Below are 56,648 nucleotides of genomic sequence, written 5' to 3' on the forward strand. Positions count from 1 at the left end.
GCCTTTCCGGGTTTGTCACAGGCATGACAGAATGGCTGGCCAAGGTCAAATGCAACCATTGACCCGCCCCCCGAGATTGAGGTTTGATTGTAGCGTTGCTTAGAGAAGGGTGAAATGACAGATTTCCCGCGTATTATCAGTGTCCTTGCTGCCACCTGCATGTTGCTTAGCGCCTGCTCGGCCACAAGCTATTCAGCCTTTATAAACCCCGGCACACCCGTAGACCGTGTCAGCCGCGACCGCGCGGAATGTGATGTCGAGTCGAACCGCCTTTTCCCGGCGGCTGTGTTTACCAATTCCTTCCCAACTGGCACCTATGGCGGCTATCGCGGTCATTATCCGGGGTTCTGGGGATATGGCGGATCAATTTCCCAGACAGACGTGAACGCCGGCATGCGCAATCAACACCGCACTCAATGCATGCGCCTTAAAGGGTACGAGCCCTATACATTCCCGGTTTGCTCACAAGAACAATTAGGGGGACGAGCGTATGCGCCGCTCAATCGCTCGCCTGCCCCAACGCCCAGTATTTGCGCAGTTACTTTACAAGGCGGCGGGATTGCCCTGATCGACCTGTCAAAACCTCAATAAGTGAGCCACCCATATGACCCGCCTGCCCCTGTTTCTAATCGCGTTTTTACCCTTGGTCGGCTGTCTGGAATACACCCCATTGTACAAGGTCGGCACCACTGAGTTAGAAGCCAACGTGACCCGCGCCCAGTGCAATACGTTTGCGGCCAACACTGTTCCGCCGTTGATCGTGACCGACTGGATTCCTGTCTACAACAGAGAGGGTCGTATCGTCGGGAGCAGAACCGAAGTCTATGATGCGAATGAAGGCAAACGCCACACGGCCGTGCGCACTTGTATGGAATCCCAAGGGTTCCGCCGTGTTTCAATCCCCTATTGTCCCAAAGAATATCTGGAGACCAACAACTATCGCGCGCTCACCAAAGCGCCGCAACTGACGCCGAGCATTTGTGCCGTGCGTCAATCCGGTGGCAAAAAGGTTTTGATCGACCTTAACAACCCGGTGAATTAACCGGCTTCGCCGTCTTCAATCTCCGAATCTTGCACATGCGCCACCCGCGCGCCCGCTTTGTTGGACGTGACCACCCCCAGCGATTTCAGCTTGCGATGCAAGGCGCTACGCTCCATCCCGACAAAGTTTGCCGTGCGACTGATATTGCCACCAAATCGGTTGATCTGGGTTAACAGATATTCACGTTCAAACGCTTCGCGTGCCTCGCGCAATGGCAGCGTGGCCAGCGCCCCGGACAAAACCACACGATCCTCTTCCTGCGCAGGGCCTGTCTCGCTGGGCAGCTCACGCGCATCAATCGCATCTGTACCATCCCCCAGAATCAAAACCCGTTCGATCAGGTTTTTTAACTGTCGCACGTTGCCCGGCCAGATCATCGTCTGCATCAACGCCACAGCTTCTTCGCTGACGCCCCGCATCGGCAACCCCTGGACCTCGTGGAAGGTCGCGATGAAATGCTCTGCCAACATCGGAATGTCTTCCCGGCGTTCTTCCAGCGACGGCACGGGAATTGGAACAACATTCAAACGGTGATACAATTCCTCGCGAAACCGTCCCGCTTCAATCTCATCCTGAAGATCGCGATTGGTTGACGAGATCACCCGCAAATCAACCCGGATCTTGTCTGTTCCGCCGACCCGCAGGAATTGTTGATCCACCAAAACGCGCAGTATTTTGGATTGCGTGGCCAGCGGCATGTCGGCCACCTCATCGAAATAGACCACGCCGCCATGCGCCTGTTCCAGAAACCCCGGTTCAACCCCGCGATCAGTCCCTTCGCGTCCAAACAGCAATTCTTCGACACGGTCAGGTTCCATTCCGGCGCAGTTCACCGTCACAAATGGCGCCGAAGCGCGGTTCGAATTGGCATGAATATAGCGCGCCGCCACATCCTTGCCGACGCCCGCAGGCCCGGTCAGCATCACCCGACCGTTGCTTTTCGTCACCTTGTCCAGTTGTCCGACCAGCATGCGGAACGACGCGCTTTCCCCAACCATTTCGGCGGGCTTCACATCCTGACGTTTCAGTTCCGTGTTTTCGCGCCGCAACCGTGATGTCTCCATCGCCCGGCGGATGACCACGAGCAGCTGATCAATATTGAACGGCTTTTCGATAAAGTCATAAGCCCCCTGCCGGATCGCCGCGACCGCGATTTCAATGTTCCCGTGCCCCGAAATGATCACCACCGGCACTTCCGGGTAATCCCGCTTGGCAGCTTTCAGGATGTCGATGCCATCCATATTGCTGTCCTTCAGCCATATATCGAGGATCAACAGCGCTGGTTGCTCGGCGGCAATTTCAGCCATCGCGTCATCCGAATTCCCGGCCAACCGCGTGGTATAGCCCTCGTCCTGAAGAATGTCCGAAATCAGTTCCCGGATGTCGCGTTCGTCGTCAACGATCAGAATGTCACTCATGAGACCTCACTTGTCATTTTTTCTGCCCGCCTTACGCGTGCCATCCAGTGCCAAAGGCAGTCGGATTTCGGCCATCGCACCGGCGTGGTCGTTGTTTTCAAATACCGCCGCATCCGAAAGGATCAGCGTTCCACCATGTTCTTCAATAATCTTCTTCACAATTGGCAAACCCAAACCAGTGCCCTTTTCCCGAGTCGTCACGTATGGTTCAAACAAACGCGCCCGGTCTTCTGGAAGACCAACACCATTGTCAGAAATGAAAATTTCTGCCTGCCCGTTTTCAACGCCACACGCTATTCTGATTTCAGGCGTAAACCCTTCGGCGACACCTTTTTCGATAAGGCTTTCTATGGCTTCACCGGCGTTTTTGATCAGGTTTGTCAGCGCCTGTGAAATCATTGTGCCATCCAGATCCGCCTGAACTGGGCCGTCGCAAATTTCCTTGTGAAAACGCACGTCCGGCTGACCAGTTTCCTGCAGCAAAATCACACCGGACAACAAATCGATCACGTCGATGCTGCGGCGCTCGGGTTCGGGCATTCGGGCAAATTTGGAAAACTCATCAACGATCCGCCGCAAATCGTTGGTCTGGCGCACAATCACATCGGTCATTTGTTCCAGCGTATCGCTGTCTTCGCCCACTTTGCTGGCAAATTTACGCCGAATGCGCTCGGCCGAAAGTTGAATTGGCGTCAGCGGGTTTTTGATTTCATGCGCAATGCGCCGCGCGACATCTCCCCATGCCGCCATCCGCTGCGCCGTGACCAGATTGGTCACGTCATCAAAGGCCACCACATACCCTTCCAAGGACCCGTTCTCGCGCCGTCGGGTCGACATGCGCACCAACAGGTTTTCCAACCTGCCATTGCGAGTCACCTTGATTTCCTCTTGCGCGACCTCACCGCCGCCCTCTTTCATGCTGTCCAGCATGGCGCCAAATTCCGGCACGGCCACGGATAAGGTCAGCGTCTGATGGTCCTCGGACCACCCCAACAAACGTTCGGCAGAACGGTTCACAAACGAAACACGCCCTTCAGCGTCCAACCCAACCACCCCGGAGGTGACCGAACTCAGCACAGAATCAAACATGCGCCGGCGCCGCTCGATCTGACGGGTGTTATCCAACAAAGTGTCGCGCTGCGCCTTTAGTTGGCGCGTCATTTGGTTGAAATATCGCCCCAACATGGCGATTTCATCGTCGCCTTCTTCTTCCATGACCTGCACATCAAGATCACCGGCCCCAACCCGCTGGGCCGCTCCCGTCAGGCGCCCAACGGGGCGAGACAGGCGTTCGGCAAACCACATGCCCATCCAGATGGCTGCCAGAATTAGGATCAGCGCAAACCCGATATAAATCAGGCCAAATTCAAACAGCACCCGACCACGTTCGTTTTCCAACTGATGATAGAGCTTGGCGGTTTCGCGGGTTTCATCCAGCAAAGTAAAAATCTCGGCGTCCACATCACGGCTGACATAGAGATACCTGTCGACAAATGCATCCAAACGCACAAGTGCGCGCAGCTCACTGTTTTCCAGATCGCGAATGATCGTCAAACCTTCTTCGCTGGCCTTACGAAAGTCTTCTTCTGATGGTGGTTCAAAATAAAACAGATACGACCGTTCGCCACGTGCACGAATTTCCCCAGTTCCGTCAATAACATAGGCAAGCTTGAGGCCACGTTGAATTTGGCTTTGTCCGCTGGCCAGTACAACGCGAATGTCGCCCTCGTTCATGAAAAACGTGGCGCTGCGATTGCCGTCCAGAAATTCCGCCAGCGCGCGCGCATCAATTTCTAAACCGCTGACATGTTCTGCTTCATATGCCTGCGCCGCAGACAGCGAGTTGCCAATCACCTGGCTGACACGTTCGCTGAACCAGCCCTCCAGCCCGATATTCACGGTTAGGCCTGCAAATACCGCCACGGTAACCGTCGGGACCAATGCCAGTGCCGCAAAGGCACCAGTCAGACGCATGTGCAGTCGCGACCCGGCCGATTGTGCGCGACGGGACGCGACCATGCGCGCTACCCTGATCAGAACCAAAGCTGCCACCGCCAATACGTACACGAGGTCGGTCAACAGAATCGTGCGCAGCGCGTTCGAGCTCGCGCCCTGCCCAAGTGGTCCAAGAATCAAATAAGTCGTCAGGGCCAGCACGGGGCCCATCGCAACAAGCCCCCATGTTGCGACATTTTGGGCACGCCTTTGGCGGCGAATACGCCTGAATTTGGCCCAATGGCTGGTTTTGGTCCGGCTAATCACCCGACACCCTCAATTGATTTTGTACCGCCAAGGCGGCCTACCGCTATATCGTGTGGCTCTTATGGACCTGCGTCCTTTGAGCCACTGTTATGTGGCAGTTTTACATCAACTTGCGGCGCCGTGTCACGTGAATATCCAGATCAGTGATTTTCTTACGTAACGTATTTCGGTTAATCCCAAGCAGATCAGCACATTTCGCCTGATTTCCACCGGTTGCGTCCAGCGCAATTTCGATCAAAGGCAACTCAATTTCCCGCAGGATTCGCGCATAGAGCCCTGCGGGCGGCAGCATATTGCCATGCAGATCGAAATATCGACGCAAGTGACGCCCCACCGCCGCCGTTAATTTTTCGGTGTCCTCCCCGCCCAACAACGGTCCGACTTGCGGTTGCGACCCCAAAACGGCCTCCGCTTCGGCTTGAGAGATTTCTTCGGCACGCGCAGTCAGAACCAAACGGCGTACAGCATTTTCCAGTTGGCGCACATTTCCGGGCCAACTATAGGCGCGGAACATCTCCATCGCATCCTCTGAAAATACCCGTACAGGCGACCCGTCCCGCTCAGACTTGGCCAGAAAATGTTCGACCAGCAACGCAATATCATCCACTCGTTCGCGCAGGCTAGGCACGTGCACAGTTGCGCCATTCAACCGGTAATACAGATCCTGACGCACAGTGCCCTTTTCCATCGCATCGCCCAGATTGCTTTGGCTGGTCGCCATAAATCGTGGGTTATGCTCGCCAGGGTTGTCCATCATACGCACAATCCGCGCCTGAATTTCATCGTCAATGTCGCCAATCTCATCAAACAGTATCGTCCCCCCTTTGGCTTTGGCCAAAACGCGCACCGGGCCTTCGAGATTATTTAGATCCGCAACATTCACCACAACAAACGGTAAGGTTCTACGATCTGAAAAATCGTGTATTTCCTTTGCAATCAGAGATTTACCAGTACCACTTTCACCTGAAATCAAAACTGGCAGATCGGTATTCATCACCCGAGCAACCAAGCGATACAATGCCTGCATCGCCGGCGTACGACCGACCAAGGGTAGTTCATCAGGGCGCTCGCCTTCGGTTTGAGACGCCGCCGGAACCCGGCGTTTCTGTTCCAGCGCTTTACCAGTGCGTTTCATCAGATCAGGCAGATCAAACGGCTTTGGCAAATAGTCATAGGCCTCGGCTTCTGCGGCCTGAATGGCCGTCATAATGGTATTCTGCGCTGAAATCACGATCACCGGCAGCCCGGGGCGATCTTCTGAAATCTTGGGCAACATTTCGAGCCCGTTTCCGTCTGGCATCACCACATCCGTGATCACCACATCGCCTTTGCCTTCGCCGACCCACCGCATCAGCGTGGTCAACGACGACGTCGCATGCACCTTACATCCGGCACGTGTCAGTGCCTGTGTCAGTACGGTGCGAATTGTGCGGTCATCATCAGCGACTAGAATAGTTCCGTCCATCAGAGGCTCTCCTGGTATTTCGTAAGTGTGTCTTTACCGGCGCGCGGCAATGAAATGCGGAACACAGTGCGCCCGGGCACGCTGTCCACTGTAATCATACCGTTATGGTCGGAAATAATTTTGCTGACCAAAGCCAGCCCCAATCCGGTTCCGTTTTCCCGCCCCGAAACAAACGGATCAAATACGTCGCCATGAATGTCCTGCGGCAATCCCGGCCCGTCATCGATCACTTCAATCTGAAGCGGTAACGGTTGGCCACTGCCATCGGCACGGCGTAGCCGGAACGAATGCTCGTAATAAGTCTTAAGGCGAATAGTGCCAATATTTTCAGATGCTTCTGACGCATTCCTAAGCAGATTTAGCACCACTTGCAGTAACTGATCCGCATCGCCCTCTGCTGGGGGGAGCGACGGGTCGTAGTCTTCGATCATGGTCATATGGGCGCCAATCCCCAACAACGCAGAGCGACGCGCGCGATCCAGCACGTCATGAATGTTAACCGGTGCCTTTTGCGGCGGAGACAGATTGCCAAATTGCTCAACCTGCTCCAGCAGTTTCACTATGCGGCGGCTTTCCTCGACGATCAGATCCGTCAACTCCAGGTCTTCCGGCGCCAGGTTCATCGATAGCAACTGCGCCGCACCTGTGATCCCCGCCAATGGGTTTTTGATCTCATGCGCCAACATCTCGGCCATGCCAATGGCAGATTTTGCCGATGACTTAACACCGTGGCCGCGTGTCATGCGCCCGGCCAGCTCACGTGATGAAATCAGGAACAACATCTGTCCGGGTGCGTCCGTCAATGGCGAAATCTGAAGATTGCATTGCACGGGCGGACCGTCGCCTGTGCCCATATCCGCGTCATTCACAAACAGCGGCGTGCCGTTCTCTCGCGCACGATGAAAGGCTTCTTCCAACGGAGAATCCACCATCACCTTGTCCCAGATCGGCTGACCCAGCATCGACTTCGAAGACGCATTCAGAAACCCTTCGGCAGCCGGATTCAAATCAATGATTTCGTCGTTTTGATTGACCAGTAACGCCGGAACAGGCAACGAATTCCAGATGGCTTTGTCTGCGCTCATGCGGCTTTTTCCTGATTTGAGGTATCTTCGAACGCGTCCGGCAACATCTGCAGGACGTCTTTGGGGCAAATCGCCGTTTGAATGCGGCGGCGCAACTCTGCGTTTGTGCCAGCATCATCCATGTACCAACCCAGATGTTTACGTGCGACACGCCCGCCAAGCTCTTGACCATAAAAGATTAAAATGGCCTCATAGTGCGCGCGCACCATTTCCGTCAAAGCCTTGCCGCGCGGAATATCCGGCGCTTGCTGCCCAAATAGTTTTGCTGCGATCTGGGCCAGCATCCAAGGCCGTCCCTGCGCCCCGCGACCAACCATTACACCGTCCGCGCCTGATCGGTCTAACGCTTGTCTGGCCGTATCCGGATCGACAATGTCTCCATTGGCGATCACTGGCACCGACACGGCGGATTTGACCGCAGAAATGGCGTTCCAATCGGCCACGCCTTTGTAAAACTGACACCGGGTCCGCCCGTGAATGGTGATCATCTGAACGCCCGCATTTTCCGCACGTCGCGCCAACTCGGGAGCATTCAGCAATGCATCATCCCATCCCAGTCGCGTTTTCAACGTCACAGGAATGGACACCGCACCCACAACCGCCTCAATCAGGGTCAAGGCATGGTCCAGATCTTTCATCAGCGCCGATCCGCTGGCTCCAGCCCCACTGCTGCTGGTCACCTTTTTGGCGGGACACCCCATATTGATATCGATCAGCGCGGCACCGTTGGCCTCAACCTGCCGTGCGGCTTCGCCCATCCAATACGCTTCACGCCCGGCCAGCTGAACCGCTGTGTTGGCACGGCCAAACCCCAGTTCTGCGCGTTCCCGCACACCCGGCTTGGCCTGCACCATTTCCTGACTGGCGACCATCTCGCTCACCACCAGCCCGGCACCGAAACCCGATACCAGATCGCGAAACGGCCGATCAGTGATCCCTGCCAACGGGGCCAGGAAAACCGGGGGTTCCAAAGTGAGATGCGCGACTTGAATGGTCAAATGCCTAATCCTTGTGCATGAATTCGTGCTACCCGACTCAACTGGTAACCTCAATGATCCCAAAGGGTCATTTGTAGCGAAATTATGCAGTTGATTAAAAATTAGGCAAATACAAGGGGTCGATTGCCTCTCAGACTTGCAGGTTCTAGACAGACAGCATGACAAATACAGGATTCAAGGCCGCTGCCATCATCGTTGCCGCAGGTCGCGGCACCCGCGCCGGGGCAGGATTGCCCAAACAATGGCGTCCCCTTGCCGGGCGTCGCGTCGTCGACTGGACAATTGACGCCTTTGACACACATCTCCGAATTGACCGGATTGTATTGGTGATCCATCCCGATGATGCCGATTTCGCCAGCGGATTGCCCGCAACAATCGTACATGGCGGCGCGACCCGCGATGCTTCGGTACGTGCCGGGCTGGATGCGCTGACGGACACCGGGCTGACCCACGTTCTGATCCATGACGCCGCCCGTGCGGGTATTGATCACGGCACAATCTCGGCCGTCATTGACGCGCTCAACGATGGTGCCCAAGGCGCGGCACCGGCCCTGCAGGTTACAGACGCGCTTTGGTACGGGACCGACAATCAGGTTGCCGGGACACAAGATCGCGCCGGGCTATATCGCGCGCAAACGCCGCAAGGGTTCTCACTCCCTGTAATTCGCGCCGCCCATGCAGCCCATTCCGGTGGTGCCTCTGACGATGTCGAGGTCGCCCGTGCAGCCGGGGTTGACGTCAAGATCGTACCGGGCCACGAAACCAATCTGAAAATCACTACACCAGACGATTTTGCACGTCTGGAAACACATCTGAGAGGCACCATGGACATACGATTGGGCAACGGCTTTGACGTACACGCCTTTGAGGCCGGGGATCATGTCACCCTGTGCGGCGTTGATATCGCCCACACCCGCGGCCTGCGCGGCCACAGCGACGCAGATGTCGGGATGCATGCCGTAACCGATGCAATCTATGGCGCGCTGGCACAAGGCGATATCGGCCGTCATTTCCCCCCGTCCGAGGCAGAATGGAAAGACGCAGACAGCGCGATCTTTTTACGACATGCCGTTGATTTGGCAGCACAAATGAAGTTCTCGATCTCAAATATCGATTGCACATTGATCTGCGAGCACCCCAAAATCGGACCACATGCCGCCACCATGACAACCCGCATGTCCGAGATCATGAACCTTGACAGCGACCGGATTTCAATCAAAGCCACAACCTCAGAAAAACTCGGCTTTACAGGCCGCGAAGAAGGCATCGCCGCGCTCGCGACCGCAACATTGGTGAAATCATGAGCAGACAAGTTGCAACCTTTTTTGGCGTTGGCCTTCTGCCCTGGGCGCCGGGCACATGGGGCTCTCTTGCGGCCTTGATCCTCGGCTGGGGGATCGAACGGTACTTAGGCTTCTGGCCGCTGGTGCTGGCAACGCTGATTTCTGTTGTTGCGGGTTTTTGGGCCTGTCGCGCAGAATTGCGGAACAAGCCCGGTGAAGATCCTTCGGAATTTGTAATAGATGAGGTCGCGGGCATGTGGATAGCCATGCTGTTCCCGGCCGCAGGCTTTTATATGCGCGATATGTCGATGGTCTGGCCCGGTCCGGTTGCGGCATTCCTGTTTTTCCGTCTGTTTGATATCAGGAAACCGTGGCTCGTGGGGCGCGCCGATCAACGTCACGATGCGGACGGAGTGATGCTGGACGATATCTGGGCTGGCGTCTTTGCGGGGCTTGCCACATTAATCTGCGCAGCCATTTACCATGTCTTCCTGATCTGATGACGACAGCGGCTGAAATACTAACCCTGTGCACATCCAAAGGCCTGTGCATTGCCACAGCCGAAAGCTGTACCGGCGGAATGGTCGCCGCTGCACTGACCGATATCCCCGGATCCTCAGCCGTGTTTGAGCGCGGCTTTGTCACCTACACAAATGCCGCCAAAACCGAAATGCTGGGCGTGCGCGAAGCAACCCTCGCAGCGCATGGCGCGGTATCAGAAGAAGTGGCGCGCGAAATGGCACTGGGCGCACTGGTCAACAGCGACGCCGATATCGCGATCTCTGTCACCGGAATCGCTGGTCCGGGCGGGTCAGAGTTCAAACCCGAAGGCCGTGTCTGTTTTGGCATCGCTTTTGGGTCCAACTGCACCACGCAAACGGTTGAATTTGGCGCTCCGGGGCGCGACGCGGTTCGAATGGCGGCGCGGAATCACGCTTTGGCGATGGTTTTTGAGACTGCGTCCTCACAGTGATGCAATTTTCATCACTTGCGCGACTATTGCGCCTAATTTTTAGTCATATCGCAAAACGCCTGCGATAAGGGCACCAAATACCCCCCTTGCCTCTTTGTTTTGCACGACCAATCCGTTCTTTGGCGGCCAAACAATCAATACACTTTTGGAAGGGATAAGAAATGAACGGAGCGGACACCGCATGGATCATCGTGGCGACAGCCCTGGTCCTGTTCATGACTTTGCCGGGATTGGCGCTGTTCTATGGCGGCCTGGTGCGGGCACGCAACGTGCTCAGCGTGTTTATGCAAACCTACGCCATTGCCTGTCTGATGAGCATCCTGTGGCTCGTCTTTGGCTATTCCATCGCCTTTGGCAATGACGGCGGCAGCACCAGCCTTTGGGGCGGTCTGGGCAAAATGTTCCTTTCGGGAGTGACGGCAGACAGCCTGTCCGGAACGCTTCCCGAAGTGTTGTTCTTTGCCTTTCAGATGACATTCGCCATCATCACACCTGCGCTGATCGTTGGTGCCTATGTTGAACGCATCGGTTTTGGCTTTGTCCTGCTGTTCTCGGGCGCCTGGATGCTGCTGTGCTATGCGCCTGTGGTGCACTGGATCTGGGGCGGCGGTATGTTGGCCGATGGCGGTATCTTTGGCGAAACCGGGGTGCGCGACTTTGCCGGTGGCATTGTGGTTCACGAAACAGCCGGAATTGCCGCCCTGCTCGTCGCCGTATTCCTCGGCCCGCGGAAAAACCGCACAACCCCGCCTCACGCACCTTGGATGGTGATGATCGGCGCGGCCATGCTTTGGGTTGGCTGGTTTGGCTTTAATGGCGGATCGCAACTGGCAGCGGATGGCGGCGCGGCGATGGCGTTGACCGTGACTCATATTTCGGCAGCCACCGCATCCCTGACATGGGCGCTGTGGGAGCGTATCAAATACGGCAAGGCGTCGATGGTTGGTCTCGTTACTGGTACAATTGCCGGCCTGGCCTCGATCACCCCGGCCAGTGGTTTTGTTGGCCCGATTGAGGCGCTGATCATTGGTGCCGTCGCTGGTATCCTGTGTCAGGAAGCGGTCAATCTGGTGCGCAACAAACTGCGTATTGATGACACGCTCGACGTTTTTGCCGTGCACGGTGTTGGCGGTATCTTTGGTACCATCATGATCGCCGTCTTTGGTCAGGGCACATGGGTTGCCCAGCTGGGTGGTCTTGCTGTTGTTGGCGTGTTCACTGCTGTTGTGACGGTTGTTCTGATCAAGGTCTGCGGCCTGATCACGCCATTGCGTGTTGATGCCGAAACCGAAGTCAACGGCCTTGACCTGTCAGCACATGGCGAACGGGCCTACGACATCGCGTCCTGACGCTCAGTCAAAAAAACGTGGTCCGAAGCAATTCGGAAACACAACCAAAGGCGGCCAAATACTGGGCCGCCTTTTTCATGTCTGGTTGGTGGAAATAACCTGCCCCAGCTCGACAGGTGCCGCTGCCGTTTCGATCAACCACCAAAGCTGCGCTGCCAGTCCCTCACCGACAAGCGACGCAGCTTTGGCTTTCAGACGCGTCTCGCGATCCTTCAACTTTATCGGCATGTCCAGATCATGCGCAGCAATATGGCGCGTGCCATCCTTTTGCACGATCTCCACCCGCGTCGCAGTTTCCGAAATCGCCTCGTCCGTCTCGACCAACACCCGTTCGCGCAAGGCAACCACCTCAGTATCACAACACAGCTGATCCGAATAACTGCTCAGCTTTGCCGTGTCATGCCCCAGCAAAGCCATCGCCGTGACCATACGATACGAAAATTTTGCGCCCAACCCGGTGTCAGGGCTCAGTTGATTGCACACGCCCAGCCAACGTGGGTGCGTTGTGATCCGAACCAGCTCAACATCCTTCGCCGGTGGCCTGTTCATTCCCGCCAGGGCCTCAAGCGTAGCGTGAAGCCCATGGCAACAGGCATGGAACTTGTGGCTGATGTCATCAAACACCCACACCTCACCCAAACCGTCCAGGGCGCGGGCGTTGCCTTCTCCGGCATGCGTGTCACCAAATCCCTGCGCGGCCTCCAGACCATTTGCATTGGGTTCAAACCCGCGCTCCACCAACAAAGCCGCCTCAAGCCCGTTTGATGCAGCGATGCCTGCGTTATAAGGTTTGCCCATGGTGCCAAACTGTGACTTTAGCCCTGACGCACGGGTCGCTACCAACCCCAGCGCAGCCCCAACATCTGTCCGACCCATGCCCAACAACCGCGCACATGCCGCAGCCGCGCCAAAGGCACCTGCCGTTCCGGTTTGGTGAAACCCGCTTTGATAGTGCGTCCGTCCCAGCCAAACACCCACGCGAATGCTGGTTTCGATCCCCAGCAATGTCGCAATCTGCATGTCGCGCCCGCTGGCACCCAGCTTTTCAGCCATTGCCAACACAGCAGACACAACCGCCACACTTGGATGCCCAATATGGGCGAAATGCGTGTCGTCGTAATCCAGCGCATGTGAGGTTGTGCCATTCACCAACGCTGCCGCGCGGGCGGGCATCACGCCACCTCCAAACACATGCGCCTGTGCGGCGCCACCTTCGTCCAGCGCCATGTCGCGCACAATTCGCGCCACAGGTTCGTCCCGCCCGGCAATTCCAACAGCCGCCCAATCCAACATAGACAACTGCACCATGCGCAACGTCGCCTCTGGAATACGGTCCGCATCAATTTCGGCAACAAATGTCGCAAGTCGTTCGGTTATCATGCCCCCTCCTGCCCATGATCAGCCGTAAAGTGCCCTGGCCCGGTTTTCGAACGCCGCCACAATACGATGCATCGCCTCATTGAACACCAATCCAATGGCCTTTTGCAAAATCAGATTGCGAAACTCGAAATCGACAAAAAAGGCCACTTCGCAGCCGCCATCGACATCTTTGAAATCCCATGTGGATTTCATGTATTTAAACGGTCCGTCCAGATATTCGGTGTCGATATGTTTGATCTTCGGGTGCAAAACCACCCGGCTGCCAAACCGCTCTCGGAACACTTTGAACGATATCACCAGATCCGCCAGCATCAGTTCGGCACCATCCTGATCTTCGCGAGACCGAATGCGCGCCGCCGCACACCAGGGCAGGAATTTTGGATAGGTTTCAACATCCGCAACCAGATCATACATCTGCTGCGCCGTGTAAGGCAGCTTGCGTGTCTCAGAGTGGGTCGGCATGTCGCTCCCTGACATTGCGGATTTTCACGTGACAGTCGGCGCTCATTACGTATTCTGCGCATGGAAAATCAAGAGGGTGTCATGCCAGAGCGTCCATATGTCATCGATCAAATGATCTCGGCCAAGTCCATAGCGGCTCGTATCGAGGAACTTTGCAGTGAAATTTCACAGGAATATGCCGATACGGACAAGCTGATTGTTGTTGGTCTACTGCGGGGGTCGTTTGTCTTTATTGCCGATCTCGTGCGCGAATTGGACCTGCCCGTCGAGGTCGATTTTCTTGAGGCATCGTCTTACGGTAATGCCATGGAAAGTTCGAGAGAAGTACGTATTCTCAAAGATTTACGTGGTGAAATTGAAGGGCGTGACATCCTTGTTGTCGAAGACATTGTCGACACTGGACACACGCTGACCCATGTTTTGCATCTGCTGCAATCACGCCATCCCGCCAAGCTGAAATCTATCGCTTTGCTTGATAAACCGTCTCGACGCGAGGCCGATATCAAAGCCGACTGGATCGGGTTTTCCATCCCAGATGAATTTGTCGTGGGGTACGGCATCGATTTCGCCCAACGTAACCGCAATTTGCCATTTATCGGCAAAGTGCGATTCACCGAATGAACATTCGCCACTATCTGCGCATGGCCCGATGGGCCAGAAATCCGCCTTCGGAAAAGCGTATCAAGATGGTGGCTGCTATTATCGTGGCCTGTCTGGCGCTGTTTGCGGTTGAACGATTTGTCGGCTGGCCTGACTGGATGACACCGAATTACACGCCCAAAGGCCGGATCGTGAAATAGCCTGTTCAGTCCGCCTGATGCCCGGCCAAGGCCGCGGCGCGGGCCACCAGCCCAGAAACAAGAAACCGGCGCACCGCGGCAACGCGTGACACGTTGGCCATATCCTCGTGGCACGCGACCCAGATCGGTACAGATGGCAGATCTCCCGGGCGGTCCAGTCGCCTTAACCCGGGAACATAATCGGCCACACAACACGGCAATACGGCCCGTCCCAGCCCCTGTCGGGCCAGCTCGGCAACAACCATGAAACTGTCGGCCGCACCCACAATCTTATCTGCGGGAACATTCTCCGCTATCCACCCTGCCACTGCCGCGCGCGTCAGCTGACCGGTCAATCCCAGCCACACTTCGGGCGAGTCGGGTGCCGCATAAACGCCAAACCCTAATCGCGCGGCCACATCGCCCACCATGTCGTCGCTCAATGACAGCGCAGGGCGCACCGCAACATCCGCATGGCTACCGGAAAAATCACTATAAGCGTTTGTGCTGATCAGGGCGATCTTAACTCTGCTCACGTCATTGTGAAACGCGCCCACCATCGGCGGCAGCACCACCTGACAGAACGTATCGGTCGACGAAACTCGCACTGTGCCCACCAAAGGAGCGCGCGTTCCGGTTAGCAAATGCTGCACGGAATCCACCGCGTTGCCGACCTCCCGCGCAGCCTCGATCATCCGTAACTGCTCTGCACGAACCCTGTAACCTTTTGAAGTTCTTTCAAAAATTTTGACCCCATGGCGATCTTCAAAGGCCGCAATCCGCCGCAACACCGTGGCATGGTTTACCCCCAACCGACGCGCCGCGCCACTGACCGTACCAGTCTCGGCAACCGTCAGGACAAACCTCATGTCATCCCAGTTCTCGTTGTGCATAAATGAAAGAGTACCCTGCATATTTTCGGGATGGTATTCGATTTTTTCACAAGTAGGCTGGTGACATCAGCAACGTTATTCGGAGCAATCCATGAAAAACCTTTTCAAAACCACAGGCGCCGCCCTGAGCCTCGCTCTGCTAGGCGGCACAGCATTCGCAGATGGCCATGTCGACGCGGCCATCAAGGCACGCCAGTCTCAAATGCAGCTCTATGCTTTTAACCTCGGCGCGCTTGGCGCAATGGCCAAAGGTGCAGTGGCCTATGATGCCGAAGCAGCAACCGCTGCCGCAAGCAACCTCGCCGCAGTCGCCATGTTAGACCAGTCGATGCTTTGGCCGGCAGGATCGGACAGTGGCGCTGCAAAAACGCGGGCAAAAGCCGAGATGTGGTCCAACTATCCCGACGTAATGGCCAAGGGCAAGGCGCTTAGCGATGCGGCTGTTGCGATGCAGGCCGCTGCCGGTACAGATCTGGACTCTCTGCGCGGTGCAATGGGCGCAGTTGGCGGCGCTTGCGGTGCCTGCCATAAAGTCTATCGCGAACCCGAGAGCTGAAGTGTAAGTTGAAGAACAAGTGACACCGGCAACGTCTCGCTGCCGGTGTTTTTATTTGGGAGATCAGCCATGCGCCGTTTTATTGTCAATGTCACTTTCTTTGGCTTGATTGGGCTAGGCATATTCTGGTTCCTGACCCGTCCGGAAACTTTGCCTGAAACGGCGCTGGACGGGTTGACCGCCGATGCAACCCACGGAAAACAGGTGTTTTACGCCGCAGGCTGCGCCGCCTGTCACACCGCGCCAGAGGCCGAAGCCGCTGAAATGCCGATCCTTTCGGGGGGCCAGACCTTTCCGTCGCCTTTCGGAACGTTCACCGCGCCCAATATTTCGTCTGACCCGGTTCAAGGCATTGGCAACTGGTCCGCGTTGGATTTGGCAAACGCCATGAAACACGGCACATCCCCGGACGGACAGCATTATTATCCTGCCTTTCCTTACACGACCTATGCTCGGGCATCGCTTCAGGATATCGCGGATTTGCATGCCTTTCTCATGACGCTGCCCGCAGATGCCACCCCCAGCCAACCGCATGTCCTTGGCTTCCCGTTCAATATTCGCCTGTCGCTGGGAGGTTGGAAATGGCTTTTTCTCGACGATACATGGGTCACCCAGGCACCCACACCGGAACTGGAACGCGGCCGTTATCTCGTCGAGGCGCTGGGACATTGCGGCGAATGCCACACGCCGCGTGGCCCGTTGGGCGACACCGATTTCGGCGCATGGCTGACAGGTGCGCCCGACCCTTCAGGCAAAGGCAAGGTTCCAGATATCACACCCGGTGCGTTGGGATGGCCTGCTCAGGAGCTCGCCTATTACTTTGAAACCGGCTTTACCCCGGAATATGACAGCGCAGGGGGGCATATGACACATGTGATAGAAAACCTGTCCCAACTGCCCGCCGAAGACCGCGATGCCATTGCCGCCTACTTGACAGCCCTGCCCTGACCGCAATGCCAGAAAACGAAAAAGGGCCGCGCAAAGCGCAGCCCCTTTTTGAGCATTCCCACAGTTCCTACTTGTTGAACGTCACAGTTGGATCAAACTCAACAAGCGGTCGTTCCTGCAAACGCAGCGAACGGCAGGAAAGAGCCGATTCTGTGGAAAAACAGCGTGCTGCGAGTGCAGAAAATATGGTTGAAAATTGGGCGCAAGTGCCTTTTTTGTCAGGCTTTGCGCATTTGCTGCGGTGCGGGAAAGATCTTGGCTAGTTTGCGGAGGTTTTGGGCGGTTGCGGCGAGTAGGAATTCGTCATTTGCACCACATGGACCGCGTAATCGCAATCGTCCCAACCCAAGGATGCGTTTGAGGTGGGCGAAGAGCATTTCCACCTTCTTTCGCAGCCGCATTGAGATCGCATATTGCTTTGTCTTGGCAATATCACGGGCAACCTGTCGGGCATTTTCATGTTCTTCACGGGTGATTTTTCGCGCATTTGCTTTCGGGCAGCACTTCATCTTGGATGGGCAGGTCTGGCAGCTGTGTTTCAGCGCCTGATACTTGGCGACCCCTTTGCCAGATGGACCACGGTTCGGATCTGAGTAGTTGCGCCGGAAATGCTTGAGCGGTTCGCCCTCGGGGCAAATGTACTGGTTGTTCTCGGGATCCCATTCAAAATCTGTGCGGGACCATGTGCCGTCTGTTCGACCTGCTTTATCCAGCACAGGAATGTGAGGTTTGATGTCGCGATCAACGAGCCATCCCAACATCGGCCCTGATCCATAGGCGCTGTCGGCGATGAGCCTTTCTGGCTCAATGTCATGCTGTGCATTGATCCGATCCAGCATGGTGCGCACAGAACCGACTTCGGCCTGTCGGATCGACCTCGTGCCTTCCACATCAACGATGACACTGTGGTCAGTGTCGATGAGGTAATTGGTCGAATAGCTGAAGAACGCAGGGCCTTTACGGGCTGCCGTCCACTGGCTGGCTGGGTCAGAGTGGGAGGTGAACTTGGGCTCCACAGTTGATGCTGCACCGAATGCTGCGTCGTCCAACACGTCGAGATATTCCTTAACTGCACGCGGCGCGTCTGCTGGGTCAATTGTGCTACGATCCCAATCTTCCTTTGGCGTTGAGTTCTGTTTGTTGGTGTCGGCTTCAATCAAGCTGGCATCTGCCGCAAGGCGTTGTCCGCTGACTAAGCCGTCCGCAATGCACTGTGCGACAGTCTTCTCGAACAAATGTCGCAGCAGTTTGCTCTCCCGGAAACGCCCGTGGCGGTTCTTCGAAAATGTCGAATGGTTTGGAATTGGGTCAGACAAATCGAGGCGACAGAACCAACGATAAGCCAGGTTCAAATGCACCTCTTCGCAGAGCTTCCGCTCAGACCTGATGCCAAAGCAATAACCGACTAGAAGCATACGGATGAGAAGCTCAGGATCAATCGATGGGCGGCCAGTGTGGCTGTAAAACTCTGCGAGATATTGCCGAATGTCGCCCAGATCGACGAACCGGTCAATCGAGCGCAACAGATGGTCTTGCGGGACGTGGTCTTCCAGCGAGAACTCATAAAACAGCGCTGCCTGTGCTTCCTGCTTTGGTCCCATCATCGCAAAATCCCCCAATCCCTAAAGGAATTGAATCAGCGTATGCGCCGCCAATCAAGAAAGAGTTTTTCAACAAAATCAGCCCGTCTCGGTTATTCCATTTTTTACGCTTCGCGCGCTCGCAGCACGAAAATCGCCGCAGGCGCTCAAATTCAACGCCACAATGCAGCGGGAAGAGCGGCCATTCGTCGATCTTGCAGCAATTCCCAGACGGCCAATTTGCAGGACGCGGACGAAGCGCGTTTTTTTCCGGCGACACGCGAATTGCTGGCTTTGGGGAAAAGACAAAATCCCACTTGCGGCAGAAGGCGTAGGAAATCCCTTGGCCTGCGGTGGTGATCAGCGCTGTTATGCTGTCTAACCGTCCCATCACTTTGCTCCTTCTGGTATGCAAATATGGGCCGCGTTGCCGTCCAATATCGCGTTGCGATTCAGGTAGTCCAAACCGTCCAAAAAACTGCAGAGCGGCCGATCACCACCTGCCATATGTGTTGAACATCGTGTACTTTGGCCAATCGTTGCCCCCGGTCAGGTGAAGACGCCCTTCGTTAGGATAATGTTGCCATAGAGGCGGCGTTCGCCGGTTTGCACCACGGCAAAGGCAGACTTGGCGCGTTCGTAGAATGCGAACCGTTCCAGCAACATGAGGTCGCACGGCGCGTCCGCCGTGGCATTGATGATGGCTTGGAAATCTGCGACGGCTTCGGGAACGGCATTTGCATCGCCGACCACCTGCATGCAGAGCGCTGGTGTCTGGGTGTAGGTGTCAAGCGGCATCACGGACAGAACTGCGTTTAAAACAACACTCGCATCAGACCCATCGGCGCGGATGCAGCGGGGCCCCAGACTTTCTGCGGGAAAGTTGGCGTCGGCAATCACAATCCCATCGCCATGCCCCATCGCGCGCAGCACATACAGCAAGTCAGGGCACAGTATCGGGTCTAGGTTGCGTAACATTGAAAGGCCTTAAGTTAAGAAATGAGCCGAATTTGAAGAATGTGGTCAACCAAATGGCTGCCATCCAAAGTTTAGAGCGCGGGGATTTCCGTTGGCTGGGCATTCCGTCCAAGCAGGTTTTAAAAAGAAGGGCGTTCAGTTATGAGCAATCCGATACGCGAGTGACGGCATCGCAATGTCGATCTTTCGACCAAGAGCTGCGACCGCAGATTTCAGATGTGAGGCAATATCAGGCACAGCGTTTTGCAAGGCCTTCGTATCTAAAATTGCCAGGGTGACCGCAGCCACCGATATTTGATCATTGCCTACCGTTACCGGTGCCGAAAGTTCTAGGACCGAATGGAGTTCTGGGTTCGGCGACAAGACGTAACCATCCTTCAGGCAGTCTTTGGACAACTGCATAATTTGATCCCGATCTGCCTTGGACATGGTTGCAATTGCGCTGTTGGTGTCCCGTCTACCTGCAAGAAGACACGCCGCAGTTCCTGACCCCGAAAGGTCAGTTCGAAACCCGATCTGAAGCGACAAGCCATAGCTTTTGGAGGCATCCATATTTGCAATTACGAGCATCTGATTTTCATCCAACACAGACAAATGGTTTGAATAACCTGTCTCATCTGAAAGCTGTTTTAGTTGGGGTTGCGCAAGTTCTGACAGCCGGCTGTTGAATGACCGTTGCGCCCCCAATACAGAAAGACGATCAGTCATCGTATATGTGTCGCCGTCAAAACGCTGGATATATCCACGCTCTTCTAACACGATCATCATGCGAAAAATCTCACTTTTTGACCGATCAATGCCGCTCGCAATTTCGGAAAGCGTTGGTTTGAAATCGCTGAGGGACAAAAACTCCAAAATATCCAAACCTTTTTCCAAGGCCGGAGCAGAGTATTTTTGAAGTTTTTCTGGTTTCTTAGACACTTGTCGCTCTCATCTCCTGTGTATTTGCATTTCCATTCTCATTAAAAGCGGCCGAACGCATCACACGCTCGACCACCAGGGAGGACCTAAATTACTTCAGGCCGTTCCGCTCCAGGATCTCTCCTGAATTTGCAGATGTGATCGCTTCGGTCCCAAGAACTACTTCACGTGGAACCTCAGCTCCACCAAGGTATGCGAGAGCCTGGCGCAAACCTTCAGCACCCGGAGTCGGGTACAGGAATGTCGCAGCCAATTCACCGTTATCGACCCAAAGCACACCTTCGCCCGGCAACCCGTCAACACCAATAAAGATGATGTCATCCGCACGACCGGCATCTTTCGCAGCTAGGTATGCGCCATAAGCCATTGGGTCATTGTGACCATAGACCATATCGATGTCTTCATAGTTGCGAAGCGCAGTAGCCATGATGTCATAGGCTTGGTCTTGCTTCCAATCACCAGACTGACGGTCAAGAAGGAACGTAACGCCTTCTTCACCTTCAAACGCTGCGTGGAAGGGGTCAGAACGCTCGAACGTCGCTGTGATGCCAAGGCCGCCGTAGATTTCGACGATGTTACCTTGTGCATTGCCAGCGCCGCCCAGTTGTTCCAGCGCAAATTCACCGGCAGCTTCGCCGATCAAAGAGTTATTGCCACCGACCCACTGCACGAACTGGTCCGTGTCAACGTTGCGGTCCAAAACGAACACAGGGATGCCAGCCGCAGTCGCCTGTTCAACAACACCAGTCAAGCCTGCGGATTCCTTTGGTGAAATCAGGATCGCATCGACTTCTTGGCGGATAAAGTTCTCAACATCGGCTACTTGGGTGTCTGTGCGGTCACTCGCATCAGAGATCAGAAGTTCAACATTGCTATGGAGTTCAGCTTCTGCGCGCAGGTCTTTATTGAACTGGACGCGCCATGGTTCAACTGTCGTAACCTGTGAGAAACCAATGACATAGTCTTCTGCGAGTGCAGCAGTTGCGGTCAACGAAGTCGTGACCAACAGGCTAGCGGCTAATACGGTATTGCAAAATGTTCTTCTTTCCATGATTTTCCTCCCTATCATGGGTGCAGCAAGTGTGCTGCGTTTGATGATTGCTCCGGTCCCTAACCCTTCAAAGTGGGGGACCGGGGCAGCTTAACGCTTGGTCAGTTTGTATTTCAGCCAAGCGAAACTTCCGTCAAAGCGTCCTTCCTGCAGAAGAACCGCGGCGACGATGATCAGCCCCTTCAGGATGAGCTGTGTGTTACTATCGATATTATTGAGCTGCAAAATGTTGCTCAGGAAGCCAAATATCAGGACGCCGACAAGTGTTCCCAAGATGGCACCACGTCCGCCCATTAGGCTGGTGCCACCGATAACGACTGCCGCGATGGCGTCCAGCTCCAGACCAATACCAGCATCCGGTTTGCCCTGTCGGAATTGCGCTACGTACAACACACCGGCCAACGTCGCGAGCGCACCTGCAATTGCGTAGGTCGAGATTTTGATGCGTCCCACGTTGATACCCGCAAGGCGCGCGGCCTCTTCATTTCCGCCAATCGCCAGCAAGTAGCTGCCAAAGGTCGTGAGCCGGGTCAGCATGAAGAAAACCACAAGCACCCCAATGAAAACAACTCCCGGAACGGGCATAAAACCCCAGAGCAACATTCGCAAAACTTCGAACGCTTCAGTTGCATTACTGCCCGTATATACGGGGTGCACAGCTGTATCTTGCCCCGCAACAACCCGGGCCAAACCCAGCGCACCAACCATCATGGCAAGCGTCACGATAAAGGGCTGCAACCGGCCATGAACAATAATCACACCGTTCAATGCCCCCATGATCGCTCCGACGCAAGGAACCGCGATAAGAACTGCAACAACACCGAACTTCGTATCAATCTGCGCAGCAAGCCATATCGCCAAGGCGACCCCGACGGCAGCAGCAATCCCGATAGACAGCGTATTGGCCGTGGAAGACGTTTTTGCGTTCATCCCTGGCTTTGCCGCGTTCTTGATCAAAAACGCAATTAGGGCAAATACGCAGAACCCGATTACAAGCCCGGAGGCCGGGATCGCGAACATACTCGCCGCAGTCCAGCCTTCCTGAGTTAGCAGCATCGCGCAAATAACCGTACCCAACGCCATGATCGACCCGACAGACAAATCAATGCCTGCAATAAAAATTACCATCGTCATGCCGACAGCCACGATGCCCGTGACCGAAACCTGCCGCAGCACGTCCGTCAGGTTACCTATCGATAGAAAGATGTTCGTGCCCTTGGATGTAATGGGCGACGATAATGCACCAAATAGCAGCAGAATGATCAGACCCCAATACAACTTCGTGCGTGCAATCATACGCCACAATATAGGAGAGGAATTGGGGCCCGTGTCTTGGTCTTTTGGAGTGGCGTCTATCGCGCTCATCTTACGTTCCTTTTGTCTGGGGGGCCTGATAATCAGAACCGCATCGCCAGCTCTTTGATTGAATCAACCGACATTTCATCAGCGCTAAGTTCACCCGTGATCCGTCCTTCACAAAGAACGATCATACGGTCGCAAACCGCCAGGTATTCAGGGATTTCCGAGCTGACAAACAACACTGACAGTCCACTGTCCGCCAGTTTGCCGATCAATTCATAAATTTCATCTTTGGCACCGATATCGATGCCGCGGGTTGGTTCATCCAGCAACAGAATATTAGGATGTGTCGCCAGCCATTTTCCAAGGACAACTTTCTGCTGGTTTCCACCGCTTAATCGCCCGACAACATGGTCAGGGCCGAGGGCAGCAATGCGCAGCTTTTCAATTGCGGCTTCTGCCTCTGCTGTTTGCATCCTTTGCGAAACAAGCCCGTATCGGGTTTTCAACGGCAGCAGGGGCAAAGCGATATTGTCGCGGATCGGACGTTCGAGCAACAAACCGTTACCCTTTCGGTCTTCGGTGATAAGGGCCAATCCAGCCTCGACGCCTGCGGCCGGTGTGCTGGGCCAACAATTGCCACCATTCAAGGTAATCTTGCCTGCGACAGGAACACCCCGCGCGCCAAATAACGTCTCGAGCAACTCGGTACGCCCCGCTCCGAGCAGGCCACCAATGCCAAGCACTTCGCCCTTGCGCAGATCAAAACCCACATCCTCAAGTAAGACTTTTTCACCGTCTTTGAGGCCAAGTCCTTTCACACTCAGCACAACCTCAGGAGACGCAGGTGTGTGGCGTTCGATCTTTTCAATTTCGACAGAACGACCAACCATCATTTCGACCAGCTCGCCGGGCGTTGTATCAGACACCAGCTTTGTCCCGATCAAATCGCCATCGCGCAAAACCGTTACACGATCTGAGATTTCAAAAACTTCATCCATACGGTGCGAAATATAGATGACTGCAACGCCTTGCAGGGCCAGATCGCGGACGACCTCCATCAGAATATCTGCTTCGGTTTGTGACAAAGCCGACGTAGGCTCGTCCATAATTAGAACGCGCGCATCCATCAGCAAAGCACGCGCAATTTCGACCAGCTGCTGTTCGCCAACACGCAGGTCTTTGACCGGCCTATCGACGTCTAGCGTAAACCCGAACCGCGCCAAAACAGCTTTAGCCTCTTTGCGAAGACGTTTACGGTCAATAAAAATGGACCTGTGGACAGGTTCGTGGCCCAGCATCACGTTTTCAGCAACGGTCATTTCGGGCACCAGGCTCAGTTCTTGGTGCATGATGACGATGCCTTCGGCCTCTGCCTCACGCGGCGATGCCAGCGTGACGGCGCGACCATCAATTTCCATGGTGCCAAAACTTGGTTTCTGCACGCCACTGATAATCTTTACCAACGTGCTTTTGCCGGCACCATTTTCACCCATCAACGTGTGGATCTCACCACCGGTGATCGCAAGCGAAACGTCTCGCAGAACGGAGACGCCCGAAAAGGACATTCCAATGCCAGACAGGCTCATTTCCGCTTTGCTGTCAGCAGAGATGGCCACCGTCGAAGCGACTGCGTTAGACATTTTGGTATTCCTCTTCCAATCCCCCCATTGGGGAGGTTTCATATACAAAACGATTTCACAGGCAAAGCCAGATTGTCAAGTAAGGGGAGGTCCAAAGTTATTTTGCTTGGCAAATTCTCCAATAAATTAGAGCGCAATCCGCTGAATATAAGGTGTTTTGTATATGAAACCCGTTCTGAATCCGCCCTCCCAGTTAAGGGCTCTATTTACTTCGAGGAGGAATCTGGCACCGCTGTCTCGCAGTTCAGCCAGGTAAACTAACCCCGAATGTGATTCGTATCCGCGCTCGCTGATTTCTAAACTTGGAAGTGAAAACCTGCTTTAGCATCTCCCCTAGGATTGGCCTTTTGGTTGCACAGCGTTCATCAGCAGCTTGAACGCCAAACATTTCTGGACCAGGTGTGACACACCATCTTAAACTGCCCGTGGCCCACATTGTTTCCATGTCGTTTGACTTGTTCATTTCATCGAAAGCTTGCAATCCGCCTTTGAAGTTTCTTTGCAGGCGCAGCACACAGAAAACGGGCATTTAACTTACATCGCCTAAGGTCTGCTTGGACCGCGACCCGATTACAGAATCCACGCGCATAGAAAGTGCAGTTTTGGGAAGGTAGCTAAAATCGTTTGGCAATGACCGCTTCCACGACGACGGCCGCATTGCAGAAAAACCAAACAACGCGTGCAATACGATGCTGCATCAGCAACATGGTCAAACATCAATGGCGGCAAAGTCCGCTCTGCCGACTTTGACCCAAACCGCGTCGAAGGTCCGGTTTGGGTCAGAAGTGCTTGACGATTGGGCCAATATTGCGTGACGCCACCCATTGATGGGATTCAGAAATTCTGGCGCATAGAGTCAAAGATGCGTGACGTTCCACACTACTGTTTCGTCAGTTGCGCCTCACGCGCGGCCCGCAGGCGCGCGAAATCGTCACCCGCGTGATACGAAGACCGTGTCAAAGGCGTCGCAGACACCATCAGGAACCCTTTGCCAAAAGCCGCCTTTTCATAGCTTTTGAATTCTTCAGGGGTCACAAAACGATCGACGCCGTGATGTTTGGGCGTTGGCTGCAAATATTGACCGATTGTCAGGAAATCAATTTCGGCGGCCCGCATGTCTTCCATCACCTGATGCACGGACTGCTTATTTTCGCCCAATCCGACCATAATGCCCGACTTGGTAAAGATTGATGGATCCATTTCCTTGACCCGCTGCAACAAACGCAGACTGTGGAAATACCGCGCACCCGGTCGCACCTGAGGGTAAAGCCCCGGAACGGTTTCCAGATTGTGATTGAACACATCCGGTTTGGCCTCAACCACAATTTCCAGAACCTCTGGCGCGCATTTCAGGAAATCGGGCGTCAGAATTTCGATTGTCGTCTTGGGTGAGCGATGCCGCACTGCGCGAATGGTTTGCGCAAAATGCTCGGCACCACCGTCTTTCAGATCATCGCGATCCACCGACGTGATTACCACGTGGTTCAGATCCAGCTTTTGCACCGCATCCGCCACACGACCCGGCTCAAACGCATCCAGCGTGTCGGGCTTACCAGTCGCAATGTTACAGAATGTGCATCCGCGCGTACAAATCTCGCCCATGATCATCATCGTGGCGTGACCGGCACTCCAGCATTCGCCGGCATTGGGACATCCGGCTTCTTCACAAACTGTCACCAGCTTGTTGTCGCGCATGATTTTCTTGGTCGCATTGTACCCTTCACCCGTGGGCGCCTTAACGCGAATCCACTTGGGTTTACGCGGCTGGGCATTATCCGGCCGGTGGGCTTTTTCGGGGTGGCGTTGTTCGGGCAGTTTCAGATCACGCAACGGTTTTTACCTTCGGGCAACTTAGGTTCCTGACTGCATACCATAGCGCACGTCGTCAGCTAGTACCAGAAACGCAACCCTGCCATGTCTTTTGCTCATCAACCAGGAATTCTGCAGATGCTAAAAGGTACAATGCAGATGCAGCATTGCACCGCTAATTAGAATCATTATAAGTCGCAGAAACCACTTCGAACCCAAGAGGATTTATCCGATGCAAGTTGGCGTTAACGTTCCAAATGTTGTCTTCAAAACCCGCGTCCGTGACGAAGCTGTTGGCGGCCCCAACCCGTTCCGTTGGCAGGACATGACCAGCAATGATTATTTCAAAGGCAAGCGCGTTGTCCTTTTCTCGCTGCCCGGCGCATTCACGCCGACCTGCTCGACCTACCAGTTGCCCGGATTTGAAGACAATTTCGCTCAGTTTCAAGACATGGGCATCGATGAGATTTACTGCATGTCCGTAAATGACAGCTTTGTCATGAATAAATGGGCCGAAGCGCAAGACATCAAAAATGTCAAAGTCATCCCGGACGGCGCTGGCGAGTTCACTCGCAAAGTCGGCATGCTGGTGCGCAAGGACAACCTTGGCTTTGGTCTGCGCTCGTGGCGCTACGCGGCCATTATCAACAATGGCGTTGTCGAAGCTTGGTTCGAAGAGCCCGGTCTTGCGGACAACCACGGCGAAGATCCTTACGGTGAAAGCGCTCCTGAAAACCTGCTGAAATATCTGGCAGAGGCCAATATCGAAACAGCCGCGTAACCCGCAGCCGTTCCTTTAACAGAATATTGGCCCGCATTTTGCGGGCCTTTTTTGTATTGGAACAAACGACTCCTGTAAGTCACGGGCTAAACCCTACCCGATGTAATCCCCGGCGCCCCCGGCCTGCGACCGGTAGTGTTCGCGCAAACGCATCAGGGCGATCCGCAGCACGATCTTGCCTGAACGTGCCGACCAGCCCAGCCGCTTTTCAGCCGCCTCCAAACCTTCCAGAAAACAGCAGCACCGCATCACGACATCCGACAGCCCCTCTCCCAGATCAACCGCCGCCTCCATGACCCGTTTGCGTGCGGCCTCAGGCCCGCGATCCGCGGCACTGTCTGGTCGCACCCCATTGCTGACACCTGCGGTCAGAAACCGGTCCCAGTTCTGACTGACCCGAGGCCCCATCTGCGCCAACTCAAAATCCTCGCGCAAACGTTCGCCTGCCGCAACAAGGTCATCGCTCAGAAACGGTTGACCGTCCTTGTCCTTGCGCCGCGCCAGCGCCACCAGCGGGCTTTCCGCAATATTGAACCGCACCCGGCGGGTCTTGCCCTTGTCGCGCACGGATTTTTCGCCCCATTCGCGGTGCTGTTGCCCAAACGGCGTCTGAGCTTCTGCAAACCCTTGGGCTGCGTTTTCCTCTTCGGCCACCATACGGTTCAACGCAGATCGGCCTGCCGCCGTAATGGTGTATTGCGCGACCCGACCAGACGCTGTGCAACTGATCCAGTCCTTCAGGATCATGGCCTGCGCAACAGCGCGATCAATCACAGCCGTGCGCGCTGACCCACCATCAGGACGATCGCGCACCACAACCGCCTTTTCCATATCTTTGGCCACAGCCAAAACGGCCCCGGTTTCACACAATCGCCCCAGAACACGTCGCCCTTCGCGTTGCACAACCTCTTCTTCGGGCACCTGCTGCGGGTCCTTTGTGTCACCATTTTCGGGGTTGGCCCGAAGACGTTCCAATGCAGCATCTATCAAAGGATCATCGCGTTTTGCCTCCAGTTTTCTGATCTGGCGCAGAATTGTTGAGGCATGGCATCCCTCACGACGCGCCAGTTCACGTATCGACAATCCGTGTTCCGTATGTGCGACGTAACGCGCAACACTTTCCGGCACCCAGTCGGGCAGGTCATTCATCGGGCTGTTCATTAGCATGCCACCTGTTTCCTCTTACTCCATACGGGTCAGGACTATTGCCCTGTTTACCCACAGAATTATCCCTAAAATTGTCCACAACCTAAAATTGAATTATTACCTGGCTGTTAACATTGCTTCCGTTCAGCAAGATTGTTTCCAAATCCTAAACAGCCAAACAATCCCGCGCACGCAGAAATTCAGACAACGCAACACGCGTTCAGGTTGTGCATTCTGGGGGCGAACAACAACGGGACTGATTCCATGAAAGACATACTCTCAATCCTCAATAATCTTCGCCGCCCACGCCTGTTGATCCGCGCCGCCCGCGCAGGCGTTGCCGAATATCGCCGCGACTTGCATCTTAAGCGTTACTTTGGATATGGCGCACTGCCACGCAGCGGACAGGCCCTGTTGCGCTTGATGGAAATGGAATCAGACCTGAACCAGCAACGCCGCACCAGCGACGCCGCTTATTCTCTGGTCAAACATGTCGATATTCTGATTGCCATGATGGGCGAAGCCCGCTTGGTGCGGGCTTCGCAATCCAGAACCCTCTAAGGGGTCCTAGACGAACGCGTCTGGCATAGACGCTTTCTTTTCAGCAACATAGGCGTTCAATGCTTCTTCGATGCCTGGATCGATGGCCGGTTTCTGATAGCCGGCCAGCAAACGTTCAACCCGGGTTGACGCCAGCATCTGCGTATCGCGGGCGCCTTCGTCCGCCCATGTTTCAAACGGCTTGTAATCCAACACTTCAGACCGCCAGAAGGCGTCTTTAAAGTTCGCTTGCGTGTGTGCACATCCCAGATAATGCCCACCGGGCCCAACCTCGTGAATGGCATCCAGCGCCTGGGCGTTTTCATCATGCGCCACACCGCGCGCCATCTGATGCAAAACACCCAACTGGTCAGCGTCCATGACAAACTTTTCGAACGACGACACAAGCCCGCCTTCCAGCCAGCCACAGCTGTGCAGCATAAAGTTCACGCCACCCATCAACGCAGCATTGTGCGTATGTGCGGTTTCATAGGCAGCCTGCGCATCGGGCAGCTTGGAGCCACACAATCCGCCACCCGACCGGAACGGCAATCCCAAACGCCGCGCTAATTGCCCGGCGCCATACAGGATCTGGCTCGCCTCAGGCGTTCCAAATGTCGGGGCACCCGAATTCATATCAATCGACGTCACAAACGCCCCGAAAATCACCGGCGCGCCCGGACGGATCAGCTGAGAATAGGCAATCCCGGCCAGAACTTCGGCCAGAACCTGCGTCAGCGTACCAACCACCGAAACCGGTGCCATCGCACCGCCCACAATAAAGGGCGACACAATGCAGGCCTGATTGTTTTTGGCGTAAACTTCCAGCGCACCCATCATCACATCGTCAAATGTCAGGGGCGAGTTGATATTGATCAGCGAGGTCATCACTGCGTTATTCTGCACAAACTCTTTGCCAAACAGAATTTCGCACATGTCGACACTGTCTTGCGCGCGGCTTGGCTCTGTCACTGATCCCATGAAAGGCTTGTCGCTCAGCGTCATATGCGCCAGCAACATATCCAGATGCCGCTTGTTCACTGCGACATCCGTGGGCTCACAGACCGTCCCGCCGGAATGGTGCAACCATTTCGACATATAGCCCAGTTTCACGAATTTCTGGAAATCATCCATCGTGGCATAGCGGCGTCCACCCGCAGCATCGCGCACAAATGGCGGGCCATAAACCGGCGCGCACACCAGCGTGTTGCCACCAATTTCCACCGTCCGCTCAGGGTTGCGAGCATGCTGCGTGATGGTTGACGGCGCTGTTTTGCAAAGCTGGCGGGCCAGTCCACGCGGAATGCGCACCCGCTCGCCCTCAACATCAGCCCCTGCATCGCGCCAGCGTTGCAACGCGGCCGGGTTGTTGACGAAATTCACGCCAACCTCTTGCAATATGCCCTCGGCATTGGATTCGATGATTTCCAACGCTTCTTCGTTCAGTATTTCGTACAAAGGGATGTTGCGTTCGATATATTTTGCGGCTTCGATCTTCAGACCAGTCCGTTCGGCTCGACGCGCTGCGCCGCCTCCGGACCGTCCGCGCCGACGTGTCGCTGCTTCTGCCATGACAAGACCTCACCCATGGATGTTCGCGTTTTAACAACATCTAACGCGACATCATGCATGGCCTCGCTTGGATAACGGCAAACGCGTAAGAAAAGCGACATTCGCGTCGGGTTTCGACATCAATGGATCAGGATGAGGTTCAGGATTCGGCAATCGGATCCCAGTTGATCGTGTCGACCCGGCTGTCGATCATCAAAGGAGAGATGATTTCGTCAATTTTGTCGTCCGACAAATCATTGATCGCCACCATGATTTCCAACTCAACCTCTTCTGAGCTGCGGGTCAGATCAAACCCAAGCACCCGCACACCACGCCGTGACAATGCCTGCATCGCCAATCCGCGCACTTTGCTGGCGTTCTTTTCGTCACATCGCAGCGCCACACGGTATTCCTGTGTCATCGGCACCCCGGCGCGGGTCTTTTTCTTGAGCCACTTGACCAACGGACGCAGCCCGAGGTTCACAAAGATAACCGCACCGGTCGCCATCACCGCGAACAAAACCGCGCCAGCCCCCGCAATCACCCCCACTCCCGCAGAACACCACAGCGTCGCCGCCGTATTCAGCCCATGCACGTTAAACCCTTCACGAAAGATGATCCCCGCGCCGAGAAAGCCAATGCCAGATACCACCTGGGCACCGACCCGCGTCGGGCTCAACTCGGTTGGATACAGCAGAGAAAACACCACAAAACACGCGGCCCCCAGCGCCACCAGCGCATTGGTGCGCAATCCGGCCATGCGCTGACGCACCTGCCGCTCTGACCCGATCAAAGCGCCACAGAACAACGCAACAGCCAAATTCACAGCCGCCTCGTCCAGTTGAATTGCAACAGGGTCCGCCATGACGTAATGTCCTTTTGTCTTCGTCGACTCAACAAGTCGCTCATTTCTTTTCGTATTCAGCGTCAAGTTGAACAGAGCATGCAAGTCAATTGTGATGGTTTTTATGTGTTTTTGTTGTCACTCGCAACAAATACGCCCGATTACCCACACTTTGCGACACGCCTTAACGCGCCCCAAGCCCACTAATCCCCGCCAACTTTGCCGCTTGCCTCTTGCGAAAACTTTGACGATCCTCTATCGCGCAGCCATGAGTGACACATCCCACGCCCGCCTCCTCATCATCGACTTTGGCAGCCAGGTCACGCAGCTTATTGCGCGCCGCCTGCGCGAGCTGAATGTCTACTGCGAAATCCACCCCTATCAGAACGTGACCATGGATATGGTACGCACGATGGCGCCCCGCGCGATCATCTTTTCTGGTGGTCCTGACAGCGTGACCCGCGACGGCTCACCACGCGTTCCACAGGACATATTCGACTTTGGCGTCCCCATTCTGGGCATCTGCTATGGACAGCAGCTGATGATGACCCAGTTGGGCGGCAAGGTAGAAAGCGGCCACGGCACCGCCGAATTTGGCCGCGCCTATGTCACGCCACAAAACCAGCTCGATATTCTGGATGGTTGGTTCAGCGACGGCGACGAACAGGTCTGGATGTCCCACGGCGACCACGTCAGCGAAATTGCTCCGGGGTTTGAGGTCTACGGCACCTCCCCCAACGCGCCATATGCGATCACCGCAGACACCAAACGTCATTTCTATGCGGTTCAGTTCCACCCCGAGGTGCACCACACACCAAATGGCGCCAAGCTTTATGAAAACTTTGTAAAGCTGGCCGGGTTTGCGGGCGACTGGACCATGGGTGCTTACCGCGAAGAGATGATCGGTAAGCTTAAAGAGCAGGTCGGCGACAAAAAGGTCATTTGCGCCCTGTCCGGTGGCGTCGATTCCTCAGTTGCCGCGGCCCTGTTGCACGAAGCCATTGGCGATCAGCTGACCTGTGTGTTTGTTGACCACGGCCTTCTGCGCAAAGACGAAGCCGAAGAAGTTGTCGGCATGTTCCGCGACAATATGAACTTGTCGGTGATCCACGCAGATGAAAGCGATCTGTTCCTTGGCGAACTGGACGGTCAATCTGACCCGGAAACCAAACGCAAGATCATCGGTAAGCTGTTCATTGACGTGTTCCAGAAATACGCAGACCAGATCGAGGGCGCAGAGTTCCTTGCACAAGGCACGCTATACCCGGACGTCATCGAATCCGTGTCGTTCAGCGGCGGCCCTTCGGTCACCATCAAATCCCACCATAACGTGGGCGGCCTGCCGGAAAAGATGGGCCTCAAGCTGGTCGAACCTCTGCGCGAACTGTTCAAAGACGAAGTGCGCGCCCTGGGTCGCGAACTTGGCCTGCCGCAAAGCTTCATTGGCCGTCATCCCTTCCCGGGTCCCGGCCTGGCCATTCGCTGTCCGGGTGAAATCACCCGCGAAAAACTGCACATCCTGCGCGAAGCGGATGCGGTTTATATCGATCAAATTCGCAAACACGGTCTCTATGATGACATCTGGCAGGCATTTGTCGCGATTTTGCCCGTACGCACAGTTGGCGTGATGGGTGACGGACGCACATATGATTACGCCTGCGCCCTGCGCGCAGTCACATCGGTCGATGGTATGACGGCCGATTACTACCCTTACTCCCATGAATTCCTTGGCGAAACGGCGACAAGGATCATAAACGAGGTCAAAGGCATCAACCGCGTCACCTATGATATAACGTCAAAACCCCCCGGCACGATCGAGTGGGAATAAGCACGAAAACGAACGCCGCCCTTTGAGGCGGCGTTTCTTTTGACGTAAAGTCATTCACAAAGCTGACCGGATTCAGTCTCAAAATATTTGTTTCTCTGCTAGCAGTAAGAGAATATTTTGAGGTTTTTTCAATGCGCCCATTTTTTAAGAAGATCGCACGCCAGTTCAAATTCATCGAACATATCGGCCTGAGCAATTTCATTCGCTATCGTTTGGCGAAAAACGGTACATTGTTTACGTTCCGGATTTGTGATGCCCAGGTCACCGTGCGCAAAGGCACGCCCGACCTTGAAGTTGCCATCACATCGCTTTCAGGTGAGTTCAATTCGGTCGGACATCTGTTTGCGCCCACCTATTCAGACACGATCATCGACGCGGGCGGTTACATCGGTACGGCAGCAATTGCGTTGTCCCGGCTCTATCCAGCTGCTCAGGTGATCGTCATTGAACCTTCGGACGAAAACATCGCCATTCTGAAGACCAACATCGCCGCGTTTCCAAACATCCGCCTCGTGCAAGGTGCGCTGGTTCCACAGGGATCAGACAGCGTCTCGTTGCGCAATCGCGGCACCGGGGCCTGGGGTTTTTCGGTTGTGGAGGCCCCGGATGATTGTCCGGATGCTCAGGTCATGGCCACAGTGCCCGCCATCAGTCTGTCATCGCTTGATATCGACCTTTCCAAGGTTGGCATTATGAAGCTGGATATTGAAGGCGGCGAACACGCGCTCTTTTTGAAAGACCGCGAATGCCTCGATCAGATTGATGTGCTGATCGTCGAACTTCACGAGCGCATTGTCGCCGGATGCACTAAAGCATTTTTTGACTTCTCCAATGACCGGATAATCCTCAAGGATCCCGGCGAGAAATACGTCTCGGTCAACCGCCAGATGCGCCCCATGTCCGAGACCTGATTACCTTGGGGACCGCCCAAACGGCACAGGTTGCCCGCTGTCGCATGGTTTCACACCCACGGGACTTTGGGATGCGTCCATCGGAATGAGCGTCACCTGATCCGCTTCGGTGTGTTTATACGGTTTATGTTCGCGCAAATCATCATGCAGGTCGGCAAGTTGGTGTTCATGACGCGGATGTGTCATCGGACGATAGGCGCGTAATTCCGATCCAATTTCGGACGTTTTGGTCCAAATGGCCAATCCCGTCGATCCAAGTTTCATCTCCATGCGCAAGCGATCCATGTTTTCGTAAAATACAGCCGTTAACAGCGTCGCCATCGCGCGGTTTGCAATTTCCTTTCGCGCGGAATCTTTGCGGTGTCCGCACATATATGGTGTCGGGTCGACGTCATCAAAAACGATCATCCCGCCCTGGCGCACCAATGGAAACCAGGCCTTTATTTCGGCATAGACCTGCGCCACCGTGTGCAATCCGTCCACATAGACCAGATCAATGCCATCCTTCAGGACAGGCGCATGCGCCAGCACGGTTGCATCATCCTTGCTGTCGGACTGCACAAACTGCCAATTTGGTCCCGCTCCCGCATCCCGGCAATCCTCAATATCCACCGAAACCAGCGTACCCCTCGCGCCGTTCAAAGCGTTAAGCATGACCTTGGTCGCCTGCCCCTGCCAGGTGCCCAACTCCAGAAAGGTACCGTTCGGCCGCGCCAATGCCTGATCACGCAGGAACAACAACTGATCCGCCGCCGATGCGTCCTCGCTTTGTGATCCGCGCACATTCAAAAGTCGGTTAACATATTCAGAATACACGGCTTTCTGTGGCTCATTTATTTGTGCATTCATTTCCATGTGCGGTCCCTCAACATAAATTCAATTCCCTTCGACATCCCTAGCGGCGCAGCGATTTTTCTTTTTGAGCCGGACTTCATTAAAAGTGGGTCACACGGCCACCGGTCAACGCACCCCTGGCTTTTCTCACGCAGATGTTCCCCCGCTTCACACGAAGTTCAGGCGGCGTGTGTGAAATCGATGATTTTCGTGTAATTTCTTACAAAAATGCGCCGTGCACTTTGCAAAATGCATCTCGCGCCCCTTTCGCAGCCACATTCGACAATGCCAGTCGCATTCGCGCGGAAACTCGTTTAGGCGTTGATGCGATCTTTACCCTTCACACAAACGCAACTGGAACTGCTCTCACGAGGAACCACCCGCATGAGCGACACATTGAAGGCCGCCCTCTGGATGAGCGGTGCCATCGTTTCATTCTCATCTATGGCAATTGCTGGCCGCGCGGTCTCGCTTGAACTCGATACGTTCGAAATCATGATGTACCGCAGCTTTGTCGGGGTCCTGATCGTGCTCAGCGTTGCTAAAATGTCGGGCACGCTTTCTCAAGTCAACACGCAGAACCTTGGTACCCATCTGGTTCGCAATCTGGCGCATTTCACCGGTCAGAACCTGTGGTTCTATGCGCTCACCGCAGTACCTCTGGCTCAGGTTTTCGCTCTCGAATTCACCTCACCGCTCTGGGTTCTGGCATTTTCGCCCTTCTTGCTGGGCGAACGCCTGACCCGTATGCGCGTTCTTGCGGCGGTAATTGGGTTTGTTGGAATTCTACTGGTCGCGCGTCCCGGTGCTGCCCCTCTGAGCCCCGGATTGATCGCCGCGGCGGCCTCGGCCATCGGCTTTGCACTGTCCATTATCTTCACAAAACGCCTGACCCGAAGCGCTACAATCACCTGTATCCTGTTTTACCTGACCATCATGCAGGCCGTATTTGGATTAATTTGTTCCGGCTTTGACGGCGACATTGCGCTTCCTTCGCCACAATCGGCACCCTGGCTTGTTCTGATCGGATGCGCCGGGTTGCTGGCTCATTTCTGCCTGACCACAGCACTGAAACTGGCCCCCGCAACCGTAGTAATGCCTATTGATTTCATCCGCTTACCTATGATTGCAGTAATCGGGGCGATGTTTTATGGCGAAAGCATCGATCTTTGGCTCGTCATAGGTGCGCTTTTCATCTTTGCCGGAAATTATCTCAATATTCTCACACAGTCGCGCAATATTTCCGCAGCATCTTGACGTGAGGTTACGATTTCCTTCACCCTGAGTTAACATTGACTGAGTAAAAATTGCGCGAATAGTAGGTACAAAACAACAAAACCACTCAAAAGACTACAACGGGACAGATAGGTATGAAAAAAGCACTTTTAGGTGCCGCGACACTATCATTCGCAGCGGGGGCGACATTTGCAGGCGGGCTTGATCGCTCGGGACAAGGGATCAACATTATCTTTGAAGAGGGGACCGTGGCTCAGTTTGGTCTGAGTTATGTTAGCCCTGACTTATCGGGCTCGTATGCGGGGACATCGTCCGGTGATATTGGTAAGTCTTACACGCTGCCGCACTTAAGTTACAAAACTCAGTTCAACGACACGCTGGATTTTGCGCTGATCTACGATCAGCCGTACGGTGCGCATGTAAATTATGCGTCCAGCTATGCGCTCAGCATTAATCCGGTTGATCTTACAGGCACCTATAACCTCCGGGCCGAGGCGGAAACGCACGCGCTGACGGCATTGCTGCGCCAGCGGCTAAGTCACGGCCTAAGTGTTTACGGCGGTCTACGGCTGCAATCGGTGGACACATCGGTGAGTGTACCTGCCGTGGTCGGATATAATATTGAATCTGACAGCCCCACAGACCTAGGCTATATCGTTGGTATCGCTTGGGAAAAACCCGAGATCGCCGCACGGGTGGCGCTGACCTACAACTCTTCGATCAAACAAACGCTGAACGTGCGCGAAACCAACTCCCTTGGCACCGACGCTCCAAGTGCAGTTGGAATCGAAACACCACAATCTGTGAACCTTGATTTTCAGACCGGTGTCGCTCCAGACACGCTTTTGTTTGGGACGGTTCGCTGGGTCAACTGGTCCAACTTTGATTATTCTCCTCCTGTTTACATGGCTTCAACAGGTCTCTCTCTTGTCGATTACAGCAACGACGCGATCACCTATACGTTGGGTGTCGGGCACCGCTTTTCCGACGCATTTTCCGGCGCGATCCAGCTGGGGTATGAGCAATCCGAAGGCAATCTGGTGTCCAATCTTGGCCCAACCGACGGGTTCTGGAGCCTTGGTGTCGGCGGCACATACACACGCAGAAATGTCCAATACTCGGCAGGTGTGCGCTACATTGATATCGGTGATGCCGTAACCAAAATTAGACGCGCGCCTGGCGCGACATTCAGTGACAACACCGGATGGGCAGCCGGATTTCAGATCACCTACCATTTCGATAAAACAGGCAGCTAATTATCATTGACCCCGCCCTTATGTGGCGGGGTCATTTATTTGACGATTGCGCATGAACCGGAGTGCGCAATTCAAAGTGGATTGCTAGGTCTGTGACATGACTGACGCAGCACAAAAAACACTCTCACCACGCGCATGGATCGAATTGGGCCTGCTGGCTTTGATTTGGGGTGGCGTGTTTCTGGCCAATCGCCTCGCGCTGAACGAAATCGGCGTTCTCACACTTGTCGCGCACCGTACAATATGGGCCGCGTTGGCGCTTTGGGCGGTTGCGATGGTTTTACGCCAATCTGTGCCGCGATCCCTGCAGATTTGGGGCGCTTTTCTCGTGATGGGTTTGCTCAACAACGTCATCCCGTTCAGCCTGCTTAACTGGGCGCAGCTTTATATCGAAACGGGTTTAACCTCGATATTCAATGCCACCACAGCCATTTTTGGAGTCTTGGTCGCAGGACTTTTGTTTGCTGACGAACGCCTGACATGGCGCAAATCTCTTGGTGTGGCTATCGGCTTTCTGGGCGTTGTAACCGCGATCGGGTTTAACAATCTGCTCAATTTGGATCCCCGCAACCTTGCCCAGTTGGCCGCATTGGGGGCGACATTGTCCTATGCCCTGGCGGGCGCATGGGCACGGCGCGCCCTCAAAGGTTTGCCACCTGTCACTGCCGCTGCCGGAATGTTGACTGCATCAAGCCTGATCACGGTGCCCGCAGCATGGCTTATCGAAGGGCCGATGTCATTTTCCCTGACCACCTCAACGTGGGGTGCCATCCTTTTTGCCGCGCTTGTGGCAACGGCCGGGGCGTATTTGCTGTATTACCGTCTGCTCGCCACCGCCGGCAGCGGCAACCTGATGCTGGTCACACTTCTGATCCCACCGGTCGCCATTCTGTTGGGCACAGCTTTCCTTGGCGAAAGTCTGACGCCTCAGGCGCTCTCTGGCTTCTTACTGCTGGCGTTGGGACTGGTCGTGATCGACGGGCGCGCCCTGCCCCAAAGGTTTCGCCGCGCCAACCGGATCTGACGGTCTTGCACCTGCGCGATACCGACGCAATACCGACGCGCTGCCGACACGGCCCGGGCGCCTTCAGCCGCATGGTACGCATTTGCGTTTGACCCCTTCGGTCTGGCCCGCTACCACCACTGGGCAGATCGAAAGGCACGGAAAGATGATCTATCCCACCGCCCAGGACTGGCGCAACGCGTCGCAGAAAAAAGTGCTTCTATTTGGCATGTCGGGACAGGGGAAAACCCATGTTTCCAATATGTTGCGCGACAGTGGCGACTGGTTTCACTATTCTATCGATTACCGTATTGGCACCCGCTACATGGGGGAACACATTGCCGACAATGCCAAACGCGAGGCGATGAAAGTACCATTTCTGCGCGAATTGCTGCTGTCGGACTCGATCTATATCGGCTCCAACATCACCTTCAACAATCTCGCCCCCCTCTCCACCTATCTCGGCAAACCAGGCAACCCATCCCAGGGCGGCGTTCCGTTCAACGAATACATGCGCCGACAGGAACAGCACCGCGTGGCCGAGACCGCAGCCTTGCTGGATACGGCACACTTTGTCGCGCGAGGCCACGACCTCTACCAATATGATAATTTCGTCTGCGACACAGGCGGCTCTATCTGCGAAGTTGTTGATCCGAGAGACCCGCAAGACACTGTTTTAAATGAGCTTTCCAAGAACACGCTATTGGTCTGGATCAAAGGGTCAGAGGCTCACACAGAAGAATTGATACGCCGTTTTGATCGTGCGCCCAAGCCAATGTATTACCAACCCGATTTCCTGATTGATCGTTGGAACACCTACCTTGCTGAGCATTCTCTGAGCGAGGACGCAGTTGATCCGGATGCCTTTGTACGCTGGACTTACGCTCAGGCGCTGGCCCATCGACAACCGCGTTATGAAGCTATGGCCAAATGGGGCGTCACCGTCACCGCAGAAGAGATCGCGCAAGTCCACTCTGCATCAGATTTCAGTGATCTGATCGCCAACGCCCTTGAGCGTCATAACGCAAACGCCTAGTTAACCTGTCTAGCAAGAACCAAGGAAGACCCTGACATGCCTATCAAAATCCCTTCGGACCTCCCCGCCTATGACGTGCTCTCGCGCGAAGGCGTGATGGTCATGTCCGAGGATCAGGCAGCTCGTCAGGATATTCGCCCTTTGCGCATTGGCTTGCTCAATCTGATGCCCAAAAAGATCCAGACCGAAAACCAATTCGCACGTCTGATTGGAGCTACCTCACTTCAGATCGAACTTTCCCTGATCCGCATGAGCGAACACAAAACGCGCAACACCGCCGCCGAACATATGGCGGAATTTTATCGCCCGTTTTCCGAGGTCAAAGATTCGGGCGAGAAATTTGATGGTCTGATCATCACCGGCGCGCCTATTGAACATATGCCGTTTGAAGACGTGACCTATTGGCAGGAACTGACCGAGGTCTTTGACTGGACCCAGACCCATGTGCACTCCACTTTTGGCGTCTGCTGGGGCGGTATGGCCATGATTAACTATTTCCATGGGGTCAAAAAACATCTTCTGGATCACAAAGCCTTTGGCTGTTTTCGCCATCAAAATCTATCGCCAACCTCGCACTATCTGCGCGGGTTTTCCGATGACCTTCTGATCCCGGTCAGCCGCTGGACGGAAATGAAACAAGACGAAATCGACGCGGCACCGTCGCTCAAAACGCTGATCGCTGGCGATGAAGTTGGCCCCTGTCTGGTCGAAGACAAAGCACACCGTGCGCTCTATATTTTCAATCACTTTGAATATGACAGCGACACGTTAAAACAGGAATATGACCGGGATATTGCCAGCAATACACCTATCAACGTGCCGTCAAATTATTATCCCGACGACGATCCCAGCCAACCTCCACAGAACCGCTGGCGCAGCCATGCGCATTTGCTTTATGGAAACTGGATCACCGAAGTCTATGAGACAACATCTTACGACATGACGCAAATTGGCCTCTAAGACATTGATATTCATCGCCTTTGTGGTGGCCCTGGGCGTCGCATGGACGTTTCACAGGGCACGCCAGCAGGAACACAACGCCCAACAATCCTATCCACCCGAAGGCGAAGTTCTGAGCGTCGACGGGCATCCGGTACACGCGGTTGTCTTGGGAAGCGGGCCTGATCTGGTTCTCATTCACGGCTCGTCCGGAAACACCCGCGATTTTACCCATTCTCTGGCCGGACAGCTTTCTGACCGATACCGGGTGATTATTTTTGATCGACCCGGGCTGGGATACACGCCCCGGATTAACTCAACGGGCGCCACCATTCAGCAACAGGCATCCTTGCTGTCCAAGGCTGCGCGACAACTGGGGGCAACCCGTCCTATTGTGTTGGGTCAATCTTATGGCGGTGCGGTTGCGTTGGCCTGGGCGGTGCACGAGCCTGACAATATCGCCGCCCTGATTGTACTGGCTGGTGTGTCGCAACCATGGACCACACCGCTCAGCAATTTCTATCGCGTTACGTCCCATCCCATTCTCGGCCCGGCCGTCATTCCATTTCTGACAGCCTATGTCGATGATGCGCGCGTGTCTCGGGAAATTGCGGCCATTTTCAATCCTCAATCCGCTCCTGCTGGGTATATCGATTATGTCGGCGCGGGCCTGACGCTACGCCGTTCATCGTTGCGTGCGAATGCTGTACAACGTCATAACCTTTTGAATGAAATCAAAAGTTTACAACCCCATTACCCTGAAATCACAGTTCCCACCGAAATCTTGCACGGCGATGCTGACACAACCGTTGGACTTGAAATCCACGCCCGCCCGCTCTCACAAACGGTTCCGGGATCTGTATTGACCGTATTGCCCGGCATCGGACACATGCCACAACATACGGCCCAACCTCAGGTTCTCGCCGCGATTGATCGTGCTGCGGTGCGTGCCGGATTGCACTAGGCGCACGCGCCCGTCATAGTGTTAGAAAACGGAGAGGTTTCATGCAGTTGCCATTCGACGGTGCCATCAGCGAATATTACAAGGCCGACGCCCCGAAGGCCGTGCGCGACGGGATTACGCGCGCCGAAAAAAACGAAATTCTTGACCAGTCCTATCCGCATTCAGACAGATTGAACCGCAAGGCATACGAGTCTGAGCTACGATCACTCCAGATTGAGCTGGTCAAGATGCAGCGATGGGCCAAGGACACGAAAGCGCGCATCGCGATTGTGTTTGAAGGGCGAGATGCCGCCGGAAAAGGCGGCACAATTAAAAGGTTCCGGGAAAACCTTAACCCTCGCGGTGCCCGCGTTGTTGCGCTTTCCAAACCAACAGACGCTGAACAGACCCAATGGTATTTCCAACGCTACATTGATCATCTGCCCTCTGGTGGCGAAATCGTTTTCTATGACCGGTCCTGGTATAATCGCGGCGTCGTTGAAAAGGTGTTTGGCTTTTGTGAAGACGAGCAACGTGAACGGTTCTTCCGCCAGGTGTCCCCGTTGGAACAGACATTGGCAAATGACGGCATTCACCTTTTTAAGTTTTGGATGAATGTGGGCCGCGCTGAACAACTGCGCCGTTTCCTGTCACGCGAGAACGATCCGCTAAAGCAATGGAAGCTCAGCTGGATTGATGTCGAAGGTCTGAAACGCTGGGATGACTATACGGCGGCCATTTCGGAAACCCTGACCCGCAGCCATAGTGACCACACGCCGTGGACGATTGTGCGCTCGGATGACAAACGCCGCGCCCGGCTGAATGCCATCCGCACGGTTCTGCACGCGATCGACTATGACCGCAAAGACGACAAGGCCATTGGTCAGATTGATACGAATATCTGCGGAGGCCCCGACATCTGGAATGCCTAAAAAGCGCGGTTATCACCACGGCAATTTGCGTCAGGCCCTAGTTGAGGCAGCTCTCATGCTGATCGAAACCAAAGGTCCGACCGGCTTTACCCTGTCCGAAGCCGCCAAGCAGGCCGGCGTGACCCCCGCCGCCGTCTACCGGCACTTTGAAGGGCGTGAAGATCTTATTGCCGAAGCTGCGCGTCAGGGCTACGAGATATTTGCCGATCTGATGCAGTACGCTTTTGACAAGGGGCAACCTTCGGCGCTGGCGTCATTTGAGGCGACCGGGCGGGCCTATCTGGCCTTTGCGCGCCGCTATCCCGGGCATTACATCGCCATGTTCGAAAGTGGCATTTCGATCAACCGCACCCCGGAACTGGCCGAGGTCGCAGGCCGTGCACGTGGCGTGATGGAGCACGCCGCCTCAGAGCTTAGCCAGCACATTCCACCAGACAAACGCCCCCCCGCCAGCATGTTTTCGGCCCATATCTGGGCCATGAGCCACGGCGTTGTTGAACTTTTTGCCCGCAATTCGCCCGGCACCCAGTCACCGTTCCCCCCCGAGGATCTCTTGGAATCGGGCATCGGCGTCTATTTGCGCGGCCTTGGACTGATTAAGCCCGATTCATGAAAAACATCACCTTACTGCCTCTGATCCTGACAATGGCGCTCACAGCATGCGGTGAGAAACAGTATAACGAAATCAACATCATGCCGGCGCCAACGGTCTATTCCAGCGGCGTTCTGGATCCGTTTGGTGATCGAACAGCACGCGACATCGAAACTCAGACCAAATTGTTTTACGCCACAGACCGCGCCACGGCGACGCCGGATGACGCCAGCGATTTTTATGCGAACCGACGAGGCGTCACGCTCAAGGTTGGCACAGCCACCGTCAGGATGACGCCCCCCGCGGCGGACGAAACCGAATTGCGCGATCTTACGACCCGCTCGCAAACGGGCAAAAAACGTAAACTTAGGGTGACCGGGGTACAAGAGATCGGGCCACTGCCCAACAACGCGCCCAACCCGCTGATCGATCAGCCCGCGCCACAAACGTTGGCCGATACCAAACGCACTTTCCGCAATGACATTAACACACAACTGGCCCGCTCAGGCAGCCGCGATGCTTTTATCTATATCCATGGCTATAACGTCGATTTCGAATACCCCACTCTGGTTTCCAGAGAACTCCAGCACTATCTGGGCTATCGTGGGGCTTTCATCAGCTACAACTGGCCTGCCACGCCAAGTCGGCTGGCCTATTTCAAGGACCTTGAAACGGCTGATGCAACGCGCCGCAACCTGCGCGCGTTGATCGAGTTTCTGTCCGACGAAACAAATGTGCGCCGCATTCACCTGATCGGCTACAGCGCAGGGTCTCGGCTGGCTTTTGAAACCGTGTATCAGATCGCGCTGCAACGAAAGGCAGGGCATGACCGTGTCCGGTTGGGACAGGTCATTCTGATAGGAAGTGACCTTGACCGAACCTACTTTACCGAAGCTGTGGCCGATGGATTGCTTAACAGCCTGGATCACATGTCGATCTATATGTCGGGCGACGATTCTGCATTGGCCATGTCCAAGATTGTGTTCGGCAAACACCGTCTGGGCCAGATTTGGGAGACCGATGAACGCACCGCGCCTTATGAACGCAGACTTGCCGAAATAGACAAACTGTCTTTGATTGACGTCACTGATGCCGAAGGCGCCGGGATCGGCAATGGTCATTGGTATTTCCGCTCTTCCCCGTGGGCCAGCAGCGATATTTTCCTGACTTTGATCGACGCACAGACACCGCAGAACCGTGGGCTGGTGCGGCGCGAAAATTCGGCGGTGTGGACCTTCCCCGAAGATTATCCGGTGCGGTTACAACAGCTTAATAGATAGCCCATGCAGGAACGAAAAAGGCCGCCCAAACCAGGGCGGCCTTTCCAATATCTTGTCCAATAAGCTTAACGCTTGGAGAACTGGAACGAACGACGCGCTTTGCGCTTACCGTATTTCTTACGTTCCACAACGCGGCTGTCGCGGGTCAGGAAGCCAGCGGCTTTCAGAGCGCCACGCAAGGAGGGTTCATAAAGCTGCAGAGCTTTAGAAATACCATGCTTAACGGCTCCGGCCTGACCAGTCAGACCACCACCTTTGACGGTGGCAACAACGTCGAATTCACCTTCAACGCCAGCAACCTGAAACGGCTGACGAAGGATCAGCTGCAGAACTGGACGCGCAAAGTAGGTGTCCTGATCTTTGCCATTCACGGTAACCTTGCCCGAACCGGGTTTGATCCACACGCGGGCAACAGCGTCTTTACGCTTGCCAGTGGCATATGAGCGGCCAAATTCGTCACGAACAGGTTCGCGCGGGGCTGCGATTTCGACAATAGCTTCTGCACCGGCAACGGCGTTCAGCTCTTCAAGCGAGTTGATTTGATCAGCCATTGATTAGCTCCGGGTGTTCTTTTTGTTCATGGACTTAACATCCAGCACTTCAGGCTGCTGAGCCTCATGTGGATGTTCGGCACCGGCATAGACACGCAGGTTGGTCATAACCTGACGCGACAGACGGTTGCCCGGCAGCATGCGCTGAACGGCTTTGGTCACCACGCGTTCGGGGTGATTGCCTTCCAGAATCTGCTGCTTGGTACGGGATTTGATCCCACCCGGATGTCCGGTGTGCCAATAGAAGTTTTCCTGACGCTTCTTGCCAGTCAGCTGGATTTTGTCCGCATTGATCACGATGACATTGTCACCCATGTCCATGTGCGGCGTAAAAGAGGCCTTGTGCTTGCCGCGCAAGCGCATGGCAACGATCGACGCCAAACGGCCCAACACCACGCCTTCGGCGTCGATGATGATCCATTTCTTGTCGATGTCTGCCGGAGTAGCAGAGAAGGTTTTCATGTTGTGTCTTCCAATTTTGGTGGCGGGTTGTCAAAAACCGGCAATCCGGCCTCAACAGTCATTCGATGGGCGGGTTATAAAGCAGTCACTTGTCACGTCAAGCGCAGAAAATCTTATTTACACAAGCAAAAACAGCAAGTTACAAAATAGGTATTAAAATACCCCATGTTTTTGCAACCTAATTGGTCCCTACATTTCGGGAACGCAGATTTCATCGCGCATAATGGCCAAAATCGTGCGCCACACCAGCGACGCCATGATGATGATCAACAGGATCAGCACGGCTGTACCAATCACAACATGTGCAAACGATCCGGCCATGACGGCAAATCGAAAAGACGCGATGGACAAGGCCGCCACAGGAAAGCTTAGCGCCCACCAGGACAACGCAAAAGGAAGCCGCACGAATTTCGGCGCCTGCACCGCGACCAGCGCGGCAAAAACATAACCCGAATTCAGCAGGATACGGGCAAAGCTGTCCAGCTCACCCGTCAGCGTTACATAGGCAGAAAACCCAACCATGGGCGGCGCAACCAGAACAACCAGCGTTGGCAACAGTTTGGCCGGAATGGGGTCATGAAAAATTAACCGGTTGAAGACCAGCGTCAAAAGCACGCCCCAAAACACGATCCCGGTCGAGAAAAACAACCATGACAGTTCGATATATCCCAGCTGTACACCGGCAACCGGGGCCACGACATTTCCAACTGCCGGAATGAACCAAGCAGGTGTCAGCTGACCCACCTCAAAGCTACGTTGACTAATCCACCCGGAAATCACGGCCAGCGTCAAAAATCCCTGCAACACAACGCCGACAAGCCAAACAATGCGCGCAACGCTCTCTGAGTGGGGTAATATCGCTGCCCCAATCAGCAATAAACCAATCGAAATTGCCGGAAAGAACGCCATCCGCCCCGGATGGCGCCACTCGGCCATGACTGCCTCGGGATATCGGATCAGTTTAACCAAATAGAGGCTGGCGATGATGACAAAGGCAGCAATGCCAAACCACAAGACACCCTGGGACAGCGCGTACCCTGTATCCAGAACAACATGGGCGCTGCGCAAAGCCAGAGAAAACCCCATCAGTCCCATAATGCACGCAAACATCGGCACCGGAAAATACATCAACCGGGACATTGCCGACTGTGACGTGGCATCTTCGGTGTCTCTATCAACTTCAATCATTCTTACTTCCCCAGATGAAACCGGCAGCAATCGCGGTTTCACAGTCTTGTATTGCGGGTGACCTTTGTCACCCAGATCACCCACGCTTGGGCGGGATTGCGTATGTCATATTGGCGCGCGCCACAGGTTCTGAACTGCCTTCAGAAAAGATCAGAATATCCGTGACAGACAATGTGCGCCCCAGCTTGAGCATCCGCGCCTGGGCAAGCAGGTCCTGCCCGGCAGCCGGTTTTCGCATAAAGTCAATTGAGCAATTGGTTGTCACTGTCAACGCCTCCGCACCGATACATGCCATCGTCGCGATATAAGCCGTGACATCCGCCAACGCAAACATCGCGGGCCCCGAAACCGTGCCGCCCGGACGCAGATGGCGCTCAGCCACTTTCAGCCGCACAACCGTATTGACGCCATCCATCTTCTCGATGACATAATCGTCCCGAACCTGCGGGAACACTTCCACAAGAAAATTGGTCATGTCCTCAGGGCTCATAACAGCCTGCATACTTTTCCTCCCGGCTCCGCAGCGCTAAGCTCGCTCCAAACCCAAGGGAGAGCAAGATGGAAATCCTGCAACGTCAAGATAATAACGCAATCGTCACTCTTACGATGAACGCGCCCGAACGTTTGAACGCGTTGTCTGACGAAATGCTGGCCGCTCTGCAATCTCAGCTTGATGCTCTGGCTCAGGACACATCTGTGCGCGCCATCATCATCAATGGCGCAGGAAAGGCATTTTGCGCCGGGCATGACCTCAAACAGATGACCGCAGGCCGTCAATCCCCAGACGGCGGCAAAGCCTATTTCAAGGACCTGTTTGATCGCTGCGCCACCATGATGCAGACCATTCAGAAACTCCCCCAACCGGTGATCGCACAGGTACACGGCATCGCCACAGCCGCCGGATGCCAGCTTGTCGCCACATGTGACATGGCGGTTGCGGCCCATGGCACGCGGTTTGGTGTCAACGGGGTCAATATCGGGCTGTTCTGCTCGACCCCGATGGTTGCCCTGACCCGCAACATCCCGCACAAGCAAGCGTTTGAAATGTTGACCACAGGTCAGTTCATCGACACCGCCCGCGCCCAGGATCTGGGCCTGATCAACACGTCCGTTCCCGCCCAGGACCTTGCATCAACCACTCAGGACCTGGCCGAAAGGGTTGCGGAAAAGCTAAGTGTGGCCGTCAAAATCGGAAAACAGGCGTTTTATACGCAGCTTCAGATGCCCTTGGATCAGGCCTATACCTATACAGGCGACGTGATGGTCGAAAACATGATGCACCGTGATACCCAGGAAGGCATCAGCGCATTTCTGGAAAAACGCGACCCGGACTGGTCTCAGTAACCTTCCCAACGGAAAATCCCGGTGCATCCCCTCTTTCTGAATGCGCAGTATTTTGCTTAAATTGTTTCCATATTGAGACACCTGTTTTTCCAATTTCTCTGTAGGTGGCTCTGCAGTCTCGTGCCATAAGCAAATCAGAGCGAACGCGTTCTATACGCATTCTTCGGGTCGCCGATGGCACAAGGTCCCTCCTGGGTCACCTCTCTCTGGCCACGCCACATGACCGCGGCGACCCGAAGCGACACGCCCCCTTTTCAAAACACTCGTCCTGCCCTATGTCGCCCACTATGACACAAGAATTGCATATCGTCGGCGGCGGCATGGCCGGGTCCGAGGCCGCATGGCAGGCCGCACAAATGGGTGTGAACGTGGTGATCCACGAAATGCGTCCCAAGATCGAAACCTTTGCGCACCGTACCGGCAATCTGGCCGAAATGGTGTGTTCCAACTCGTTCCGCTCTGACGATGATGAACAAAATGCCGTGGGCTTGCTGCATTGGGAAATGCGCGCGGCCAACGGGCTGATCATGGCGACCGCTGACAAACACCGCCTGCCCGCCGGTGGCGCGCTGGCCGTTGACCGCGATCCGTTCTCCGAAAGCGTGACTGCCGCGCTGCACGCGCTGCCCAATGTGCGGGTCGAACCCGGCGAAATCACGGAACTCCCCGGCGAAGGTCACTGGATCTTCGCAACCGGCCCGCTCACTTCTGCAGGTCTTGGGGCCGCCATTCAGGCTGAAACCGGCGCCGAACGTCTCGCCTTTTTTGATGCCATTGCCCCAATTGTCTATGCCGACTCGATCGACATGGATGTGGCGTGGATGCAATCGCGCTACGACAAGGGTGAAACCGAGGCGGAACAGAAAGCCTATCTCAACTGCCCAATGACCCGCGACCAATACGAGGCGTTTATCGACGCATTGCTGGTTGCTGACAAAACCGAATTTCACGAAGGTGAAACCGCAGGCTATTTTGACGGCTGCCTGCCAATCGAGGTCATGGCTGAACGTGGACGCGAAACCCTTCGTTTTGGTCCAATGAAACCGGTTGGCCTGACCAACATGCACAAGCCCGACGAAAAAGCCTACGCCGTCGTCCAATTGCGTCGCGACAATGCATTAGGAACGCTATTTAACATTGTGGGATTTCAGACAAAAATGAAATACGGAGCGCAAACCGATGTGTTTCGCATGATCCCCGGTCTGGAAAACGCGTCCTTTGCCCGGCTGGGGGGTATTCACCGCAATACGTTCCTGAATTCCCCTACTTTGCTGGACGAACAGATGCGCCTGAAATCGCGTCCTAATATCCGTTTCGCCGGACAGGTCACTGGCGTCGAAGGTTATGTTGAAAGCGCAGCGATGGGGCTTTTGGCAGGCCGTATGGCGGCGGCTGAAATTCTGGGAAGGCCGTTGCCGGAAACGCCACTAAACACCGCCATGGGCGCACTTGTGCACCACATCACCGGCGGCGCCGAGGCCAAAACCTTTCAGCCCATGAATGTCAATTTTGGCCTGTTCCAGCCTGTTGAAGGTCTCAAGGGTGGTCGCCGAGGCCGCAAAGATCGCTACAAGGCCTATACAGACCGCGCCAAAACGGACTGGCAATCATGGTTGGACGCACAATCCTGACTGGACGAAGACGCCCGGTTTGGCTTTACTGCCCCTATGACACGCAAATTTCTGGATAAAGTTTACGATCACATTGGCGACGGTGTGGGTGCATTTTATGATGATTGGGCCGCCTCTTACGAGGCTGAGGTCTCTGAAAACGGCTATGTCACGCCGGGGCGGTGCGCCAAAGCCCTTGCCAAATTCCTAACTGATCGCGCTGCGCCCATCCTTGATTTTGGCTGTGGAACAGGCCTGTCCGGTCTGGCTTTGCGCACCCAAGGCTTCACCACGCTGGACGGTATTGATCTGTCTGCAGAGATGCTGGCTCAAGCTCGCTCCAAGGGCATTTATCGCCAATTGCTCAAAGTCGATCCCGATGCCGATTTGCCGGTCGAACCCGGGCGGTATCCGGCAATCGCGGCGATTGGTGTCATCGGTCCGGGGGCTGCCCCGCTCGACACTTTTGACACGCTGTTCAAACTGCTCGACCGTGGCGGTTTCATGACACTTTCGTTCAACGATCACGCGCTTGAAGATCCCGCGTACGAAGCCCGCCTCGATGAATATCTCGACCTAGGCGCCGCGCGCCTGTTGTTTCGCGAATACGGCCCTCATTTGCCTGCACGCAACATGCAATCAACCGCGTATGTGATTGAAAAACTGTGAATTTCACGACAAGATTTGCACCATCGCCAACCGGACCTCTGCACTTGGGTCACGCCTATTCAGCACTTCTTGCACATGATTCAGCACGCGAAGAAGACGGCAAATTCCTGTTGCGGATCGATGACCTTGACCAATCCCGCGCCCGTCCACATTGGGAAGATCAGATTTACGACGATCTCGCCTGGCTCGGCATCACATGGGACGGTCCAGTGCGCCGTCAGTCAGACCATTTTCACGAATACGCTAAGGCAACACAACAATTGCGCGCCGCGGGTCTTACTTTTGAATGCACTTGTTCCCGACGAGACATCGAGGCCGCCGCAAATGCCCCTCAGGAAGGCGTGCCAGAGTTTGGCCCGGATGGCCGTATCTACCCCGGCACTTGCCGTTCCTTGGCGCTGGCACCCACGCCCCAGACCTGCACACGCCTGAACATAAGCAAAGCCTGCGCTCTGGCACTTCCCGCGCATTTCACCGACACCGAACCGGACCGCGTCGGTGTTCACAACTTGGAAACACAAGATATGTTGGCCACTGTAGGCGACGTCATCCTGTCCCGCCGCCAAATGGCAGCGTCTTACCATCTCTCCGTGGTTCTGGACGACGCTGCCACCGGCGTCACCGATGTGATCCGGGGCGCCGATTTGTTTGACGCCACCCGCATTCACGTGGTTTTGCAAAAGCTTCTGAACCTGCCGACGCCAGCCTATCACCACCACAAGCTGATCCGCGATGACGCAGGCAAACGTCTGGCAAAACGCGACGATGCCCGTGCTATCGCCAGGTATCGCGCAGAAGGCGCCACACCAACCGACATCCGCCAGATGGTCGGACTCTAAACCGCTGTCATTGTTCCCTAAACACTCGTGCTGCAGGCATCACAATGCGTAAGGTTCAGCTCATCGGCTGCATCAGTTCAACTTCTTCACCGTCCCGAACGGCCGTATAGAAACAACTGCGCCGGTTTGTGTGACACGCCGGACCGGTCTGACGCACCGTGACCAGCAAACAGTCGCGATCACAATCCAGCCGGAAATCCACCAGCTCCTGCACATGTCCCGAGCTTTCGCCCTTGACCCAAAACGCCTGCCGCGACCGACTCCAATAAGTTACCCGCCCGGTGTCCAGCGTCCGCTTCACTGCCTCGGCATTCATCCACGCCATCATCAGCACGTCGCCGGTTTCGGCGTCCTGTGCTATGGCCGGAATTAGTCCGGCGTCGGTAAATGTCAGTGATTTCGGATCAAAACCCATAACTTGGCCCCTTTGCATCCGCCGTTTTGCTCTCTATCTAGGAAAGACGCAGCAAAGGAAACCACGATGTCCGGCGAAAACGACCTGATCAAGCTTTATTCCGGCCAGATTCTGCAATTGGCGGCATCGATCCCGCACACAGATCGTCTGACATCACCGGATGCCAGCGTCAAAAAACGCGCGCCTTTATGCGGCTCTACAGTCACCGTCGACCTTGTTGTTCAGGACGGGTGCATCACGCAGTTTGGCCAGGACGTCAAAGCGTGTGCGTTGGGGCAAGCCGCCGCATCGGTGGTGGGCGCTAATATGATTGGTCGCACCCGCACCGAAGTCGAAACCGCCCGTGATGCGCTTAAGGTGATGTTGAAACAGGACGGCCCCACGCCAGCTGCACCCTTTGACGGGCTCGAAGTTCTGCGCCCGGCCCGCGATTACAAAAACCGTCACGCCTCGATCCTGCTGGCACTCGATGCCACCTGCGAGGCGATTGAACAGGCAGATCAGGCCAACTGCGCCTGATCCCACCCCATCTGCTAACATAAAAAAACCGCCGCACTTCCAATTGGAAGGCGGCGGCAGTTTGGTGCGTCTTTACGTGGGACCCGATGCCATCCGGGAAGGGGTATGAGGCAGAAACCCTTCGGGACAAGAGACAGGCAGTGTCAGTCAAACCGCATCAAAATGGGGACAGGGATGCGAAGGATGGACCGGCGTAAAGGCCGCAGGCAAAAATTCAGACAAAACCGGGTACGTGCAAGGCCACCACCATCATGGCAACAACACAGACCCCGCCCAACGCATCTTGAATCAACGTCTCGCGGGAATTGCGGATCACGGATTTGATTTGGCGCATCATGGGGTTACTCCTGCTCTCACTCGTTTTTGTTGCTTCTTTGTTCTCATATTCTTAATGTCCTGTAAAGAACTTTATGTGAACATTTGAGAACATTTAGTGAATAATACGGCTAACCGACTGAAATCAAACGGATCGCCTGATCTTGTTCCATCAACCACAAAAGACTGCGCGTTGCCTGTCCTCTGGGCGATGTCAGTTCCGGGTCATCATGCAGCAATTTACGCGCATCGCTTTGGGCCACCGCCATCAACGCCGCCTGTGCTTCCATATCTGCTACCCGGAATCTCGGAACACCGGATTGCGCCGTGCCAATCAGATCACCCGCCCCACGCATCTCCAGATCAGTTTGCGCAATAACAAACCCGTCTTCGCTTTCTCGCAAAACCTTTAGACGTTTTTCACCGGTTTCGCTCAGCGGCGCCTGATACATCAACAAACAGGTCGACGCCTGTGATCCGCGCCCGACACGGCCCCGCAGCTGATGCAACTGGGCCAATCCAAACGTTTCCGCCCGCTCAATCACCATAATCGTGGCGTTGGGCACATCCACCCCCACCTCAATCACCGTGGTCGCCACCAACACCTGCGTTTTGGCCTGCTGAAACGCTGCCATGCCTACGTCTTTTTCCGCCGGTGGCATCTGACCATGAACCAATCCCACGACGCCTTCCCCCAAGGCCGCACGCAGGTGTTTGAACCGCTCCTCAGCCGCCGTCAGATCAACGTTTTCGCTTTCCTCAACCAGCGGGCAGACCCAATAACACTGTTTGCCCTCGGCCACCGCTTTGCGCAGATGTTCTACAACTTCATCCATACGACCCGTCGATACCAAAGCTGTCGTAATCGGCTGCCGCCCCGGGGGTTTTTCATCCAGAACTGACACATCCATGTCGCCATATTGCGCCAGCGCCAGCGATCTTGGGATCGGCGTGGCTGTCATCACCAAAACATCCGCCCCCTCGCCTTTTTTGCCCAGCTCCAACCGCTGACGAACTCCAAACCGATGCTGTTCGTCCACAATCGCCAACCGCAAATCGCCAAAATGCACATCCGGTTGAAACACCGCATGTGTACCCACCAGAATGTGAATATCTCCGCGCGCGAGCGCGTCCAGCTTGGCCTGACGCTCTGACCCTTTGTCGCGCCCTGTCAGGATTTCCAGCACCACACCGGCGCTTTCCGCCAATGGCTGCAAGCCGGCAAAATGCTGACGTGCCAAAATCTCTGTCGGCGCCATCATCACGCCCTGCCCGTTCGCCTCGACCGCGACCAACAGCGCCATAAACGCCACCAGCGTTTTACCAGCGCCCACATCGCCCTGTAACAGCCGGTTCATGCGCACGGGTCGCGCCATGTCCGCTGCGATCGCCTCAATCGCCCGCTCCTGCGCACCCGTCGGCGTGTATGGCAACGCGGCCCGCACCTTGGCCTGCAATGTTCCGTTGGCTTGCGACATGATCCCCTTGGCGCGCTGCAATCGTGACCGCGCCAAAGCCAATGTGACCTGATGCGCGAAAAACTCGTCATAAGCCAAACGTTCGCGCGCCGGTGTCGTGGCCGCGATCTCTGCCAAAGACAAAGGCCTGTGCGCCGAAGTAACGGCATCGCGCCACGAGGGCCACTTTGCCTTGTCCTTTTGCCCCGGATCAATCCATTCGACCAATTCCGGCGCGCGTTCCAAAGCGGATCCTGCCGCCTTGACCATGGTTTTTTGCGTGACACCTGCGGTCAGCGGATAAACCGGTTCAAATGCCGGGATCTCGTCTGCTTCGTCAGGCTTCAGGATGTAATCCGGGTGCACCATCTGCGCGATGCCATCAAAATGCTCGACTTTGCCAGACACAACCCGGCGTTCACCAACCGGCAGAACTTTTTCAAGGTAATTTCCGCGCGCGTGGAAAAAAACCAACTGAAAACTTGTTTCAGCATCCTCGACATTTATCCGATATGCACCACCACGCGACCGGGGCGCGCGGTGGTCGCCGACCACAACCTCAACAGTCAGCGTATTTGGCAGGTCCGCCCCCAAAACCGTCTCACGTCTCCGCCGATCAATCCCGGAATAAGGGAGAGAAAACAACAGGTCACGCGGCTTTTCTACACCAATTTGCGCAAGGTTCTGAGCCGTCTTTGGCCCAACCCCATCCAGCGCCGTCAAAGCACCGAACAAGGGAAACAGATTTTCGGGGCGCCCGCTCATAGGCCCTCGATCAACGCCAACCACGTGTCTTCGTCAATGGTCTTCACGCCCAAATCCGCCGCTTTTTTGGCTTTTGACCCTGCCCCTGGACCAGCCACAAGAATATCCGTTTTTCCCGAAACCGACCCACTGACCTTGGCACCCAACGCCTCTGCCCGCGCTTTGGCTTCGGCGCGGGTCAATTTCTCCAACGTTCCGGTAAACACCACAGTTTTGCCCGCGACAGGGCTGTCCTGCGCTGGGGCATCCGGAGGGACAATATTCAGATGTGCAATCAACGCGTCAATTGCGGCGCGTTCCACCGGATTGGCCAACGCGTCAGACAAGGACATGCCCAGGGTGGCGCCAATACCATCAATCCCAATCAGATCAGACCAGCATTGTGATGCCGTTTCCGGCACATCCAACCCGGCAATGGCCGCCGCCCGGCAATCGGAAACCCGCGCGCGGCGCGCCTCTGCCTTTGCCTTGATCCGCTCGGCCTCTTCCGCCTGATCCGCCGTTCGATGCGCCAAAGCCGCCGGACGCGCCGCATCAATCGCCTGTGTCAGCGCGGTCCAATCCAGATAATGCAACGCAAGATCACGCGCACCGACTTCGCCAACGTGGCGAATGCCCAACGCGAAAATCAGCTTGGCCAACGCAATGGTGCGTTTTTCTTCAATCGCTGCAAACAGGTTATCCGCGCTTTGTGCACCCCATCCATGGCGGTTTTTCAACCGGTTCAGATTGCTGGCATCCCGGTCGCGTAGCGTGAAAATATCCGCGGGCTGACGGATCGGCAAATCAGCGTCGTCATGAAACATTTCAATCTGCTTTGCGCCAAGCCCCTCGATATCAAAGGTCTTACGTGCGACGAAATGTTTCAACTTTTCAACGGCTTGCGCGGGACAAATAATGCCGCCGGTACAGCGTCGGATTGCATCACCTTCTTCGCGAACGGCTGCGGATCCACACTCCGGGCACGTCGCCGGGAATATATATGGCGCTGATCCATCAGGTCTTTTGGTCAGATCCACATCCGCCACTTTGGGGATCACATCACCGGCGCGGTAGACCTGCACCCAGTCCCCGATACGAATGTCTTTTCCGTCGCGGATTTTCTCCCCCCGGCTGTCCAGGCCGCGAATATAGTCTTCGTTGTGCAGCGTAGCGTTGGACACAACCACACCGCCCACCGTCACCGGCGCCAGCCGCGCCACAGGACTTAAAGCACCGGTGCGTCCAACCTGAATGTCGATCGCCTCCAGCCGGGTCCATGCTAATTCTGCCGGGAATTTGTGCGCAATTGCCCATCTGGGTGTGGTGGCGCGAAATCCAAGCCGCCCTTGCCAGTCCTGCCGGTTCACTTTGTAAACCACGCCATCAATGTCATAGCCCAGCGTCGCGCGTTGTTCCTCGATACTGCGATAATGCGCTATCAGGCTCTCTGGTCCGTCGCATTCCTGCGTCAGCGGATTGGTCACGAACCCAAGCTGTGCCAACCGTCGAATGGCATCCATCTGCGTTTCAGCCAAAGGCGCAGACAAATCACCCCAGGCATAGGCAAAAAACCGAAGCGGACGCGATTTCGTGATCGAAGGGTCAAGCTGACGCAAACTGCCAGCAGCGGCATTGCGAGGATTGGCAAAAACCTTGCCTCCCTCTGCTTGCTGGCGTTCGTTTAACGCCTCGAAATCCGCGTGGCTCATGTAAACTTCGCCGCGCACCTCTAATACATCCGGCGCACCCGTGAGAACTTGTGGAATATCGCCAATGGTGCGCGCATTGTCCGTGACGTTTTCGCCGGTCGCGCCGTCCCCCCGGGTTGCCGCATGAATCAATTGGCCTTGTTCATAGCGCAGCGACAGGCTCAGCCCATCAATCTTTGGTTCAGCACTGAACACCAGCGCCTCTTTACCCAAACCCAGATATTTGCGTATTCGATCCGAAAAATCCTGCACATCTGTGTCATCAAAAGCATTCCCAAGGCTAAGCATTGGCACCGCATGGGTGATTTTGCCAAACCCATCCGCGACCGATGCCCCCACCAAGTCGCTCGGGCTGTCGGCGCGTTTCAAACCCGGGAATAAGGCTTCGATTTCGGCATTTCGCCGTTTCAGATTGTCATAAGCTGCATCTGAAATTTCCGGCGCGTCCTGTGTGTGATAGGCTGTGTTGGCGCGCCCTAATTCAGCGGCAAGGCGCGCCAGTTCGGCACGCGCCTGTTCTTCACTTAGTTCGGATACACCTAGGTTTTCGCTCACGCTGCGCTCTCCCGCTTCACTTGGATTAAGTGATACGGATGCCTGTCCACAACGTCCAGACTCTCTTGTGTCAGCTCAGGCGCGCAAAGCCATTTGTTCTTCGTCACCGATGCTGGTGGGCTGCGGATCGCGCAGCACATAGCCCCGTCCCCACACCGTTTCAATGTAGTTTTCACCTTCCGTGGCTTCGCTCAGTTTTTTGCGAAGCTTACAAATAAATACATCAATGATTTTCAACTCAGGCTCATCCATGCCGCCATAAAAGTGGTTCAGGAACATTTCCTTGGTCAGTGTGGTGCCCTTGCGCAGCGACAAAAGCTCCAGCATCTGGTATTCTTTGCCGGTCAGATGCACCGGTGTGCCGCTGACTTCCACCGTCTTCGCGTCCAGATTCACAGCAACCTGCCCGGTCTTGATAATCGACTGCGAATGCCCTTTGGAA

Annotated in this window: 57 protein-coding genes (1 of these 57 running past the window's edge); 28 read left to right on the plus strand and 29 right to left on the minus strand. The window is 55.2% G+C overall.

The genetic code is table 11. From position 1 onward, the window contains the following. The first annotated feature begins 114 nt into the window (after positions 1 to 114). Together ABJI08_RS03035 and ABJI08_RS03040 are read left to right on the plus strand one after the other, a co-directional pair. Entirely contained in the window at positions 115 to 591 is a 477-nt protein-coding gene (locus ABJI08_RS03035; protein WP_348400341.1) for a hypothetical protein, read from the plus strand. Between the two features lie 13 nt (positions 592 to 604). Then, positions 605 to 1,042: a hypothetical protein gene (locus ABJI08_RS03040; protein ID WP_348400342.1), complete on the plus strand. Its 438-nt coding sequence runs from the start codon at positions 605 to 607 to the stop codon at positions 1,040 to 1,042. Here the strand turns inward: ABJI08_RS03040 and ABJI08_RS03045 are convergent. The 5 genes from ABJI08_RS03045 to dusB form a co-directional block, all read right to left on the minus strand. Next, entirely contained in the window at positions 1,039 to 2,460 is a 1,422-nt protein-coding gene (locus ABJI08_RS03045) for a sigma-54 dependent transcriptional regulator (RefSeq protein WP_348400343.1), read from the minus strand. The two genes, ABJI08_RS03040 and ABJI08_RS03045, sit on opposite strands and share 4 nt — an antisense overlap. Before the next feature lie 6 nt (positions 2,461 to 2,466). After that, positions 2,467 to 4,626: a PAS domain-containing sensor histidine kinase gene (locus ABJI08_RS03050; RefSeq protein WP_348400344.1), complete on the minus strand. Its 2,160-nt coding sequence runs from the start codon at positions 4,624 to 4,626 to the stop codon at positions 2,467 to 2,469. Between the two features lie 196 nt (positions 4,627 to 4,822). Further along, positions 4,823 to 6,187, minus strand: a complete 1,365-nt coding sequence (locus ABJI08_RS03055) for a sigma-54 dependent transcriptional regulator (protein WP_348400345.1) — start codon at positions 6,185 to 6,187, stop codon at positions 4,823 to 4,825. Further along, on the minus strand, positions 6,187 to 7,272 hold the full coding sequence (locus ABJI08_RS03060; protein ID WP_348400346.1) for an ATP-binding protein: 1,086 nt from the start codon (positions 7,270 to 7,272) through the stop codon (positions 6,187 to 6,189). Before ABJI08_RS03060 ends, ABJI08_RS03055 begins: the two co-directional genes overlap by 1 nt. Further along, complete coding sequence (gene dusB, locus ABJI08_RS03065) at positions 7,269 to 8,270, minus strand: tRNA dihydrouridine synthase DusB (protein WP_348400347.1); 1,002 nt, start codon at positions 8,268 to 8,270, stop codon at positions 7,269 to 7,271. The genes ABJI08_RS03060 and dusB overlap by 4 nt, the downstream gene beginning before the upstream one ends. Positions 8,271 to 8,428: 158 nt before the next feature. Between dusB and ABJI08_RS03070 the strand changes: the two genes are divergently transcribed. The 4 genes from ABJI08_RS03070 (at position 8,429) to ABJI08_RS03085 (ending at position 11,875) form a co-directional block, all read left to right on the plus strand. Further along, a complete protein-coding gene (locus tag ABJI08_RS03070; protein WP_348400348.1) occupies positions 8,429 to 9,574 on the plus strand; it encodes a bifunctional 2-C-methyl-D-erythritol 4-phosphate cytidylyltransferase/2-C-methyl-D-erythritol 2,4-cyclodiphosphate synthase in 1,146 nt (381 codons plus the stop codon). Beyond that, positions 9,571 to 10,053, plus strand: a complete 483-nt coding sequence (locus ABJI08_RS03075) for a phosphatidylglycerophosphatase A (RefSeq protein ID WP_348400349.1) — start codon at positions 9,571 to 9,573, stop codon at positions 10,051 to 10,053. Before ABJI08_RS03070 ends, ABJI08_RS03075 begins: the two co-directional genes overlap by 4 nt. Next, entirely contained in the window at positions 10,053 to 10,526 is a 474-nt protein-coding gene (locus ABJI08_RS03080) for a CinA family protein (RefSeq protein ID WP_348400350.1), read from the plus strand. The genes ABJI08_RS03075 and ABJI08_RS03080 overlap by 1 nt, the downstream gene beginning before the upstream one ends. A 161-nt stretch (positions 10,527 to 10,687) precedes the next feature. Further along, entirely contained in the window at positions 10,688 to 11,875 is a 1,188-nt protein-coding gene (locus tag ABJI08_RS03085; RefSeq protein WP_348400351.1) for an ammonium transporter, read from the plus strand. Positions 11,876 to 11,950: 75 nt separating this feature from the next. Here the strand turns inward: ABJI08_RS03085 and ABJI08_RS03090 are convergent, their stop codons facing one another. Continuing rightward, a complete protein-coding gene (locus ABJI08_RS03090) occupies positions 11,951 to 13,255 on the minus strand; it encodes an MmgE/PrpD family protein (RefSeq protein ID WP_348400352.1) in 1,305 nt (434 codons plus the stop codon). Between the two features lie 18 nt (positions 13,256 to 13,273). Next, on the minus strand, positions 13,274 to 13,717 hold the full coding sequence (locus ABJI08_RS03095) for a type II toxin-antitoxin system RatA family toxin (RefSeq protein ID WP_348400353.1): 444 nt from the start codon (positions 13,715 to 13,717) through the stop codon (positions 13,274 to 13,276). Between the two features lie 81 nt (positions 13,718 to 13,798). On the opposite strand from ABJI08_RS03095, the gene hpt reads away from it, so the two are divergent. Together hpt and ABJI08_RS03105 are read left to right on the plus strand one after the other, a co-directional pair. Continuing rightward, the gene (gene hpt, locus ABJI08_RS03100; RefSeq protein WP_348400354.1) at positions 13,799 to 14,338 is read left to right on the plus strand and encodes a hypoxanthine phosphoribosyltransferase; all 540 of its coding nucleotides are present in this window, start codon (positions 13,799 to 13,801) and stop codon (positions 14,336 to 14,338) included. After that, complete coding sequence (locus ABJI08_RS03105) at positions 14,335 to 14,517, plus strand: hypothetical protein (protein WP_348400355.1); 183 nt, start codon at positions 14,335 to 14,337, stop codon at positions 14,515 to 14,517. Before hpt ends, ABJI08_RS03105 begins: the two co-directional genes overlap by 4 nt. Positions 14,518 to 14,522: 5 nt before the next feature. Here the strand turns inward: ABJI08_RS03105 and ABJI08_RS03110 are convergent, their stop codons facing one another. Further along, positions 14,523 to 15,410: a LysR family transcriptional regulator gene (locus tag ABJI08_RS03110; RefSeq protein ID WP_348400356.1), complete on the minus strand. Its 888-nt coding sequence runs from the start codon at positions 15,408 to 15,410 to the stop codon at positions 14,523 to 14,525. A 70-nt stretch (positions 15,411 to 15,480) separates the two neighbouring features. On the opposite strand from ABJI08_RS03110, the gene ABJI08_RS03115 reads away from it, so the two are divergent. Both ABJI08_RS03115 and ABJI08_RS03120 read left to right on the plus strand, forming a co-directional pair. Next, a complete protein-coding gene (locus ABJI08_RS03115; protein ID WP_348400357.1) occupies positions 15,481 to 15,945 on the plus strand; it encodes a cytochrome c in 465 nt (154 codons plus the stop codon). Positions 15,946 to 16,014: 69 nt separating this feature from the next. Continuing rightward, on the plus strand, positions 16,015 to 16,893 hold the full coding sequence (locus ABJI08_RS03120) for a cytochrome c (RefSeq protein ID WP_348400358.1): 879 nt from the start codon (positions 16,015 to 16,017) through the stop codon (positions 16,891 to 16,893). 218 nt (positions 16,894 to 17,111) lie between these two features. Here ABJI08_RS03120 and ABJI08_RS03125 read toward each other — a convergent pair whose 3' ends face one another. From ABJI08_RS03125 to lipA, 8 genes are all read right to left on the minus strand, one after another. Further along, positions 17,112 to 18,497 carry an IS1182 family transposase gene (locus tag ABJI08_RS03125; protein ID WP_348400359.1) on the minus strand — a complete coding sequence of 462 codons (1,386 nt, stop codon included), beginning with the start codon at positions 18,495 to 18,497 and terminating at the stop codon, positions 17,112 to 17,114. After that, complete coding sequence (locus ABJI08_RS03130) at positions 18,454 to 18,864, minus strand: hypothetical protein (RefSeq protein ID WP_348400360.1); 411 nt, start codon at positions 18,862 to 18,864, stop codon at positions 18,454 to 18,456. Before ABJI08_RS03130 ends, ABJI08_RS03125 begins: the two co-directional genes overlap by 44 nt. A gap of 158 nt (positions 18,865 to 19,022) precedes the next feature. After that, a complete protein-coding gene (locus ABJI08_RS03135; protein ID WP_348400361.1) occupies positions 19,023 to 19,451 on the minus strand; it encodes an RbsD/FucU domain-containing protein in 429 nt (142 codons plus the stop codon). Positions 19,452 to 19,586: 135 nt separating this feature from the next. After that, complete coding sequence (locus ABJI08_RS03140) at positions 19,587 to 20,372, minus strand: helix-turn-helix domain-containing protein (RefSeq protein ID WP_348400362.1); 786 nt, start codon at positions 20,370 to 20,372, stop codon at positions 19,587 to 19,589. A gap of 91 nt (positions 20,373 to 20,463) precedes the next feature. Further along, positions 20,464 to 21,423 carry a substrate-binding domain-containing protein gene (locus tag ABJI08_RS03145; RefSeq protein ID WP_348400363.1) on the minus strand — a complete coding sequence of 320 codons (960 nt, stop codon included), beginning with the start codon at positions 21,421 to 21,423 and terminating at the stop codon, positions 20,464 to 20,466. A 90-nt stretch (positions 21,424 to 21,513) separates the two neighbouring features. Next, positions 21,514 to 22,788 carry an ABC transporter permease gene (locus ABJI08_RS03150; RefSeq protein WP_348400364.1) on the minus strand — a complete coding sequence of 425 codons (1,275 nt, stop codon included), beginning with the start codon at positions 22,786 to 22,788 and terminating at the stop codon, positions 21,514 to 21,516. 32 nt (positions 22,789 to 22,820) lie between these two features. Beyond that, positions 22,821 to 24,365 carry a sugar ABC transporter ATP-binding protein gene (locus tag ABJI08_RS03155; RefSeq protein WP_348400365.1) on the minus strand — a complete coding sequence of 515 codons (1,545 nt, stop codon included), beginning with the start codon at positions 24,363 to 24,365 and terminating at the stop codon, positions 22,821 to 22,823. An 879-nt stretch (positions 24,366 to 25,244) separates the two neighbouring features. Further along, a complete protein-coding gene (gene lipA, locus ABJI08_RS03160) occupies positions 25,245 to 26,195 on the minus strand; it encodes a lipoyl synthase (RefSeq protein WP_348400366.1) in 951 nt (316 codons plus the stop codon). A 211-nt stretch (positions 26,196 to 26,406) separates the two neighbouring features. Between lipA and ABJI08_RS03165 the strand changes: the two genes are divergently transcribed. Further along, positions 26,407 to 26,955, plus strand: coding sequence for a peroxiredoxin (locus tag ABJI08_RS03165; protein WP_348400367.1), 549 nt, complete (start codon positions 26,407 to 26,409; stop codon positions 26,953 to 26,955). Between the two features lie 93 nt (positions 26,956 to 27,048). Here the strand turns inward: ABJI08_RS03165 and ABJI08_RS03170 are convergent, their stop codons facing one another. Further along, on the minus strand, positions 27,049 to 28,116 hold the full coding sequence (locus ABJI08_RS03170; RefSeq protein WP_348400368.1) for a DUF6456 domain-containing protein: 1,068 nt from the start codon (positions 28,114 to 28,116) through the stop codon (positions 27,049 to 27,051). 249 nt (positions 28,117 to 28,365) lie between these two features. Between ABJI08_RS03170 and ABJI08_RS03175 the strand changes: the two genes are divergently transcribed. Further along, on the plus strand, positions 28,366 to 28,662 hold the full coding sequence (locus tag ABJI08_RS03175) for a DUF6477 family protein (protein WP_348400369.1): 297 nt from the start codon (positions 28,366 to 28,368) through the stop codon (positions 28,660 to 28,662). Between the two features lie 6 nt (positions 28,663 to 28,668). Here ABJI08_RS03175 and ABJI08_RS03180 read toward each other — a convergent pair whose 3' ends face one another. Further along, complete coding sequence (locus ABJI08_RS03180; protein WP_348400370.1) at positions 28,669 to 30,213, minus strand: trimethylamine methyltransferase family protein; 1,545 nt, start codon at positions 30,211 to 30,213, stop codon at positions 28,669 to 28,671. A 139-nt stretch (positions 30,214 to 30,352) separates the two neighbouring features. Continuing rightward, positions 30,353 to 31,057 (minus strand): MgtC/SapB family protein, encoded by a 705-nt coding sequence (locus tag ABJI08_RS03185; RefSeq protein WP_348400371.1) that lies wholly within the window; start codon positions 31,055 to 31,057, stop codon positions 30,353 to 30,355. A 247-nt stretch (positions 31,058 to 31,304) separates the two neighbouring features. On the opposite strand from ABJI08_RS03185, the gene guaA reads away from it, so the two are divergent. Further along, on the plus strand, positions 31,305 to 32,864 hold the full coding sequence (gene guaA, locus ABJI08_RS03190; protein WP_348400372.1) for a glutamine-hydrolyzing GMP synthase: 1,560 nt from the start codon (positions 31,305 to 31,307) through the stop codon (positions 32,862 to 32,864). Positions 32,865 to 32,995: 131 nt separating this feature from the next. After that, positions 32,996 to 33,775 carry an FkbM family methyltransferase gene (locus tag ABJI08_RS03195; RefSeq protein ID WP_348400373.1) on the plus strand — a complete coding sequence of 260 codons (780 nt, stop codon included), beginning with the start codon at positions 32,996 to 32,998 and terminating at the stop codon, positions 33,773 to 33,775. On the opposite strand, the gene ABJI08_RS03200 is transcribed toward ABJI08_RS03195, so the two are convergent. Then, positions 33,776 to 34,630, minus strand: coding sequence for a class I SAM-dependent methyltransferase (locus ABJI08_RS03200; RefSeq protein ID WP_348400374.1), 855 nt, complete (start codon positions 34,628 to 34,630; stop codon positions 33,776 to 33,778). It lies immediately after the preceding gene. A gap of 363 nt (positions 34,631 to 34,993) precedes the next feature. Between ABJI08_RS03200 and ABJI08_RS03205 the strand changes: the two genes are divergently transcribed. The 9 genes from ABJI08_RS03205 (at position 34,994) to ABJI08_RS03245 (ending at position 43,826) form a co-directional block, all read left to right on the plus strand. Then, complete coding sequence (locus tag ABJI08_RS03205; RefSeq protein WP_348400375.1) at positions 34,994 to 35,866, plus strand: DMT family transporter; 873 nt, start codon at positions 34,994 to 34,996, stop codon at positions 35,864 to 35,866. Between the two features lie 113 nt (positions 35,867 to 35,979). Continuing rightward, the gene (locus ABJI08_RS03210) at positions 35,980 to 37,101 is read left to right on the plus strand and encodes a transporter (protein WP_348400376.1); all 1,122 of its coding nucleotides are present in this window, start codon (positions 35,980 to 35,982) and stop codon (positions 37,099 to 37,101) included. A gap of 97 nt (positions 37,102 to 37,198) precedes the next feature. Beyond that, positions 37,199 to 38,125, plus strand: a complete 927-nt coding sequence (locus ABJI08_RS03215; RefSeq protein ID WP_348400377.1) for a DMT family transporter — start codon at positions 37,199 to 37,201, stop codon at positions 38,123 to 38,125. 145 nt (positions 38,126 to 38,270) lie between these two features. Further along, complete coding sequence (locus ABJI08_RS03220) at positions 38,271 to 39,140, plus strand: ATPase (protein ID WP_348400378.1); 870 nt, start codon at positions 38,271 to 38,273, stop codon at positions 39,138 to 39,140. A gap of 36 nt (positions 39,141 to 39,176) precedes the next feature. Beyond that, entirely contained in the window at positions 39,177 to 40,100 is a 924-nt protein-coding gene (gene metA, locus ABJI08_RS03225) for a homoserine O-succinyltransferase (protein WP_348400379.1), read from the plus strand. Beyond that, positions 40,090 to 41,043 carry an alpha/beta hydrolase gene (locus ABJI08_RS03230; protein WP_348400380.1) on the plus strand — a complete coding sequence of 318 codons (954 nt, stop codon included), beginning with the start codon at positions 40,090 to 40,092 and terminating at the stop codon, positions 41,041 to 41,043. Before metA ends, ABJI08_RS03230 begins: the two co-directional genes overlap by 11 nt. Positions 41,044 to 41,084: 41 nt before the next feature. Next, positions 41,085 to 41,954: a polyphosphate kinase 2 gene (gene ppk2, locus ABJI08_RS03235; RefSeq protein WP_348400381.1), complete on the plus strand. Its 870-nt coding sequence runs from the start codon at positions 41,085 to 41,087 to the stop codon at positions 41,952 to 41,954. Then, positions 41,947 to 42,567 (plus strand): TetR/AcrR family transcriptional regulator, encoded by a 621-nt coding sequence (locus ABJI08_RS03240; protein ID WP_348400382.1) that lies wholly within the window; start codon positions 41,947 to 41,949, stop codon positions 42,565 to 42,567. Before ppk2 ends, ABJI08_RS03240 begins: the two co-directional genes overlap by 8 nt. Continuing rightward, positions 42,564 to 43,826, plus strand: a complete 1,263-nt coding sequence (locus ABJI08_RS03245; protein WP_348400383.1) for an alpha/beta hydrolase — start codon at positions 42,564 to 42,566, stop codon at positions 43,824 to 43,826. Before ABJI08_RS03240 ends, ABJI08_RS03245 begins: the two co-directional genes overlap by 4 nt. 65 nt (positions 43,827 to 43,891) lie before the next feature. Here ABJI08_RS03245 and rpsI read toward each other — a convergent pair whose 3' ends face one another. The 4 genes from rpsI to ABJI08_RS03265 all read right to left on the minus strand — a co-directional run bounded on the left by rpsI (position 43,892) and on the right by ABJI08_RS03265 (position 46,529). Then, entirely contained in the window at positions 43,892 to 44,377 is a 486-nt protein-coding gene (rpsI, locus tag ABJI08_RS03250) for a 30S ribosomal protein S9 (RefSeq protein ID WP_348400384.1), read from the minus strand. A gap of 3 nt (positions 44,378 to 44,380) precedes the next feature. After that, positions 44,381 to 44,839 (minus strand): 50S ribosomal protein L13, encoded by a 459-nt coding sequence (gene rplM / locus ABJI08_RS03255; RefSeq protein ID WP_348400385.1) that lies wholly within the window; start codon positions 44,837 to 44,839, stop codon positions 44,381 to 44,383. A gap of 189 nt (positions 44,840 to 45,028) precedes the next feature. Further along, positions 45,029 to 46,027 (minus strand): SLAC1 anion channel family protein, encoded by a 999-nt coding sequence (locus ABJI08_RS03260; RefSeq protein WP_348400386.1) that lies wholly within the window; start codon positions 46,025 to 46,027, stop codon positions 45,029 to 45,031. Positions 46,028 to 46,103: 76 nt separating this feature from the next. Continuing rightward, on the minus strand, positions 46,104 to 46,529 hold the full coding sequence (locus ABJI08_RS03265) for a PaaI family thioesterase (RefSeq protein WP_348400387.1): 426 nt from the start codon (positions 46,527 to 46,529) through the stop codon (positions 46,104 to 46,106). A 56-nt stretch (positions 46,530 to 46,585) separates the two neighbouring features. Between ABJI08_RS03265 and ABJI08_RS03270 the strand changes: the two genes are divergently transcribed. From ABJI08_RS03270 to gluQRS, 4 genes are all read left to right on the plus strand, one after another. After that, positions 46,586 to 47,371 carry an enoyl-CoA hydratase gene (locus tag ABJI08_RS03270; RefSeq protein WP_348400388.1) on the plus strand — a complete coding sequence of 262 codons (786 nt, stop codon included), beginning with the start codon at positions 46,586 to 46,588 and terminating at the stop codon, positions 47,369 to 47,371. A 287-nt stretch (positions 47,372 to 47,658) separates the two neighbouring features. Then, positions 47,659 to 49,002: a methylenetetrahydrofolate--tRNA-(uracil(54)-C(5))-methyltransferase (FADH(2)-oxidizing) TrmFO gene (trmFO, locus tag ABJI08_RS03275; protein ID WP_348400389.1), complete on the plus strand. Its 1,344-nt coding sequence runs from the start codon at positions 47,659 to 47,661 to the stop codon at positions 49,000 to 49,002. 36 nt (positions 49,003 to 49,038) lie between these two features. Then, the gene (locus ABJI08_RS03280) at positions 49,039 to 49,650 is read left to right on the plus strand and encodes a methyltransferase domain-containing protein (RefSeq protein ID WP_348400390.1); all 612 of its coding nucleotides are present in this window, start codon (positions 49,039 to 49,041) and stop codon (positions 49,648 to 49,650) included. Beyond that, positions 49,647 to 50,489 (plus strand): tRNA glutamyl-Q(34) synthetase GluQRS, encoded by an 843-nt coding sequence (gluQRS, locus tag ABJI08_RS03285; protein ID WP_348400391.1) that lies wholly within the window; start codon positions 49,647 to 49,649, stop codon positions 50,487 to 50,489. The genes ABJI08_RS03280 and gluQRS overlap by 4 nt, the downstream gene beginning before the upstream one ends. A 55-nt stretch (positions 50,490 to 50,544) precedes the next feature. Here the strand turns inward: gluQRS and hisI are convergent, their stop codons facing one another. Next, positions 50,545 to 50,904, minus strand: a complete 360-nt coding sequence (hisI, locus tag ABJI08_RS03290; protein ID WP_348400392.1) for a phosphoribosyl-AMP cyclohydrolase — start codon at positions 50,902 to 50,904, stop codon at positions 50,545 to 50,547. 66 nt (positions 50,905 to 50,970) lie between these two features. On the opposite strand from hisI, the gene ABJI08_RS03295 reads away from it, so the two are divergent. Next, entirely contained in the window at positions 50,971 to 51,423 is a 453-nt protein-coding gene (locus ABJI08_RS03295; RefSeq protein WP_348400393.1) for an iron-sulfur cluster assembly scaffold protein, read from the plus strand. A gap of 214 nt (positions 51,424 to 51,637) precedes the next feature. Here ABJI08_RS03295 and ABJI08_RS03300 read toward each other — a convergent pair whose 3' ends face one another. The 4 genes from ABJI08_RS03300 to ABJI08_RS03315 form a co-directional block, all read right to left on the minus strand. Then, complete coding sequence (locus ABJI08_RS03300; RefSeq protein WP_348400394.1) at positions 51,638 to 51,760, minus strand: hypothetical protein; 123 nt, start codon at positions 51,758 to 51,760, stop codon at positions 51,638 to 51,640. A 109-nt stretch (positions 51,761 to 51,869) separates the two neighbouring features. Continuing rightward, positions 51,870 to 53,960 (minus strand): ATP-dependent DNA helicase RecG, encoded by a 2,091-nt coding sequence (recG, locus tag ABJI08_RS03305; RefSeq protein WP_348400395.1) that lies wholly within the window; start codon positions 53,958 to 53,960, stop codon positions 51,870 to 51,872. Beyond that, positions 53,957 to 56,206, minus strand: a complete 2,250-nt coding sequence (gene ligA / locus ABJI08_RS03310) for an NAD-dependent DNA ligase LigA (protein ID WP_348400396.1) — start codon at positions 56,204 to 56,206, stop codon at positions 53,957 to 53,959. The genes recG and ligA overlap by 4 nt, the downstream gene beginning before the upstream one ends. Positions 56,207 to 56,281: 75 nt before the next feature. Continuing rightward, positions 56,282 to 56,648, minus strand: partial view of a response regulator transcription factor gene (locus tag ABJI08_RS03315; protein WP_348400397.1) — the 3' portion only. Its footprint extends 353 nt past the window's final position; 367 of the gene's 720 nt are visible here — the last part of the coding sequence; the start codon falls outside the window, past its right edge — the gene reads right to left on this strand; it ends in the stop codon at positions 56,282 to 56,284.

The sequence above is a fragment of the Shimia sp. genome (genome assembly GCF_039969785.1).
Classification (GTDB): domain Bacteria; phylum Pseudomonadota; class Alphaproteobacteria; order Rhodobacterales; family Rhodobacteraceae; genus Shimia.

Excerpts from the sequence above, each read along its gene's own strand:
- ABJI08_RS03260 (WP_348400386.1), bottom strand. The coding sequence starts at position 46,027 with ATGATTGAAGTTGATAGAGACACCGAAGATGCCACGTCACAGTCGGCA.
- ABJI08_RS03205 (WP_348400375.1), top strand. The coding sequence starts at position 34,994 with ATGAGCGACACATTGAAGGCCGCCCTCTGGATGAGCGGTGCCATCGTT.
- ABJI08_RS03180 (WP_348400370.1), bottom strand. The coding sequence starts at position 30,213 with ATGGCAGAAGCAGCGACACGTCGGCGCGGACGGTCCGGAGGCGGCGCA.
- ABJI08_RS03115 (WP_348400357.1), top strand. The coding sequence starts at position 15,481 with ATGAAAAACCTTTTCAAAACCACAGGCGCCGCCCTGAGCCTCGCTCTG.
- ABJI08_RS03175 (WP_348400369.1), top strand. The coding sequence starts at position 28,366 with ATGAAAGACATACTCTCAATCCTCAATAATCTTCGCCGCCCACGCCTG.
- ABJI08_RS03145 (WP_348400363.1), bottom strand. The coding sequence starts at position 21,423 with ATGGAAAGAAGAACATTTTGCAATACCGTATTAGCCGCTAGCCTGTTG.
- ABJI08_RS03050 (WP_348400344.1), bottom strand. The coding sequence starts at position 4,626 with ATGGGCCCCGTGCTGGCCCTGACGACTTATTTGATTCTTGGACCACTT.
- ABJI08_RS03300 (WP_348400394.1), bottom strand. The coding sequence starts at position 51,760 with ATGATGCGCCAAATCAAATCCGTGATCCGCAATTCCCGCGAGACGTTG.
- ABJI08_RS03295 (WP_348400393.1), top strand. The coding sequence starts at position 50,971 with ATGTCCGGCGAAAACGACCTGATCAAGCTTTATTCCGGCCAGATTCTG.
- ABJI08_RS03080 (WP_348400350.1), top strand. The coding sequence starts at position 10,053 with ATGACGACAGCGGCTGAAATACTAACCCTGTGCACATCCAAAGGCCTG.
- ABJI08_RS03280 (WP_348400390.1), top strand. The coding sequence starts at position 49,039 with ATGACACGCAAATTTCTGGATAAAGTTTACGATCACATTGGCGACGGT.
- ABJI08_RS03240 (WP_348400382.1), top strand. The coding sequence starts at position 41,947 with ATGCCTAAAAAGCGCGGTTATCACCACGGCAATTTGCGTCAGGCCCTA.
- guaA (WP_348400372.1), top strand. The coding sequence starts at position 31,305 with ATGAGTGACACATCCCACGCCCGCCTCCTCATCATCGACTTTGGCAGC.
- ABJI08_RS03215 (WP_348400377.1), top strand. The coding sequence starts at position 37,199 with ATGACTGACGCAGCACAAAAAACACTCTCACCACGCGCATGGATCGAA.
- ABJI08_RS03265 (WP_348400387.1), bottom strand. The coding sequence starts at position 46,529 with ATGCAGGCTGTTATGAGCCCTGAGGACATGACCAATTTTCTTGTGGAA.
- recG (WP_348400395.1), bottom strand. The coding sequence starts at position 53,960 with ATGAGCGGGCGCCCCGAAAATCTGTTTCCCTTGTTCGGTGCTTTGACG.
- ABJI08_RS03105 (WP_348400355.1), top strand. The coding sequence starts at position 14,335 with ATGAACATTCGCCACTATCTGCGCATGGCCCGATGGGCCAGAAATCCG.
- ABJI08_RS03220 (WP_348400378.1), top strand. The coding sequence starts at position 38,271 with ATGATCTATCCCACCGCCCAGGACTGGCGCAACGCGTCGCAGAAAAAA.
- hpt (WP_348400354.1), top strand. The coding sequence starts at position 13,799 with ATGCCAGAGCGTCCATATGTCATCGATCAAATGATCTCGGCCAAGTCC.
- ABJI08_RS03110 (WP_348400356.1), bottom strand. The coding sequence starts at position 15,410 with ATGCAGGGTACTCTTTCATTTATGCACAACGAGAACTGGGATGACATG.
- ABJI08_RS03195 (WP_348400373.1), top strand. The coding sequence starts at position 32,996 with ATGCGCCCATTTTTTAAGAAGATCGCACGCCAGTTCAAATTCATCGAA.
- ABJI08_RS03095 (WP_348400353.1), bottom strand. The coding sequence starts at position 13,717 with ATGCCGACCCACTCTGAGACACGCAAGCTGCCTTACACGGCGCAGCAG.
- ABJI08_RS03270 (WP_348400388.1), top strand. The coding sequence starts at position 46,586 with ATGGAAATCCTGCAACGTCAAGATAATAACGCAATCGTCACTCTTACG.
- ABJI08_RS03165 (WP_348400367.1), top strand. The coding sequence starts at position 26,407 with ATGCAAGTTGGCGTTAACGTTCCAAATGTTGTCTTCAAAACCCGCGTC.
- ABJI08_RS03155 (WP_348400365.1), bottom strand. The coding sequence starts at position 24,365 with ATGTCTAACGCAGTCGCTTCGACGGTGGCCATCTCTGCTGACAGCAAA.
- ABJI08_RS03055 (WP_348400345.1), bottom strand. The coding sequence starts at position 6,187 with ATGGACGGAACTATTCTAGTCGCTGATGATGACCGCACAATTCGCACC.
- ABJI08_RS03070 (WP_348400348.1), top strand. The coding sequence starts at position 8,429 with ATGACAAATACAGGATTCAAGGCCGCTGCCATCATCGTTGCCGCAGGT.
- ABJI08_RS03060 (WP_348400346.1), bottom strand. The coding sequence starts at position 7,272 with ATGAGCGCAGACAAAGCCATCTGGAATTCGTTGCCTGTTCCGGCGTTA.
- ABJI08_RS03245 (WP_348400383.1), top strand. The coding sequence starts at position 42,564 with ATGAAAAACATCACCTTACTGCCTCTGATCCTGACAATGGCGCTCACA.
- ABJI08_RS03185 (WP_348400371.1), bottom strand. The coding sequence starts at position 31,057 with ATGGCGGACCCTGTTGCAATTCAACTGGACGAGGCGGCTGTGAATTTG.
- trmFO (WP_348400389.1), top strand. The coding sequence starts at position 47,659 with ATGACACAAGAATTGCATATCGTCGGCGGCGGCATGGCCGGGTCCGAG.
- ABJI08_RS03150 (WP_348400364.1), bottom strand. The coding sequence starts at position 22,788 with ATGAGCGCGATAGACGCCACTCCAAAAGACCAAGACACGGGCCCCAAT.
- ABJI08_RS03090 (WP_348400352.1), bottom strand. The coding sequence starts at position 13,255 with ATGATAACCGAACGACTTGCGACATTTGTTGCCGAAATTGATGCGGAC.
- ABJI08_RS03040 (WP_348400342.1), top strand. The coding sequence starts at position 605 with ATGACCCGCCTGCCCCTGTTTCTAATCGCGTTTTTACCCTTGGTCGGC.
- ABJI08_RS03035 (WP_348400341.1), top strand. The coding sequence starts at position 115 with ATGACAGATTTCCCGCGTATTATCAGTGTCCTTGCTGCCACCTGCATG.
- ppk2 (WP_348400381.1), top strand. The coding sequence starts at position 41,085 with ATGCAGTTGCCATTCGACGGTGCCATCAGCGAATATTACAAGGCCGAC.
- ABJI08_RS03200 (WP_348400374.1), bottom strand. The coding sequence starts at position 34,630 with ATGGAAATGAATGCACAAATAAATGAGCCACAGAAAGCCGTGTATTCT.
- rpsI (WP_348400384.1), bottom strand. The coding sequence starts at position 44,377 with ATGGCTGATCAAATCAACTCGCTTGAAGAGCTGAACGCCGTTGCCGGT.
- metA (WP_348400379.1), top strand. The coding sequence starts at position 39,177 with ATGCCTATCAAAATCCCTTCGGACCTCCCCGCCTATGACGTGCTCTCG.
- ABJI08_RS03085 (WP_348400351.1), top strand. The coding sequence starts at position 10,688 with ATGAACGGAGCGGACACCGCATGGATCATCGTGGCGACAGCCCTGGTC.
- rplM (WP_348400385.1), bottom strand. The coding sequence starts at position 44,839 with ATGAAAACCTTCTCTGCTACTCCGGCAGACATCGACAAGAAATGGATC.
- ABJI08_RS03130 (WP_348400360.1), bottom strand. The coding sequence starts at position 18,864 with ATGGGACGGTTAGACAGCATAACAGCGCTGATCACCACCGCAGGCCAA.
- ABJI08_RS03170 (WP_348400368.1), bottom strand. The coding sequence starts at position 28,116 with ATGAACAGCCCGATGAATGACCTGCCCGACTGGGTGCCGGAAAGTGTT.
- ABJI08_RS03045 (WP_348400343.1), bottom strand. The coding sequence starts at position 2,460 with ATGAGTGACATTCTGATCGTTGACGACGAACGCGACATCCGGGAACTG.
- ABJI08_RS03210 (WP_348400376.1), top strand. The coding sequence starts at position 35,980 with ATGAAAAAAGCACTTTTAGGTGCCGCGACACTATCATTCGCAGCGGGG.
- ABJI08_RS03075 (WP_348400349.1), top strand. The coding sequence starts at position 9,571 with ATGAGCAGACAAGTTGCAACCTTTTTTGGCGTTGGCCTTCTGCCCTGG.
- ABJI08_RS03125 (WP_348400359.1), bottom strand. The coding sequence starts at position 18,497 with ATGATGGGACCAAAGCAGGAAGCACAGGCAGCGCTGTTTTATGAGTTC.
- ABJI08_RS03120 (WP_348400358.1), top strand. The coding sequence starts at position 16,015 with ATGCGCCGTTTTATTGTCAATGTCACTTTCTTTGGCTTGATTGGGCTA.
- hisI (WP_348400392.1), bottom strand. The coding sequence starts at position 50,904 with ATGGGTTTTGATCCGAAATCACTGACATTTACCGACGCCGGACTAATT.
- ABJI08_RS03135 (WP_348400361.1), bottom strand. The coding sequence starts at position 19,451 with ATGTTACGCAACCTAGACCCGATACTGTGCCCTGACTTGCTGTATGTG.